The following is a 55,106-nucleotide window of genomic DNA, read 5'->3' as shown; positions in this document are numbered from 1 at the left end:
CTGGATCGGAGGCGGAGTTCGTCGGGTTTCTGCCTCGTGAGGGCGTAGGCTTCACCATCGAATGCATGAGGCATTCGGATCGGTCCAAAGCGGAAGGATCGCTTCCGAGCGTCCGCTTCGTCGAAAAGGATCGGCGCGACCCGGCTACAGCATGTTCGCCATCGAACTGAACGGGGATGCCGTAGTCGCGCGGTTGGGCGATCGACAAACGATGCCTCGTTGCTGTCTTCGGCTACGTCGTCATGCTGATGGCGGCGGCAGTGCCGCTCGCGCTGGTCGGCATCCTGTTGATCGGCTGCGGCGTCTCGAACGCCGTCACCTTCCTGTTCCGCCGGGCCGTCACGCAGACCGCGATGCCCGCCGGCCTTTCAATCGTTGCCGTCACGACGATCGGCTATGAACGCATACTCGTCGGACCCGCCGGAATGGACTTCGTCGCCAGGGGGATCGGGCTCGCTGCGACCTTCTGGTTGCTGGCAGCTCTTCTCTGCCTGATGCCGCTGTGCGCGCGGACCGCAACATCCTTTGGAGCGAAACGATGAACCTGCGCGATGCCGACTTCCTCCACCGCTTGGCCGACATCGCCGACGCCGAGACGTTGCCGCGCTATCGCACCGATCTCATCGTCGATACAAAACCCAAGGAGGGCTACACCTTCGATCCCGTCACTGAGGCGGACCGCGAGGCGGAGATCGCGATCCGGGCGGCGATTGGTGATCGGTTTCCCGACCACGCCATCCTGGGCGAGGAGATGGGTCTGACGGGCAGCGGACGCTATCGCTGGGTGCTCGATCCCGTCGACGGCACGCGCCCGTTCATCTGCGGCCTGCCGGTGTGGGGCACGCTGATCGGGCTGACGATCGATGGCCGTGCCGAGTTGGGGATGATGAGCCAACCGTTTACCCGTGAGCGGTTCTGGGCCGATCACGACGGTGCCTGGACGCAGCGTGACGGTGTGCGCCAGCGGCTCGCCACTCGCGACGTCGGCAGTCTGGATCGTGCGATCCTCCACACCACCTCGCCGGACCATTTCGGCGACGAGCTGGCCACAGGCTTCAAACGGCTGTCGGCGGCGGTCCGAATGACCCGATACGGCGGCGAGTGCTATGCGATGGCTATGATCGCGGCGGGACGGATCGACCTGGCGTTCGAGCCCTCGCTCCAGCCCTACGACATCGTCGCGCTGATCCCGATCATTGAGCGCGCTGGCGGTGTCGTCACGCGGCTGGATGGTGCACGGGCCGAGGAGGGTGGTCCCGTGCTGGTCGCTGCCACGCCGGCGCTCCATTCGGCAGCCCTGCGGGAGTTGCGTGAGGCGATATCCTGACTGCTCTTTGCCCGACCCGCCAGGGAGGTCGGAGCATGCCGTTCCGTATCGACCTCAATCGGCCAAGCTCCTGCCGTCTCAATATCCGTCGCGAATGACTGCTTCAGGAAAGGCGATTAGAGCGTCGGAAGGGCGATAAGGGGTCGAAAACGGATGGACGGCTTTCGGGTGTCCGCTTCCTCAATGCCGATCGGCACGCCCGGGTGGAAACCTGCCAGTCTGCTTTGAGTTGGCTTACCTTCTCTAGCGAACATTGCAGCTAGAGCGATCACGTATGCGTCAGCGCGGCGATCGGAAGAGGCATGTTGTGTAGGGGAAGCCCTAGACGGGCGCACCCTCGACGATCCCGGAAAGGCCAGCTTGGAGGCAGTATCGCAACCCCATCGGCCTGTAGTCCGTCGTCGCCGTGCCGTTCAACTCCAACGGCAGGGCACGTTCCAAGACCCTCGATCCAAAGCCCCGCCGCATTGGAGCGGCGACCGCCGGTCCATCGCTCTCTTCCCAGCACAGCTCGAACCTGTCGTTCAACGCCCCATCGATCTTCCACATGATCGAGACAGACCCGTCCTTGGTCGAGAGCGCACCGTACTTGGCCGCATTGGTCGCAAGTTCGTAGATCGCGAGCGTCACCGTGGTCGCAACCCGAGACCGGAGACGGATCGACGGGCCGGTTACGCTGATCCGCCCATCCCCTGCCATCAGAAACGGCTTGAGGGCGTTCGCGATGAGCTGATGAAGGTCCGCCGACGTCACGGCATCGCTCAGAAGCACCTCGTGGGCCGATGCGAGAGCCTGAATGCGACTGCTCAGGATCTTGGCCGCTTCCTCGAGGGATGGGGCGGACTGCAAGGTTTGGCTGATGATGGATTGGACGTTCGCCAACGTGTTCTTCACGCGGTGATCGAGTTCCCCCGCCAGCAGCTCGCGGTGTTCGTCGGATCGCTTTCGGGCGGTGATGTCGATCGACACGCCAGCCATACCGATCGGTACGCTGTCGACATCGCGGTTCACCTGACCGCGCACCTCCACCCACCGAACCTGACCGTCCGGTGCCACAGCCCGGTACTCGATGCCGAACTCCCCTCCGTCGTCGGTGATCGCAGCGTTGAGCGCTTCCTGCCATCGTAGAAGGTCGCCCGGGTGGATCGACGAGACGAGGTCGTCGTAGGTGAACGTGTCGGTCGGCCCGCGACCAAAGTTCTCCTTGCATCGTGCCGACGAGACGAGGCGGCGGTCCTTCAGGTCGAGCGTCCACGCTCCGAGGCGGCCCGCTCCCAACGTGAACCTCAGCCGATCCTCGGTGCGCGCCAGATCGTTGATACGCCGCTCGATCTCGTGCTCTAGGTTGGCTCGGTCCTGTTGAACCTCCGCCAGTCGGTTGCGCTCGGGCGTCACGTCGAACTGCGAGGCGAAGAAGAACGCCGCCACGCCGTCGTCGTCGAACACGGGCGAGATCAGGACGTGGTTCCAGAACGTGGACCCGTCCTTCCGGTAGTTCAGGATCTCGGTCTCGACCGTCGTTCGGTTCGCGATCGCTTCGCGGAGTTTGGCGACGTCGTCGGGGTTCGTGCCCGGTCCTTGCAGGAAGCGGCAGTTCCGGCCGACGCACTCTTCGCGGGTGTAGCCGGTCAGCCGCTCGAACGACGCGTTCACGAAGACGATCGGGTTGTCGTGCTTCAACGGGTCGGTGATGACCATCGGCATGCGGGTGGCACGAACAGCCGCCGCGAACGGGTCTCTGGAGGCCGACGAGCGACCGATCTCGCCTTGAATGCGATCCTGTTCGAACCTGTCCGGCACGTGTTTCCGTTTGCTCCCCAAATCCGAACCGCAGGCATACCCGACACCGTTCTCTCGCGCACCAGGTTTTGGCTCAAACCCAGAACGGATGGGCGATCCTTGCGCTCACCGCCTTGCATGTCGCCGGCGCGCTCAACCACCAGTTCATCCGGCGCGATGGCCTTCTGAATCGCATGTGGGTGTGGTGAAGCAAGGCGCCTTCCGATGAGAGTTACGCCCTCGACGAAGGCACCGACGAGCCTCCTGTATACGCTTTCGTATAGGGGCAACCCGGTCGGCGCTGGGATGCTTGTGAGGGCATCCTCTTAAGCCAAGGCGATATCATGCGCACGACGCTCCTGACCGCATCTCTGCTACTGGCCTGCCTATCGGGCGCCGCCTATCCGGCGCTTGCCCAGACTCCACCGCCGCCCGCTCCGCCCAAGCCGTCGCCAAACCAAAGCGCTCCTGCCAACCAGAGTTCGTCCCCAAGTCAGGCCTCGTCCGGCGACAGCGCATCGTCCGGGAAGGAGGCGATTGAGGCGGCAACCTCTTCGCAAGGGCGCGACCTAGCCCCTGCCTTGCGGCGCGTCGGCGCGGACGGGTCCAGCTCGCCGGACGCCTCGCTCGCCTTGCCGCAGGACCAGGCGCCGTTTCCCAACAATCAGGTGAGCTCGGCCCCGTACATATCGCCCAACGGCGGGGAGGAAGGACTGAAGGCCTCGGTCCGCTCGCTTCAGAACACCCTGACCGAGCTCCAGACGTTGCAGCTCCAGACCAAGCAAGCCCATTGGAACGTCAGCGGTCCGTTCTTCTATCCCCTGCATGAGCAGTTGCAGGAGCAGTACGAGACCTGGAGCAAGCTCGCCGACACGGTGGCCGAGCGGCTGCTCGCCATCGGCGTCTCGTCGGACGGACGAGCGACCACGATCGTTCAGACCTCATCGCTGCCGGAGTTCCCGGGTGGTTTCGTGGACGACGCCGAGGTCGTGCGCTGGTTCACGCTGGCCTACAAGCAGGTCGGCGAAGAGGTGCGCGGTGGCATCCTGGCGTCCGAGGAGAACGATCCCGAGACCTCCAACATCCTTCAAGAGGTCGAGGGCAGCCTCGGAAAGTACCAGTGGATGATGCGCTCCTACGTCCAGTCGACGCCGACCGACCAGCGCAACGGCGAGATCCTGAACCAGGGTAAGGCGATCGACATTCCCGCCAACACCGCGCCGACACAGCTCAACATACCGACCGCGCAGTAGGCTCAGCGTAGGGCAAACCATACGAAGGCTTCCCCGGACTCCAACGTCCGGGGCGGCATCTGCCGCGGACGGCAGGGTCGCCCCTTCCCAACACAAAGGGTCGGCAGTCTCAAGCCTGGGTGGTCCTCACCCCGGCCTGCTCTAGTGCGGGGGAGCATAAACACCCGCTGCGCTTCCGCGACGTCCGCTTTCGGCGTCGCGCGCCAACGTGCTGGACGTCTTGGAAGGGTCGAAGGTGGCGGTATCAACTCCGGACGTCTGAGTGTTGGAGAGGGTTGCCAATCCCACCTATGAGTACGTGGCGGCGGGAGGGTGCCGCGGCTTCGACATTCTGATCGCGCCAAGCGGCAGATTCCGAATACTCCATACGCAGGTCATGCCGAACTCCAGCGCCTCGGTTGGTTCCGCTCGCAATGCGGGTGCCACACGCTGAGAGAAGACCTTATCAGGCTGATCGACTCTTCCGGAACTCAGCAATCTCAGCTTGACCCGCTGAATTTCCGAAAAGCCGTTCGATTGAGCGGCCGATCGCAGCGAAAGGAAGGCGGAGTTTCCAGATGGGGAGTCGCCGTGGGCGGCGCCTTCAGTCCTTTGGTGCCTCACCCTCAGGCTCGCCAAGCGAAAGCATCAGTCGGTTGGCCCAGTTGAAGAAGGCGCTCGCGAAGATAAGGTCGGCTACTTCGTCGTCGCGCAATCCGACCTGCCGCAAGCTGACAACCGCATCGGTGCCGAAATCGGTCGGCGTCCGCGTCAGGTGATCGGCCGCGGCGATGACCGCATTCCATCGTGGATCGAGGTCCACCGACACCCCTTGCTCGAGCAACCGGTCGACGTCCTCGCGCCGGCCCGAGTGCCGGGTCGCGAAGCGGGCGTGGACGGAGGCGCAGAAGATGCAGCCGTTGACGCGCGAGACGGCGGTTGCGGCCAGTTCCCGTTCGGCACGCGGCAGGCCACCGTCCGCGTTGTAGAAGATGTCCTTGTCGGTGCGGGTGCGCGCGCCCAGCACCTCGGGATCGCGCGCGAGCAGCCGAAAGTAGGGGGACTGGGCCCGGCTTTTCTCGGTCAGGCCTTCGTAGTGCCGCTCGGTCAACTCATCGAGCTTGAGGGGCGCGAGGGCCGGCAGCCAGTTCAATTCGTCCTGCGTGAAGCGGCTCGGTTCGCGATTGTCCGGATGGCTGACAAGAACGGAGGCATCCGAAGCGGCGACGGGAGCGTTCATGCGGCTTCTCCGGCTTGGACCAGCGCGCGCAGTCCGATCGCAGCGCGGATCTGAAAGGCAAGAAACGAGACGAGTTGCGACAGGGTGACGATCCCGTCCGCACTCCAGCCCGCGGCGACCAGGCGGCCCAGCGCCTCGCCCCTGGCGTCACGCGGGTGGAAGACCAGAAGATGCGCGTGCTCCAGCGCGGCAGCGAGACGAGTGCCGAGGCGTGCCCGTGCGTCCTCGCCCACGTGATAGACCGGCCCGTCCTGATCCTCGCCGCTCAACGGGCCCGGCGGGTAGTTGCCATAGGGACCTTCGGCTGATGCCTCCTGCACCTCCGCTTCGAGCGCGCGTCTCAGGTCGGGCGCACCAAGGAGGTCGACGTAATGCCGGGCGATAGGGTCGTCCCGATGGAGAAGCGCGACGAAGGCGGCCACGGCACGGCGCTCCTCGAGGCTCACGTCGCTCGGATCGGCGGGATGAAGCAGAAGCTCGTAGCTCCGCTGCGCATTCTCGCGTGCGACGGATCGCTTGGCTCGGATGGCGTCCAGCGCGGAGCCGGCGCGAACGCCCGCTAAGGTGTCGATGATGTCGGCGGATGGTTGGCTCATGGGTATCTCGTGATGGTTCGAATGTCAGACCGCGCGAGCCAGGACCGGACGCGGCCTGTCCCGCCAGCCGAGAGCGGGGGCGACCTCCGCGGCGAAGAGCTCGATCGAGCGCAGGATCGAGGCGTGCGGCGGATCGATCGAATGGACCTGAACCGATACCTCGGTCGCATGCGTGAGCGTCGCATCGCGCGACAGGCTTTCCGCCACCTCGTCCGGCGTGCCGACATGGCTGTCGAAGGTGCGCAGGAGATCGTCGAGACCGTCGCCGAGCAGCACGTGTCCGTGAGCCGCGAAGTGAGCCGCGACCCGCCGCAGGCCGATCTCGGCCAGACGCTGCGCCTCGTCGCGCCGGTCAGCGACGAAGACACTGCGCGAGGCGAGGATACGCGGCGCGACGCCCGGCGGGAGCGCGGCGTGGTAGGCCTCGACGATCGGAAGCTGAAGTTCGGCCAACGCCAGATCCGGTCGGCCCTTGGGGCGCGGCTGCGTGCGCGACAGGAGCAGCCCGTCGCCGGCCTCGCCCGCGCGCTGGCCGCCCGACGCGGAGAAGGTCGCCTGCCAGACGCGCCGGTCGAGGTCGCCGGCCGAGGGGTAGAGCCGGTTATCGCCGCCCAGCGCTTCGCCGCGCAGCGCCCGGCGAAGCGTCTCGACCTTGCGCCCGAAGATCGCGCCCCGCTCCGCGCTGTCGAGATCGAAAGCGGCGAACGAGGAGGCGGTCCCCCCGGAGCCAAGGCCCAGTTCCAGCCGACCGTCGGACAGCGCGTCCAGCACGGCGGCATCCTCGGCGACGCGAACCGGCTCGTCGAGCGGCAGCGTCACGATGCCGGTTCCCAACCGGATCCGGGAGGTCACCGCGGCGACGTTGGCCAGGAACACGAAGGGCGAGGGCTGGCCGCCCTCGTCGCGGTTGAAGTGGTGCTGGGCGATCCAGACCGTGTCGAAGCCGAGACGCTCGGCATAGACGATCTGCTCGCGGGCCAGCCGATACCGTTCTGCCGGCTCTGCGTCGTCGAGAATGCGGGTAAAGAACCCAATGCGCTTGGTCATGTGGATGCGACCTCGTGGAAGGATGTCGGTCGGGGGCGACCCGGGATGGCGTCGACGAGCTCGCGCGTGTAGGCGGCGGATGGACGGGCGAAGACGTCCTCGACACACCCTTCCTCGACGACCTTTCCCGCCCGAAGGACGCTGACGGTATCGGCGATCGCCCTCACGACGGCGAGGTCGTGCGAGATGAAGAGGTAGGTGAGCCCAAGCTCGCGCTGCAACTCGTCGAGGAGGTGCAGGATTTGCGCCTGGACGGTGACGTCGAGCGCCGACACCGCCTCGTCGAGCACTAGGACGCGGGGCTGGAGGATCAGCGCGCGGGCGATCGCCACCCGCTGGCGCTGGCCACCGGACAGGGCGGCGGGACGCCGTTCGGCGAGATCGGCGGGCAGGTGAACGCGTTCGAGGATGGCACTCACCCGACTGCGGCGTTCCTCTCGAGAAACGGGCTCGAAGTTGAGAAGCGGCTCCTCCACGATCTCGCGCACGCTCTGGCGCGGATCGAGCGAAGCGAAGGGGTTCTGGTAGACGAGCTGGATCGTCCGCCGGTAGCTGCGCAAAGCCGCCCCCTTCAGCTTCGCGACGTCCTGGCCGGCGACCGTGACGCGACCCGCGGTCGGCTGGAGGAGGCCGAGCACGGCGCGGCCCGTCGTAGTCTTGCCAGAGCCGGACTCGCCGACGAGAGCGTGGGTCGTACCGGATGCGATGCGAAACCCGATGCCGTCGACAGCGCGGGACCGGCCCCGGCCGGCGGGGAAGTCCTGCACCAGCCCTTCCACCTCGATGATCGGCGGCGCGTCGATCGGCGCGGTTGTCTGCCGCGCGGGTGCAGCAAAGGCCGGCGCATCGCTCAAGAGGCGCTGTGTATAGCTCTCGCGCGGTGCCGAGAGCAGCGTGGACGCGTCCCCCTGTTCGACGATCCGGCCGCCGCGCATCACCACAATGCGGTCGGCCCGGTCGGCCGCGACCGCCAGATCATGCGTGACGAGAAGGACGGCCGTCCCGTGCTCGCGGCGTAGCTCGTCGATGAGGTCCAGGATGCGGCGCTGGACCGTGACGTCGAGCGCAGAGGTCGGCTCGTCGGCGATCACGAGGCGCGGCTTCAGGGCCAGCGCGATGGCGATCAGCACGCGCTGCTTCATGCCGCCCGACAGCTCGTGCGGGTACTGTGCGAACCGCAGTTCCGGCTCGGATAGGCCGACGCGTCGAAGAAGGTCGAGCACCTCGGCGCGGATGGTGCGTCTGTCGCGATGTCCGTGGAGGCGGAAGACCTCCCCGAGTTGCGTTCCGATCGTCTGCACGGGATCGAGCGAGGAGCCGGGGTCCTGAGGGATCAGGCTGACGACCCGGCCGCGAAGGGCGGACAGGCGGCGGTCCGACCAGCCGGACACATCCTCGCCGCCGAGCAGGACGCGGCCGCTTTCGACGCGCCCGTTGGCCGGCAGGAGGCCGATGAGGGCCTGGGCGGTCGTGGTCTTGCCGGATCCCGACTCGCCGACCAACGCTACGACCTCGCCCGGCCGGACCGCGAAGTCGACGCCTTGGACCACCGCGCGGCCGTCGTAGCTCACGTTCAGGCCCTCGATGCGAAGGGGCGGGACGCTTGCGTGTGCGGCGCTCATCGGCCGTGTCCCGACAGGGCGCGGCCGACGCGGTTGGCGGCGAGCACGACGACGATGGTGGCGAGACCCGGGAAGACCGTGAGCCACCACGCGCGGGCCATGTAGTTGCGTCCCTCCGCGATCATGAGGCCCCATTCGGGCGTTGGCGGCGGCGCGCCGTATCCAAGGAAACCGAGTGCCGAGATCTGGAGGATCGCCCAGCCGAGCTGAAGGGCGGCATAGGCCAGAACCGTCGTCATCGAGTTCGGCAGGACGTGGCGCCAAAGCACCGCGGCAAAGGTGCCCCCCGAACCGAAGGCGGCCTCCACGTAGTCGGACCGGCGGACCGTCATCACCTCGGAGCGCACGAGGCGCGCGAAGCTCGCCACGGAGGTGATACCGACCGCGACCGCGACCTGCACATGACCGAAGCCGAGGATGACGATGAAGGCGAGCGACAGGAGCAAGGTCGGGATTGCCAGCATGACATCGACGAGACGCATCAGCACGCCGTCGGTCCGGCCGCCGAGCGCACCGGCCAGAAGGCCGACCAGCGTTCCGAGACCGAGGCCGATCCCGACCGCGATCGCGGCGCCGGACAAGGAATAGCGAGCGCCGTGCACGATCCGGGCATAGACATCGCGGCCGAGTTCGTCGGTTCCGAGCCAATGGGCGATCGATGGCGGCTTCAACTGCTGCCCGGCCAGTCCGGCGATCGCGCTGTGCCCGCTGAAGAGCGAGGGCGCGACGGCGAATAGAAGCGCGAGCGCCAGCACGGCCGTGGACAGCGCGAGGACGAACGGCGGGTGCCGAAGGCGGCCCGGCCGGAAGGTGCGGGACGTCGCGTCCGGGAGCGGTGCGATGGAGGACACGGTGCTCATGCCGTCACCTCGGCAGTTCGACAAAGGCGGGGATCGACCAGGGGGTAGAGGAGATCGACGAGGAGGTTGACGGCGACGAAGCCGAACGCCGCGACCACGACGATCGCTTGGAGGACGGCGGCATCCTGGTTGCGCACGGAACGCTCGGCTAGACGGCCGATGCCGTTGAGGCCGAACACGGTCTCGGTCACGACCGCGCCCGCCAGAAGCTCGCCGAACAGGAGGCCGGCGATGGTGAGGACAGGCAGGAGCGCGTTGCGCAGCGTATGGCGCAGGAGGACCTGGCCCCGCGTCGCGCCCTTGGCGCGGGCGACGGTGACGAAGCCCTGCGTCGACAGGGCATCGAGATTGCGCAGGAGGATCTGCGCGATCGGCGCGGAGATGGGAACCGCGATGGCCGCGACCGGAAGGATCAGGCGCTCCCAGGGTCCCGGGGCGATCACCGACACGAGGCCGAGGCGGAAGGACACGATCTGCACGAGCACAATGCCAAGCCAGAAGACCGGGATCGAGACGAGCAGACCCGGCAGCGCCGCGAAGGTCTCACGCAGGAGGCGGAAGGGCGGCAGCGTCGCGAGGAGCGTGACGGCCAGCGCCAGGGCGATCGCTGCGACGAAGGCCAGACCCGAAAGCCAGAGCGTTGCGGGAAGGTTGGCCGCGATCTCGCCGGCGACCGAGGCGCCCGAGGCGATCGAGAAGCCGAAGTCGCCTCCGAGGAAGCCGACGAGCGTGCGCAGATATTGGGTCCATACCGGATCGTCCGCGCCGTAGAAGGCGCGGATGTTCGCCACCGCCTCCGGGCTCAGCCCCATGTCGCCGCCGACGAAGCGGATCAACACCGCGTCGCCCGGCATGAGCTGGAGCAGCACGAAAGAGGCCGTGAAGGCCGCCCAGAGGACGAAGGCCGCCTGTGCAAGGCGACCCAAGACGAGACGTCCGGTCATTTATCGAGCCAGACGCCGTAGAAGCTCGGGCGCCCGACGGCCTCGAAGGCAAGACCCTTCACGTAGGGTGCCGAGCCGTAGACTTGCGGCTCCTCAAAGATCGGGATCGCGTAGGCCTCGTCTACGACGTAGCGCTGGACGTCGCCCGCCAGCGCCAAACGCTTCTCCGGATCGGTCTCCGCCGCGATGCCCTCTAGCAGTCCGTTCAGCTTGTCGTCCCGGAAGCTCTTCACCTTGCCGCTGACGCCGCCGGTCTGGAGGAGGACGTTTCGGTTCTTGGGGTAGTACTGACTTTTCAGGACGTCGGGATCGGCGCGGCCCACCATGGCCGGCGAGACGGCGGTCTTGGCGGGATCGAGGTTGTCGGCGACCGCCGAGCCCGCGTCGCCGCCGAGCACGTTCAACTTCACGCCAAGCGTCCCCCATTGTTGCGCGACGAGCTGGAGGGCCGCCTTGTTCTGCGGCTGCGGCAGGGACTCGTAGGCGGTGAGTTCCAGACGCTGTCCGTCCCTCTCGCGCAGACCGGACGCACCGACCTTCCAGCCGGCCTCGTCGAGAAGGGAAGCGGCCTTGGCCGCATCGAAGCCAAGCTTGTCGGAAAGGTCAACGTAGCCGAGCGCGGTCGAGGCGATCACCGAGGTCGCCAAAGGATAGTTCTTCGAGAACAGGGTCTGGACGATGGCTTGGCGGTCGGTCCCGTGCAGCAGCGCCCGGCGAACCTTCGCGTCTGCCACCAGCGGGTTGTCCGGCCGGAAGACGATGGAATTGTTGACGCCGCGCGTCGAGGGGGCGGCGATCGTGAATCCCTGCGAGGTCAGCCCATCCTCGTCATAGGCCTGGATTTGCCGCACGACATCGCCCTGTCCCGCGGTGAGGGCACCGATCCGCACCCCGTCCTCGGGTACGATCACGTAGCGGATCGCGTCGAGGAAGGGGCGGCCCTGATGCCCAAGCTTCGCGGGGCCCCAGGCGTAGTCCTCGCGTGCCTTGAGGGCGAGCTCGGTGCCGAGCGTCTCGCTCTCCACGACGAAGGGACCGGACCCGATGATCAGCTTGGCGTCGCCCAGCTCGGCGAAATTGCGCTTCAGGGTGGCGGGCGCGACGAGGCCGGAGCCGATCACGGAGGTGCCCTGGAGGAAGCCGGGGCTCGGCGCCTTGAAGCGGAAGCGTACGGTGAGCGGGTCGAGCACCTCGGAGCGCTCGTAGTTGTTCACTACTTCCGAAACCGGAAAGTTGCGCTCCTTGTTGCCGAGGCCGAACGTGTCGAAGTTCAAGGCAACGGCCGCGGCATCAAGCGGCGTGCCATCGGAGAAGGTGACGCCGGGTCGCAAATGGAACGTGTACTGCGTGGAATCCGTGTTCACCTCCCAACGCTCGGCGATCCACGGTTCGATCTCCAGCGTCTTCGGGTTTTGGTAGGTCAGTTTGTCGGTGATCTGATTGAGGATGCCGCCGTTCGGATAGAAGCCACCGGCCGGAGGGTAGAGGACGGTGTGGGGTTGCTGCTCGAGATAGATCAGCGTCCCGCCGGTCTTCGGGGTCTCCTGCGCGAGGGCCGTGGACGCGGCGAGCGTCAAGGCCATCGCCATCATGCCGAAGCCACGGCGGGTCAGGGCGGGGAAGGGGCTTCGGATCATGTCGGCGTTCCTTCGAAGAGGCTGTCACTCGGGGCGTCGGCACCGCCGACCCGGAGCCAAATGTCTATCTTTTTTGTAGATTGAAAAAGCACGTCGATGCTGACGTCGCCGCAAGACAGGAAAAGACATTCCAGTTTTCTGTTCCGCAACATCGGAGCCGGCGGCTGGCCGAACGTCCTCGCGATCGGTCAAACCGACGCGCCGTTCCGGGGACGACCCTGCTCGCCGTCAAGATCCGCGTTCGGTTGCGATCACACGCGTCACGGGCGCCCTAGCCGGTGCCGCGCAAAGATAGGGTCGAACCCGGTAGGGTCGCGTCAGGCGGAAGGCCGTCGATTCCGACGTTTCAGGCCTCAGCCTGCGAGGGAAGGGAACGGTTTTCAGTTCTGAAGAGCAAGGCCGCGGTCCGTTCCGGGCACCAATGTCTCACTGCCGCGCCCGCACCTTCACGGCAGAGGTTAGCTGAAGTCCTCGATCACGCGTTGGAAGAAGGGTTCGCCGCTGACCGAGACCGGCTCGTTCTCACGCCTTCCACGAACGTCGCGGCAAGCTTCCCGCACTGGACGCGGATGTCGGGGACCGCCGTGATCTCCCAGAAGCGCGCCCGCGTCACCGGCCCGACGGCGAACAGGCGTGACGAGGGCGTGCCTGCATAATCGAGAACCGAACCGTCCTCGTGCACATCGATCCCGATGCCGAGCGGGTCGAGGCGAGCGCGACCTTCCTGGATCAGCTCGGCAACGAGATGGCCGCTGCTGGTGGTGGGATCGCGAAGGATACCGGTGCAGTCGATGATGCGATCCGCCGGAAACGTTCGCGTTTCTCCTCCGCGCTCGGTCAACGTGACGCGGGATCCATGTCCTGCAAGCGACCCGGGATGGATGCGACCTGCCACCACCCGCAACTGCCCCGATGCCATGGCATCGCGGATCATGCGAGCGGCCTGCGGCGCCATCCGATGGCGGTGGACTTCCCAGAACGTGCGGCCGTGGCGCAGAAAGCGGCGTCTCGTTTCGACCGGCATGGACTGCCAGAGAGCGCCCATGTGGGGGCGCAGCGCGTCCACGATGCCGCGCCAGTCGCCGCCGTGTTCGGACGCGGACCGGGCTGCGTGTCGCAGCCAACGCGTCAGCTCCGAGAGCCGGGCGCCGAAGGGGACGTCGGCGACCTCGATCTGGATCGTCGCCGTCAATGCGTGAACACGGGGTAGAAGGCCCCGGCGCGATACTGCGGTGATCGGCCCGCGATGGCCTCGGTTTCTCAGAAGCGCGACGTTGTCGACCATCGACAGTCCGGTGCCGAGTATGAGAACTGCATCGTCAGGAGCGATCGACAGTTCGTCCGCGCTGCACCAAGGACCCGAGATGCGGGCGCCGGATGCATGCTGGGGCTCGGCATGTCCCGTCGCGAGCACGGCTACGTCGGCTTCCTCCACGCTCCCGTCCGCAAGGATCGCGCGGATCGCTCTAGGCGTGTTCTCCAATCGGACGCACTGGCCATGTACGACGCGAAGGCGACCGTCGCTACGATTCGCCCAAGGATCCAGGAGACCGCGCAGATAGTCCCGGTAAAGGCGGCGCGGGACGAAGCCGCCGGGATCGAGAAGGTCCTGCGTATGGTCTTGGCTGTTGTCGTGAAGCCAGCGAAGGAAGTGATCCGGATCATCGGGAAAGGCACTCATGCCCGCGGTGCGGGTGTTGAGGAGATGGTCGGGATGATCGGTCGAGTAGGCGATGCCGGCGCCGATCTCGGCGCGGCGCTCGATGATCGTTACGGCAACCTTATCCGTATCAACCCGAAGGAGCTGCGCTGCCAGCAAGACGCCGCTCGCGCCCCCGCCGATGATCAGGATCCGTCCGGCCTGCATCTCGTCAGGCCTCGCCGTGCGATGCGGAGGGGACCACAACAGTCCACATGTCCGACCTCTGCATATGCCCTCGCTTGCCAATCCGGCGCTGATTCTCCCTATCTATCTATGAAAAAACTAGACTGTCGAGCTTGCAGTTCGTTGCGTTGCCCCGGACCGCGGTTGCATCGTCGTGGCGCATATCGTGAGTCGGCAATACCTTCCGACGTCGGCCCAGGATCGCTGCCAAGACCACGCGATCTCGGCTCCTTTTCCCTAGAGAACGGGCGGACCATGCATGCCGCGGGGCCGAGCATCCTTCGTGGCTCGCAACGAATGAAACGCGTCGTACGGTCTGATCGGGAAGCGCGAGATCAAACAGGCATCCCCGACCGCGCTAGTGCTGCGATCCCAGACCCGACAGAAGATGGCGCTTGAGTTCGACCAGTTCGGCACAGTTGCGGTCGCGGGGACGGGGCGCGTCGACGACCACCGTCTCGACGATACGTCCGGGTCGAGAGGACATGACGACCACGCGATCAGCTAGGAATAGCGCCTCCTCGATGTCGTGCGTGACGATGACGATAGAGACGGCGCGGCGTTCCCAGATCCGGAGCAGTTCCTCTTGCAGGCGGATACGGAGGAACGAGTCGAGTGCACCGAAGGGCTCGTCCATGAGGATGACGCGCGGCTCGGTCACAAGCGCTCGGGCGATTGCCGCGCGCTGGGCCATGCCGCCCGAAAGCTGGCGGGGATAGGCTCGTGCGAATTCGGCAAGGCCGACGAGGTCGAGGTGGCGCCGAACCCGTTCGCTCCGCTCCGCCGCGTCAAGGCCGAGGCTGTCCAGCGCCAGGTCGACGTTCTCGGCTGCCGTCAGCCACGGAAACAGGCGGTGGTCCTGGAACACGAGGCCGCGGTCGGTGTCGGGCCCTACGATGTCGCGTCCCTCCGCTCTCGCGCTTCCCGAATAATCGCGGTCGAGACCGGCGGCGAGTCGTAGGAGCGTGGACTTGCCGCATCCCGAAGCGCCGAGGATCGCGACGATCTCGCCCTCCTGCACGTCGAGGTTCACCCCTCTCAGCACGGGGACCGGCAGGCCATCCACCCGGTAATCCTTCGTGACGCCGCGAAGTTCGAGCGCGCTCATCGGGACGCCTCCAGCCAGGGAAACATTCGGTTGAATGCCACGCGCGACAGCGCGTGGAGCGAAACGCCCACCCCGGCCAAGACGATGACACCGACCGCGACGAGATCCATGCGGAACTGGTCGCGCGCGCTGGCAAGGAAGCTGCCGACGCCCCGTCCGTTGCCGATGGCATATTCGGCGCCCACCGTGCCGATCCAAGCCGAGATCAGCGCCACGTCGACGCCGATGCGGATGGAGGGAAGGGCGGATGGCAGGACGAGCCTGAGCAGACGGGTCCGGCGTCGGACCGCGAGCGCGTGGCCGACCTCCGCCAGCCGGGGCGGGACGTCGTGCATGCCGCGTTCGGTGGCAAGAAAGATCGGAAAGAAGCACGAAAGGGTGGTGAAGGCGATCTTCGTCGCCTCGCCGTTGCCGAACCATGCTGTCAGCAGCGGGATCCAGGCAAAGAGGGCGACCTGCCGGGCCGCGTGAAGCGGGGGCGACAGAGCCCGCCCCGCGGAGCGGGAGAGTCCGCATAGGGCGCCGGCGGCAAGACCGAGCAGGCCTCCGAGGACTCCTCCAGTCGCTACCCGTGCCAGGCTTTGAGCGAGGGCTTCCCAGGCCTGCCGTCCGTTGGGGTCGAGGAAGGGGGCCAGGGCGACGTCGACGGGCGAGACGGCCAGCGGTCCCGACCAGATGCCGGACGCGACCGCGGCAATCCAGAGAAGGATCATCGCTGCTGGAACCGCGCCGCCCCGAACGTATCGGAGCCTTGCAGTGGAGGCAGGCGTTGGCGGGGAAGCGATCTCAGACATCGGCGCCGTACCGACCCGCGACCAACCGCTCCGCATGGCGCAGGAAGGAGTCGATTGCAAAACCCGTCGCGCCGACCACGATCATCCCGGCGATCACCAGATCGAGCTGGAAGAGCGTGCGGCCCCACACCATCAGATAGCCGATGCCGTCCGTGCCGGCGAGCATCTCCACCACGACGAGCGACACGAAGGCCTGACCGACCGAGAGGCGCAGGCCGCGGAACAGGAACGGCGTGGCGGCCGGAAGCGTCAGCCGGCGGAACCGGGAGAGGGGCCGCAGGCGCATGACGTCGGCTGCCTCGGACAGCTCGCGCGGGACGGCCCGCCCGCCCTCCATGGCGGCGATCGCCATCGGAACGAAGCAGGCCTTGGCGAGGATCACGATCTTCAGCGACTCCTCGATGCCGAGGACCAGGATCAGCGCCGGAATCCACCCGAGGGACGGGACGGCGGCAAGGGCTCGAAAGGTTGGGCCGAGATAGTCCTCGAGCCGTTGCGATCGGGCCAGCGCCAAGCCAAAGGCAAGGCCGAGCGGCGCTCCGATTACGAGCCCGAAGAGGATGCGCCGCGCCGACAAGGCCAGGTTAACAGACAGGTCGCCCGCTTTCGCGAGATCGACTAGGGTCTCCCAAACCAGGGACGGCGGCGGCAGGACTTGCGACGACATGAGTCCCAGACCGCTCGCCGCCTGCCACAGGCAGAGGATCGCAACCGGACCGATGAGGGTCAGAAGCGAACGGACCGCCGCCGAGTCCTTCAGGCGCAAGGCCGGGCGCCAGCGCGCTGCCGACGCCCTTTGCCTGCGTGAGGTCGTGACCGCCTCGGTCTGGAGCGACATCGCGCCGCCTCAGTTCTGGAGGGCGGCCGGCGCCGATCGTTGCGTCCAATAGTCTTGGAGAGCGAGCGACTTCAGCGACGCGTCGAGGAAACGGGAGTCGACCCAGGCGTCGAGGTCCACGTCGGCGCGGATCAGTTTCTGCTCGCGATCGAAGGCTATGCCGCTCCGGTAGCGAGCGAGGAAGAGGTTGTCGAGGCGCGGGTCGTACTTGTCGCGGAGGGACGATCCCTCGTTCGCCTTGCGGATGATCTCGACGGGGGTTCCCGCCCGGCTCCAGATCCGGAACGCGTCCTCGCGGTTCTCGTCGTGACCCAGCCACTCGGCGGCGCGAACGAGACCGTTGACGACCTTCTGGGTCGCTTCCGGATACGCCTCGGTGAAGTCCTGCGTTCCCAGGAAGGCGCCGAAGCCGTCGCCGGAAGCGCCTTGGTCCGAGGACTTGTAGAATACCTTGGCCAGACCCTTGGCTTCGAGTGGCAGGAGAAAGTCAGCGCCGAAGGCCGCGTCGACGCTGCCGGCGCTCAACGCGGCGAGCTGGTCGGCGTTCTTCAGGTCGACGATCGTCACGTCCTTCTCGGTAAGGCCCGCGGACTTCAGAGCCGAGATCAACCCCCAATGGATGATGGTCGCCTTCTGGATGGCGACCTTGCGGCCCTTGAGATCGGCAACGCCCTTAATGTCGATGTCGGGGCGCGACACCCCGAAGATCGTCGTGCCGCCATAGGAGGCGAGGATCCGGGTCGGAAGCCCGCGCGCCTTGCCGATGATGTTGGGTACCGCGCCATAGGAGGCGAAGTCGAGCTGGCCGTTGGAAAGCGCCTCGTTGATCGCCGGCCCCGTTCCCGTGAAATAGGTCCATTCCAGCTTGACCGGCGTTCCCTTGAACTCGTCGGCGACGAAACCCTTGGCATCGGCGATGGCCTGGAGTCCCACACCGAAGGGTGTGCCGAAGCCGAAGCCGACGTCGCCCAAGCGGATCACCTGCGGCAAATCCTCGGCGGAGGCGATCGCCTGGAGCGAGGTCGAAAAAAGGGCAGCGAGCGCGAGGCTCGAAAGGATGCGACGCATGGACTGGGTCCTCCGGGATGTCTGGGACGGGGTCACGGCACGATCGTGCCAGCTTCGAAGATGCGGTAGCTGAGGTCGTCGCGGGTGCCGCGGGGCTTGGCGTTGCGCCAACCCATCTCGCGCCGGAAGCTGCCGAGCACTCCGCGCGCGACGAGGTCGGCCTCCGACACAACGTCGCGCTCGTAGGTCAGCGGCGAGACGTAGAGGGCGTCGACCGGGCAGTAGAGCTCGCAAAGGAAGCAAGTCTGGCAGTCGCCCTGCCGTGCGATGACGGGCGGGGCGTCCGGCATTGCGTCGAAGACGTTGTCGGGGCAGGCGGCGACGCAGATGTCGCACTGGATGCAGCGGTCGTGGCTGACGAGCTCGATCACGATGCCAGCCTCCGTTCCGCGCCCGGCGTCTCCCGCACCCAGGCAGCCCCGATGCCGCCGGCAAGAAGGCTGCGGGGGCTTCTCGGGTCGGCATCGGGAAAGTCGGTCCGACGCTGGAGTCCCCGGCTCTCGCGGCGGGCCAGCGCGGCCGCCGTCGCCCAGCGCGCCGTCGCCAGAAGCGCTTCGGCTTCCCGGGTCCGTCCGGGCCCTCTCCAGGATCGGTCGCGCCACAGCGTCTCGAAGATCGCGGCGCTTTCCGTCAGGCTCGCCTCGTCGCGGAAGAAGCCGCGGTCGAGCGGTTGCATCCGCTCCTTCACCGCCTCGACCACATGCGATGGGCTCTGCCGTTCGCTCCCGGCGTCTCCGCCAGCCGGCACGGCGGTCCGGGTATGCTTGCGGGCGCCGAGCGCCGACGCGAACGCCGCGGCGGCCTCTCCGGCCCAGGAGCCCGTCGCCATGGCGAAGCTCGAGTTCGGACCGCCTCCGCCGCTCACCGCGCCGGACATGCGTTCCCGCGAGCTCGCGTCGCCGACGGCATAAAGGCCTGGGACCGTCGTCTGCCCGAGGTCGTCGGCCAGGACGCCGCCGGTGCCGCGCACCGTGCCCTCGTGGCGCATCGTGACTTCGAAGCGTTGGGTGAAGGGGTCGATGCCCATCCGGTCGAAGGGCACGAAGATGTTGGGCTGGCCCTTCCGGAAGCCCTCGCGCAGGCGTGGCGAAGCCTTGTCGAGGATGGCGAAGACGGGACCGTCGAGAAGATGCCACGCGATGCCGTGGCGGTTTCCGGCAAGGTCGAGCGCTCGGCCCGACGCGTCGGAGAAGGTCGCCCAGAAGTAGACGACGCCTTTCGTAACGCCGGAATTGACTGGCGAGATGCCGTATTGCGCCGAGAACTCCATGCCGGAAAGGTGCGCCCCCGCCTCGACCCCGAGCAGGTAACCGTCGCCGGTCAGGTTGTTGGTGCCGAGCGCGCCGCTAAGAAATGCGCAGCCGCCCGTCGCGATCACCACGGCGCCCGCCCGGACCGTCCAGCGCTCGCCGGTCCGACGATCGTAGCCTGTGGCGCCGGACACGATGCCGTCAGAGACTAGAAGACCATCGGCGGGGCATTGGTCGCGCAGTGCTGCGCCGCGCTTGATCAGGCGCTGACGCAGGAAGCGCAGGTAGTCGACGCCACGCAGCATGCCGCGGTACGGCCGGCCGTCCTCGTAGGATGGGAACGGGTAACCCCAGTCGGCCAGTCGGTCGAGGTTCTCCTTCGTGCGGTCGAGGACGCGCTCGATGAACGTGGGGTCGGCAAGCCCTTGCCCCAGGCGCACGCGCTGCTCGACGGACATGCGGCGCTCGGCAGTACCCCGCGCCGTGTAGATGATCGTCGTGTTGCCGGAGGCGGTCGCACCACCCGTGCCGACGTACCCTTTCTCGACCAGCATCACCGAGGCGCCGGCTTCCAACGCCGACATGGCTGCCCAGCATCCGGCGGGGCCGCCTCCTACAACGAGAACATCAACCAGTTCCACCACGATCTACCCCTTCGAACTGCCATCAATCTACTCATCTAGTAGACAGCAATGCTAGGGATTCCCGTGTCGATCTATGCCATCGATTGAGAAGGGATTTTCGTCGATAGCTTTAGTAACGGCTCAAACGGATTGGCCGGCAGTTTCGCTCGCCGCGATCTGCTTGGCGCGTTCGATGCTCCTGCGATGGGCATCGAAGCTCTGCGCCTCGATGAACACGCGCGTCACTTCCGGGTGCGCCCGCTTGATGGCGCGCTCGATGCTGGTGACGGTCTCCTCGACCGAGGCCGCCTGCATCCGGTCGTTGAAGTCGAGGCTGAGGGCAACGAGAACGTCGCGCGGACCAAAGTGCATGGTCAGGAGCTCGTTGACCCGCTCGACGCCGGCGCCTCCCGCGGCGATCGCACGGATGCTGCGCTGGATCTCGCCGCAGTCCTCGATTGGATCAAGCGATGACAGACCCTAGTGGCGGTCACTCCTCCCGAAACTCGGCCGGCACCTCGCCGAAGCGGCTGAGCACGACCGGCTCCTCCAGCACCTCGCCCGTGTCGGTATCGACCGTGTGCTGGATCGCGACCACGCCGACCGCGGTCGTGGACGCCCGCTCGGCCCGCGCCACCGCCTCGTCGGCCGTGCGGAAGTCGAGCGCCCGGCCGCCGATCAGGCGCTTTCCACTGCGCTCGAACAGTTGCACGATGAAGAGCGTTTTGGCAGGCATCGTCGTCTCCAGGTCGGGGCAGGACGAGAGGTGTCTACGCTCCACCCTGATGGCAAGGCGGTGCGGCCGGTTACCCATATGTCGTCCACAGGCGCGCCGACACAGGTTGACCCGTACCGTTGCAAGAACAGATAGTGAACGGATCGGCTGACCGATTCGGGTCCGTCGGTGTCCAACCATCTGAACGATCCCGCGTCGTCCCATGCCGTCACCCCTGGACCAACCCCAACTGGCGGCGCTGCGCGAGCGCGTCCGATCGCTCGAGGGAACTGCCGACGCCGGCAGGATAGATCGACAATTTACTGGTCACGCCAAGTGGGCTGCCCGTCCTCGTGGAGTGCAAGCGCTGGCGAAACCCGGAAGGGCGACGGGAGGCCGTCGGACAGATCCTGGACTACGCAAAGGAGCTCAGCCGCTGGACGTCGGCCGATCTCCAACGCGAGGTCGGTCGGCGGCTCGGATCCGGCCGACACGATGGCGGTGAACTCGTCGCCGTCGATTAGCGCCAACTGGTCCGTCTCGCGGATGCCGTCCCGTAGGCGTTCGGCCGTCTGCCGCAGCACCTCGTCCCCGACGCTATGGCCGAAGCGGTCGTTGATCGACTTGAACTGGTCAAGATCGGCGAGGATAATCGAGAAAGGCCGCTGGGTAGATCCGGCCTGTCGGAGCGTCGATCGACAAGCAAACTTCATCCAAGAGGAATTCGACGAGTACCGATCAAGCGATCCGGATGTCACGCTCATCTGATAGTTCCTTCGCAACACTCTCGACTTCGGCGCGCCGCCGTTGGACATGCGCCTTCGCCTCGCGGAGGCACTTCGACAACAGTTGCTCAACCCGTCCCGCAAGGCCCAAGGCATCGTTTTCGGCAGGCGACGTACCCATCGGCACTGACGATAGCCGCTTGCCAAGACCCAGCGAGCGCTCCGCCGACTGTGCGAGCTGCGTCGCTCGAACGAGGTCCGCATCCGCCGCGCCCCCAGACCCGCTACCCCGCGACCCGAGCAGCACCTCCTCCGCCGCCACACCCGCTAGCAGCATGACGATGGTGGCCTCGACGCTCTCACGCGTCGTGTCGAACCCCTCGATGACGTTCAGCTCGGTCCGAAACTCGTCACCGCTTCGCACCCGGCGCCGGACGGTCGCCATCGTTGGCACGAAGCCTGAAACGGATGCCAGTTCACCTCCGACGACGACATGGCCCGCCTCGTGGACGCAGACGCGCCGGAAGGCCGCCTCGGACAAGAGGACGCCCTTCGGTACGGCATCAGCAAGGTCAATTTCCCGCAGGTCCCGGCCGGCCCGCCGTGCCGCGGCCCGAGCCTCGCGGACGAGTTGCGCCAGGACCGCTCCCGAAACCTCGCCGATGTCCTCGGCAAGGCTGGTCAGGTCGACTTCGACGGGCTCGCCGCGCAGGTGATGCTGTAGGATGCCAACCCGTCCCTCGGCGTCGGGAAGCTCGACCTGGATGTGCCGACCGAACCGTCCCGGCCGCAGCACTGCCGGATCGATGGCGTTCAGGTTATTGGTGGCTCCCACAACCACGACACCGGCGCGGCCGACAGTGCCGTCGAGGCATTCAAGGAACCCGTTGACGACCTGGCGCTGGTAGGAGGCGTGCTCGCCCACGGGCTCTTCACGACTGCCGACGGAGTCCAGCTCGTCGACGAAGAGGACGCACGGTGCGGCCTTCCTCGCCTCATCGAAGGCTGCCCGCATGGCCTTCAGCATGTCCCCCAAATGACCCTTGGCCTGCCAAGCGGCGACCGAGTGCGACAGGAGCGGCACGCCGCACGATCCGGGCCAACGCCTTCGCAAACAATGTCTTGCCTGTCCCCGGTGGGCCGAACAGGACAGCGCCATTCTCGATGTCGCCCCAAGTCAGCGTCTTAGCTCGGTACCGCGCGAGGTCCGCGGCCAGCGACAGGCCCCAGCTTCGTGCCTCGCCCATCCCCGGCATGTCCTCGAGGCGGTTGGGTCGGTGGTCGGCCGCGACGGCAACGGGTGTCTTAGCGGTGACCCGGCGTTCGTCCTTCGCCTTGCCCTTCCTGTCGTTGCCCATATCGATGACCCGACGCAGCCGTCTGGCGACGGTCCGCATCCGCTCCCCCGTCACGCCGGGCCGCAGCACCAGGTTGAGATGGGTCAGCGGAAGATGCGCTAGGCGCGCAACGAGCGCGTCGTCGGGACGAAAACCCGCGACCCGCTCGACGCATGCGGCGATCGGCTCCCGCCGGTCCGCGAGCGTCAGCACGGCGTCGGCAATCGTTGCGACCACGGCGGGAACCTGCGAGCGGGGACCGCAAAGGACGATCATCGGACGGGTGGCGACGCTAGCCTCGAGCACCAACCGCTCGACGTAGTTCGGTCGTTGGCTTCCGGGATCCGTCCAGTCGTAGACCTTGGCGTCGACCTGGAAGAAGTCCTCGTCGTCGCCGCCGATCAGTTGCTGAGCCGAGAGATGCAGGGCCGCCGCGTCGACCGGGCGGATGCCGTGGACGACGACAAGGCTGGCCTCCCGCTCCAGGGCCTGCGCGAAGCCGCCCCGCACGAACGTCGCGCGCAGGAGTTCATCGCACAGCCGCGCCGATGGCGTCAGCCGTCCGGCGATCGAGGCGGACGGCTCGTCGAAGTCGAGGCGCTTACGCATCGGTTGTCTCCGTCGCGGGCCTGCCGAGGCGATAGAAGCGGCTTTCCGTGCGGGCGAAGCCGTCCTCGAGCGAGATGACGCGGAGCGGCGAGGTGGCGGCGGGGCGGCGACCGGACAGACGCGGATGGCCGTGGGGCCGGCCGACGAGGCAGGCGACAGACCGGATGGCGGGCGACCAGCCGTCGAGCAGGGGCGCCCGTTCCAGGACACTGCGGGGCGGCGTGGTGTGGTCGCGCAGATGGCGAAGGTCGCGCAGGAGTTCGGCGGAGCGCTCGATCTCTTGGTCGAGCTCGTCCGACCACCCGGCGGACGGGAGGATGACGGTCATGTGCGATGGCTCTAGCTGTGGCCGCGGCATGGCGGCATGGACTGACGTTGGGGTCGGTGTCAGTCGCCTCGCCGTATCGAACTCCCCCGCGACTGGACGATCCCATTCGGCGACAGGAGGGTAGAACGGGTTTCAGTTTCCACGAACTGCCGCCCGCTAGTTGACGTGGCAGGTTCTGGGAGCGGCGAGGTTTCTGCGACGCATCGCCGGATCCGAGCCTCGAATTCGGTGGCATTCCGTTGCACGACAGCCGTTGCGATGCCGCCCGGTTCGACGTTGCCGCCTGCCTGCCGCGAGGCTCTCAAGTAGGCGGTTCTAAGGAGCCATCCCAGGCTTTGCCAAACGACGTCCGTCCCGTCTCCCTCTGCCTCCCAATCCTGAAAGTAGGCGATCCTTACCGCGTCGAGCGCCACTGCCAGAGCGGCCTTCTCTGACCCGAGGTGCGCGAGGTAGACACGGCATCGAAGGAACGCGCCTAGCAGTTCTGGGTGCTGTGTCCCTGCGTCGGGTCCAACGGCATCGGCCAGGCCTTGGACGGCCCTCGGGGTAGGGCCGTCCAGGAGCCCGACCAGCGCCGGGCGAATCCGTTCCGCGACCGAAGGGTCCTCTAGCGCCGCGCACCAAGCCAGCAGCTCCCGCGCGAACTCGGCCGAATCCTTGGCGATCTCGCCGGACGCGAACGGGAACCCGCGCAAAAGTTGCTCGACCGAAGGAAGGTGGCTCCCCTCAAGGGTCCGCCTTCGCAGTTCGGCGTCGGCGAGCCGACAGCGAGTCCTGACAGCCGGTCCGGGACCGGGCAAGCTCGTCGGGGCTTGCTGCTGCGCGTCTGTGATCATCATCGATTTGCCCTGACGTGCGGCTGGTCGCCGCTCGGGAACCGTGCGCCGGACCCGAATCAGTGTGGCCCTGCCCCGGCGGGGACATTGCCAGGATACGGTATGATAGACAACATGTAATCCTTCGGGTATGTTATTTGATACTTGTCGGCAAATTGTTGACAAGGTCGCCTGTGTCGGCACCTTGGCTCGGTGAGCGGGGACCCGAACATCCTGAGGGCTGCGAGGCTCCTCCTGTCGATCTCGCAGGAGGAACTCGCGAGGCTGTCCGGCGTCAGCACCCCGTCGATCAAGCGGATCGAGGGCGGCGACCGGCGCGTCCTGCTGTCGAATGTGGACGCGCTCAAGCGAGTCCTGGAGGAGCGCGGCGTCGTTTTCCTGGGCGCGACCGAGACGATGGGGCCGGGTTTCAGGGTGTCTCTATCGCTCGCGGACGGCTGGGAGAGCGGGGCCTCGCGCGGGGTGCCGAAGGACTGACCCTCCCTGGGCTCGCGGATCCTATGTCGATAATGACGGTTTGGTTGTAGCCGGACGTAGGTTGCGGCCTGTCACCCTCGACGGCCCATAGGATAGGTCGGTTTGCATGCAGTTTGGCGATGGCGTTCGGCCTTGGCCGTGGTCCGGGAGGTTACGGTGACAAGGGACGCGAACTCGGCGCGATGCAACGCGCGGTGTCTGGCGGCACGATCTAATCAATCATTGGAGATCGGTGCGAGCGTTCTGTGCGGTTTCTTAAGTTATTGAAAGAAATAGCTCTTTCCGATTTGAGGTCAGGCTTTTTGGATAATCGATTTCAGGATTTTGGATGGGTTGAATAGAATCAAACGGTTAGCGGCATCGCGATTGGTTGGAAACGACAATTGGCATGGTGCGGGTCAGGTGACGATGGCCCATGAGAAGAGCGGTTCGTTCGGCGTCGCCTTGATGGGCGCGGAGCCGTTCGCTGCGCGCCGTATCCGCGGCGGCCACGGCTTGGGGTGATTGGTCGCCGCTATTCTCGAGGCGACCGCAGAGAAGGACGGGTCCACGCTTCGAGTGGCGCGAAGCGTTGGTGGGATGAACGTCACGACGCCTTCGCCGGCAGATCGTCCGGGTGGACGTCCCAATATTGCGGACTGAACGGCACGGTCACTCGGATCCTTGGGGTCGGCTCGACGGCACTGCGTGCCGTGTCGGGAAGGCGTCATGGATCCCAGATCGGAACGAGCAGCAGCGCCGGGCGGGTGTCGCCGATCTGGAACGGGACGACGAAATTGCCCTGGTGAACGGAACACCCGTCACCGGGATCGCCTTTTCAGAACGTCCCAACGGATCGCTGGAATCCGAAACTGATTTCGCTGATGGTTTGCCGAACGGAATGACGTCCAGTCCTGGCACCGCCCCAACGCGGTTCGTCGTCTTGGCGGCGATAATAGCGGTCGCCGTGCCGGCCCTCGCCACAGGCGGCGCACCGGCGGCGGCCCCTGCCTGCAGGGAGGCCGACGCGACCACGAAGCCCATCCGGGAACTCGTCCTGGAGGCGGCGACGAACGGGTCAGCCGGGCGCGACATGGTTTCGGCAGTGTTCGCCGGCGATCGGGCGAGGGTGCATGCGCTGGCGCATCGGGATCCGGCCCTTCTGCTGACGCATGTACCGCCGGCTCGCTATCCCGATTTTCGCCCCGATGGCCAATGGGGCGACCTTCTGTCGATCGCCATCATACGCTGCGACGCCCCGATGCTCGAGGCATTGCTAGCGGCAAGCGCTGCGCCGGACGGCGCTGTGCCGGGGCTGCCGCTGGATACGGCCGTCGCTGCGCACGACCTCACGGCCATGCGCCTGCTTCTGGCGACGGGAGCAACTCCCGACCCGAGCGGCCCGAACGCGAGATGGCCGCTGCGTACCGCCGCGCGCGTCGCCGATCCCGCCGCGGCGAAGCTGCTGATCGCGTTTGGGGCGCGGATCGATCGTGTCGACGGGACCGACAGCACCGCCTTGCAGGATGCGGTCGACATGGATGCGATGCGGGTCGCCGAGGTGCTGGTCGAAGCCGGCGCCAATCCATGGGCCGTCGGTGCCGGTGGCGCGTTGCCGGCCTACGGGATCGGGCAGCCGCTGAGGCTGACCTCACCTGACGAGGAGGCGGCACGAATGCGCTTGGAGGCAAGTTTGCGCGCGGCTGGGACGCCGTGGCCGGCGCCGAACCCCGGCGCGGTCAAGGCGGCGATCCGCGAAGGGCGCTGGCCGCCCGAGGCCCTTGCCACGGCGGGAGCTACAGCACCGCCGCCGGCGGTTCTCCAGGCGCTGGGTGCGCCGCGTTGAACGCCCGGTCGGGCGACCGAGCGCATCGACGGGTCCAGAGTATGACGGGCGGTCACGTGCCGGGCTTCGCAGCTGGCTGAGGTGCCTGCGCTTTCTTCGACCGGATCTCTCCGTCGGCAGCGCTTCCGTTCGCGGCGCTTGCGAAGACGCAGCCGCCCGTGGTGCGTCTTGTCGCGATCGGTCTCGCGCCAGTCACGGCTTGCCAGGCGTCAGGCGATCGCACCTCCGGGACCTGACGCCTCGTGGAAGAGATCCTGCCCGGCCTGGAGGCGTCGATTGAGTTCGGTCAGCGTTCCCGCCCGGATGGCGACGCAGACAAACGTCTGGTCGCCCGAGTCGCCGTAGACGAATTCGCGCGGGTCGTCTGGCCGTGCGAAGCGGCCGAGCGCGGGAATGAGGTCGGCCGGCGGATACTTCCAGAGATATTCGCAACTCACCGTCCGGCTGGTTCCGTCGATCGAAAAGGCGATCCGGGCCGTTCCCTGCTGGCCGCCCGGCGGCAGCGTCACGGTGATGTCGCGAGGCCGCACGGCATGGTCGAGCGAGGCGAGAGCGGAGGCCGTGATCTCGGCGAGGAGGGGGGCATCGTATTCGGTATGGGCCGGCACGAACGTCATGCGTCCGATACGACGGTGCCCGGCGTCGTGGAGGGCTGCAAACGAGCCGATGGCCTCGTGGAAGCCGATCGGATGGTCGGGATCGAGTTCCCGGGCCGCCCGCCATAGCGATGTTGCGTCGATCTCGCCCCACTCCAGGCCGCCGACCGCCTCGAGCGCGCCGATCGTGGTCTCGATGATGCGGAGTTCGTCCGGCGACGGATCGCCGAGGGGAATGGCCCGGGCCGGCTCGTCGGCGATCGTCCGACGGATGTCGGGGGCGACTGTATCGTCGACGGCCTGCCGCTCGGCTTGGATGGGCCGCCTCGCAACGCCGAAGTCCGGCTTCACGAGGCCGACGCCCGCAAGGACCACGAAGGTTAGACAAGCGGCAAGGCCCGCCCACCCGACGACGTCGAACGGGCGCCGGAAGAGCACGAGCGCACCCGCCGCGAGAGCGAAGAACGCCATGCCCAACCAGAGCTCACGCTGGGACGGCATGACGATCTCCCTGCGCCGACGAGCCGAACAGAACCCGGGCGCGCCGGCCTGGGGAGGGGGTTGCCTCGGTGCGAGACCGGCGGAGATGGGGGGCGCCGAAGGCTGCGGGAGCGTTCTCACCGTCGCCGTTCCGTTGGGAATCGGTCGAGGGAGGCTGCTCGCAAGGAAGCATGGAATGGGCGTTTCCGTCGTCGTCAGGTTGCATTAGCTTCGTCCGCCGAACGAAGGAGAAGCCGATGACGTTCGATCCGCCATCCAGCCCATGTCGTCTCGCATGGCACCTCGCCGCACTTCTGGCGATGGCGGGGGGCGCGCTTGTCGCAACGGGCGCCGTCGCCGAAACCGTGACGATCGGCTCGATGAGCTTTGAAATTCCGGACGCGAGTTCGGGATGGAAGTCCCAGACGTTGAAGGACGGCTTCATCCTCCAAAAGGATTTCCCGAAAACCGAGGAGAACCGCCGCAAAGGCGCGGCCATGATCCAGGTCATCGGGCCGTTCGCCAACCTACCCGGCTCGTTCGACAAGGGCTTCGACACGGTGGTGGGCCTCATCCAGGGCATGGCGGCGGAAGATATTACCACGAAGTCGAACGGCACAACGATCAACGGGCATCGGATCCGGCAGGAGTACCGCTGCTGCGGCCGGCTGAACGAGCTGTCGGCCGGGCAACGCGTCGTCGGGGTGGCCTCTCAAGGCAAGCAGGCCTACTTCGCGCTGCTCGACATCCAGCTTCGCGGCGACGCGCAGGACAGCGCCGAGGCGGATTTCGGCGCGCTCGTCCGCTCGCTGAAGCTGGAGGGAAGCGACCGCGCCTTCGAGCTCGTCCCACGGGAGGGCGATGGCGGCCTCGACGGTGTCTACACCCATCTCGATACCGGCGTCAGACCGAACGCCTTCGGGGGCATCGACTTCTATTCCGACAGCGAACTCGCCGTGTTCGACCCTTCCGGCCTCTACGCGACCGAACTGCCCGCAGACGGGGATCTTGCGGAGCACTGCCGCAGGGAGCCCCGGACCTGCGGCTTGTACGCGCTGAAGGGTGGGGGCTTCCTGTCCCGCCAGAACGAGATCGAGATGCGAGCCGTCGACGACGACTTCGGAACGCTTGCCGCGGAAACCAAGCCGCTCCAGCAGGCCGGCGGGGACCTGATGATCGGTGAGGCCAGCTACACCCCCGTGCCGCCGCTGCCGGAGGGCACGTCATTCGAGGGGCAGTGGCGCTTCTTCTTCGCATCCTCCGGGATGACGGCCTCGAGTTCGGGCGGCGTCAGCTCGGAGCGGATCCTGCAGCTCGGGCGCGATGGGTCGTTCCGGCGGACGGGATCCACGGGCGCCATGTCGAGCCAAGAGGTCGGGGGATCGCGCGTCGGTTTCGCGTCCAGCGGCGAGCGGCCCGTCGAAAGCGGGCGCTACCGCGTCAAGGATTACACGCTGGAACTCGTCGGCGACGACGGAAGCACCGAGCGCCTCTCGATCTTCGCACCGGAGAAGGACTCGGACGATCTGCTCGTGATCGACGGGTCGAATTATCTGAAGCAGAAATAACGGCTCCGTTCAGTCTCGGACCGCGGCGCGCTTCCGCAGAGCCAGAAGCGCGGCCGCCGCGCCCCACGGGTCGTCGTCGATTTCCGGCAACTCGTCCTCGCGAAGCGGCACCGCCTCGATGAGGCTCACCGGCCCGAACGGCAGCGCTTCGATCAAACGTGGATCCATTCTCAGGGCCATCCGCGTCATCGGCAGGCAATCCTCGGCAAGACGGCAGAACAGGATCGCACCGTTGGTCTGGACGTCCCGCAGGACGCGGTAGCCGTCGGCGACGAGATCACCGACGCCGATCAGGACGTCGGACCAGAGGGCCACGGAGGCCTCGTCCGCCGCGATCGGATTGCCGGCTCCTCCGAGGCGCATGACGATCTCGCATTCGACCCCGTTCTCCGGTGTCGTGACACCCGCCCAGGGGGTCGAGAGACCATCGGTCGCCAGGACGGTCGTGTCGTCGACCGTCACCTGCAGGATGCGGCGATGGGGCTGGAACCACTTCGTCTGGCCGTGGACGTTGGGCGCCCCGCGTTCCGCGGCAAAGGCGGGCGCGACGCTTCCCACCGCGTTCCAGAAGCGGCGACGCGCATCGGCCGCGGCGGCATAGACGGGATCGCTGGGCCCGCGTGGAACCAGCGCGGCGTCGAAGGCCGTTTCCAAAACGACCTTACCGCGTTGCCAGGGCAGCTTCGCCCGGGTCCAACGGACCCTCACGAGATTGATCGGCATCCCGGCGTTCCCGCCGAGCCGCTCCACGATCGCTTCGAGCTGATCGAGCCGTGGGCCATCCGAATCTACGAGCGAGCCGTCGCGGGTTTGGTAGCCTCCGCTACAGCTGGCGTGGCCGGCCTGCATGGTCGTGAACGTCCAGTCCCCCCGGACCGCGCCTGCCGGCGCCCTATCCAGCACGGCGCCGAGATCGCGGACGGCATCGTCGGCGGAGTCGCTTGCCATCGTATCCCCCATGCTGACGACGGGGCAGGCCTAGACCATGTCATGCTGGGCCGCGGCGCGCGAGCTACCAGCGCCGCGCTCGTGCGGGCGCGACGACGGTTCGGAAGCGCTGATCGGACAGGTCGGCGACCCGCTTCAACGCTTCCTCGCCTCGATCGGCGAAGCGGCGCATGTTGCTGCCGCGCAGCCGAAATAGCTGGCCGTGGCGCCCGAACAGAAGGTCGCTGCCGTGCCAATCCGCCCAGTTGGCCTCGCGCAGCTCGAACAAGGGCTCACCCGCCCCGTCGAGGACGCGGAAGGTGAGCTCGTACCACGAACCGTTGGGGCGTGCGATGCCGTGCAGATGCTCCTCCAGCCAACACCTGCTGCGAGAGCGCTTGCGCCAGACTCGTGGCGGGTCGATGCGCCAGTAGCCGCCGTTCCGCTCGCGCTGGCGCATGGCGTGGCCGCCTTGCGCCAGCGTCCAGCCGTCGCGCCGACGCCGTTCGCCCCAGATCGGCTCGTCCTCGCCAGAGCCGGCGTCGACGCCGAAGGGCTCCACCACCATGCCCTTCCCGAGCGCGAACCCGTTCGCCAGCACCGCCTCGTCGGGTCGATGGTTGAGGCGGATGCGCGTTTCGGTCTCGAACAGACCGCCGCCGCCCCAGGTGCCGCTGGTCTTCGGCCACAGCGCAAGCGCGGTGAAGTAGGGTGGGCGCGAGACGGCGCTCCAGGCGCCGAACTGGCTCGGTTGCTTGAAGGCCAGATAGACCAGAAGCTTGCCCGACGGAGACAGGTCGCAACGGCGTTCGTAGATGCGACCCGCGAACCACTGGCCGGGCACGACCGTGTCGCTGGACAGGTCCCAGCGCAGCATCTGCACGTGATCGGAGGGACCGCGCCGGAACACCACGGCGACCGGCGCGTCCCGTGCGATGATGGCGTAGAGGCGTGTCGCGTGTTCGGTGACGTGGGCCGATCCACCTGCGTCCTGTCGGTCGGGTTCCATAGCCGATGTCCCGGTAGCGTTCCGATCCTGAGAATACCCGCTTCCGGTCCATTCCACAGTGCTTCGAGGAGGTGCCACGAGGCGATCGCGACATCGCATCGGGGCCGGGCGATCGGCTCCAAGGCCACGGACCCGCCATGGACCCGGCGCTTGCACGAGCGTTCCGATCGGTGGTCGCCGGTGGCGCCGACCGTCCGAGCGTACCGGAGCCTCGGCTGGGTCCGTTCGTCGGCTTGACCATGCCCTTCGAGCCCCGCATCAGTCGCCCCGAGGGCGATGGCACTCCCGCCGGGTGCCGCGTCCGTTCCATGGGCTGGGAGGCTGGATTTGGCGCGCAAGAATCGGGATGCCGATTGGTCTACCAACGACGCGGCCGAGAGCCGGCCTGCCGAGCCGTGTTGGCTTTGTGGACGGCCGCTGGGGAAGACGGTGGACCGCTTCCATCCCATCCCCAAGAGCCGGGGTGGTCGCGAGACCGTCGCCGTCCATCCCATCTGCCGCGAAACCATCGATGCCAACTTCACGGCCAGCGAACTGGTCCGCCATGCGGAAGCCGGGACGCCGCTGACCGACAACGAGACGGTCGCACGTTTCGTGAAGTGGGTTAGCAACAAGCCGGCCGACTTTCATTCCGCGACGAAAACAGGTCGGTAGGCAACGAGGACATCTCCCGCCCTCCTCGGGGACGAGGAGGGCGATGCCCCGATCGCCCTTGGCGACGGCCGGGCGCGACATCGAGCACGCCGTGTCGCACCTGACCCCGGGGGATGTCCTTGGGGGTCCGGTCAGACCTGCGCATGGCCACCGTCTACGAAGAACTCGACCCCGTTGGCGAAGTGCGCCTCGTCGGAGGCCAGGAACGAAACGGCATGGGCGATCTCTTCGGCCTCGCCCACTCGACTGAGGGGAATGCGCGTTCCCAGCTGATCCAGAAAACGCTGCTGCTGGGCGGCGTCCTCGCCGACAGGCGCGACGAGGCCACGTTCGCGTCGGCGAACGCTGTGACGGAGATGGCTGCCCGGACGCGTGTCGAGCGTCCGGTTCGCGATCCTGACGGTGTCCTGGAACTCCGCCAGCCGAGACGGTCAGCAGCCTATCCATTCCGCTCGACGTCTGCGGGAACACTTGGCCTCCCGTGAGCTTGGTCCTGCTTACGAGGCTCGTCGGAGGCGCAAGGGCGAATGATCCCGACCCAGGTCCACGGCGTCATCGACTACGTGTACGGCGTTCTGCTGGTCGTCGCGCCGTTTCTGATCGGCTTCGTAGCCATCCCGGTTGCGGCATGGATCCTCGTCCTGGCCGGCGTTGGCGCGATCCTCTACAGCCTCCTCACCGACTATGAGCTCGGCCTCTACAGGCTGATCCCGATGACGGTCCACCTGGCGCTGGATGTCGTCGCAGGAGTTTTTCTGGTCCTATCGCCCTGGTTGTTCGGCTTTGCGGACCGCATCTGGTGGCCCCACGTCGTCGCGGGGGCGATATCGATCGTCGTTCCGCTGTTCACGAGCCGGCTGCCCAGTTGAGCGGCACCTGAGCTTTCTGCGCAGAGGACACACCGCCACGAGCGGCGGTCGCGGCCGCATCCGTCACATCCCAGCAGCGCGATGACGGGTCGAGCCGACGGCCCCGCGTCACTCGGCCAGTATCGCCCGGACGGCTACAGCCTCGGGGCTACCGCCACCTCGCTCCAGAAACTCCGCGACCGGTGTTCGCGTGCGCGTCCCGCCGGACGCGGCATTGGCTTGGTGCACGACGGCGATCACGTCGTTGGACGAACCGCGCTCGACCATCCAGTCGTCGCCGTTGGGTGAGCGATACACGATCTGCAAGTCCGCCATGGATACCCTCGCTGAAACGATCAACGCACGACGCGCGCGCGGCGCAGATTGCAACAGGATCGACGGGGGATCGTTGCAGGCCGTCGCATGCCAGGATGAAGCCCTGCCCAAGACGCCTGAGCTTTCGATCCTGATCGGAGGCAACGCACCGAACCACTGGAACGACGGCCGGGAACGTCGCCGTGTCGGTCGTGATCGGGCCGATGGTTGGCGGCCCTGATCGAGGCTGACAGGCGGGAGGGCCGGGTTTGTCGGAGGGTCCGAGCTGCAACGCGGTTCGCCGGAAGGCGCTCGCGGAGATCGGGCGGCAACGCCAGCCCGATACGGCAGCCTATTCCAACCGAGCCGATCGTGACAGTTCAGCGTGGACGCCGGGCTCCGGCGCCGGCTGGCCATGGTTGCGTCGTCGCCGCTTTTCCCGACGGCGTGTGGGTCGTGGCGCCCGACGCCGGGCGAAGCCCGCCGCCATCGGACGGCGGGCTTGGTTGGGCTACTGGGCCTTGATCATGGTCATGACGAGCTTGTCGTCGACGCGGATCGGGCCGTCCTCCTTGGCACCCAGCGTGTATTCGAACACGCCCGTCTTGGTGCCGCCGTCCTCGGAATGAACCATCAGCATGAGCATGTCGCCCGGCTTCACGTCCTCGGTCAGGATCGCCGCGACGTCGTTCGTGGTGCCGGCGCGGATCGGGGCGTGTCCGACCACGGGACCCGGCTTCATGGCGGCGTCGGTGCGGTGGACGACCAGCCAGCCGTTCTTGGCGGCCATGACGCTATCGGCGCTGACGATACCGTTCGAAACATCCTGATCGACTGCCTTGACGCCCTGCATCGCCGACTGGGCGACGGCCGACGAGGCCGCCAGGCACAGCGCTCCGGTGACGAGGATCGCGCTCTTCTTCATGTCCCACTCCTGTGTTCGGCTTTCCAACAACCCAGATACGAAAGGCCGGCGCCTCGGCTTCAGCGATCACCACCACGTGACTGCTCGGAGTGCGGCGTCGCCGGTCCCGTCCGTCCGGGAAACAGGTGCCGGGTTGCCCAAGGGAGGCGACACGGACCGTTGTCGACCGTCGCGTCCTCAGCGGCGCCTCAGGGCGGATGGTGACGCGCCGCCGCCTCAATCGTTCGGGCACGTTGCCGTCCCGGCGGATCCGAGGCCGTTCCGGTCGCGGCGCGATCCTCGGGAGACGGCTTGCGAGACCGCCGGGTCGGCTGAAGACCGGGGGCCCGGCCATCGACCCTTCAGGCGATGACGCCGCCGCCGTCCACCCGCACGGTCGAGCCCGTGGCGAACGGCGTCCGCATCAGGAACAGCACCGCATTGGCGATGTCGTCGGGCTGTCCGACGGCCTTTGCCGGCAGGCTCGCCCTCGCCCGCTCGAACGCGGCCTCGCGTGCATCATTCGAGAGTTTCGACCACAGCGGTGTGTCGATCAGGCCGGGCGACACCGTGTTGACGCGGATTGGCGACAGTTCCAGCGCGAGACCGCGCGCCAGACCATCGAGCGCGGCGTTGATCGCCCCTTGCGTCACGGAGGCGGCCGAGGGGCGATCCGCGAGATAGCCGGTGATGAAGGTCAGCGAGCCGCGCTCCACGATCCGAGCGGCCTGTGCAACCCGGTAGGCACCCCAGAACTTGCTCTCCATCGCCTGCCGCGCGTCCTCGAGCGGCAGCTTGCGAACCGGGCCGGTCGCCGTCTGCGCGGCCGACACGACCACATGGTCGAAGGCGTCGCGTTCGGCAAAGAAGGTCTCGATCCCGGTCATGTCGCCTGTGTCGAGGACGGACGCCTCGGCAGCCGGGCCGAGAGAGGAGCGCGCCGCCTGGAGTTTGGCTTGCGAGCGGGAGGCGATCGTCACCGCCGCTCCGGCATGGTCGGCCTGCCGGGCGACGGCAAGCCCGATGCCTGAGCTTCCGCCCACCACCAGGACACGGCGTCTGTTGAGTTCCGTCATCGCTTGGTTCCTTTCCACCCGTCGATCGGCCCTGGAACGCGCCAAGGCACCGATCCGGTTCATCTGTCGTGTGGGAGAGGGGCAGCGCTCATCCGGCCGTTGCCCCCGTTTTCCTTTGGGCTCAGATCTCGGGAAAGAGGTTCCGGACCGGGCTCACGCCCTCGAGAAGCGAGGCGACATGCAGGATGGTCGACTCCGCCTGCCAGGCGCCGACGACCTGCACGTTGATCGGCAGGCCCTCCCGGCTCGTGCCGAACCGCATCGCAAGCCCGGGCAGCCCTGTGACGTTGAGCGGCACGGTCGCGCCCTGGAGATAGGTCGCATCGACCTCCTGGCCGTCGATCGTGAAGCGGTCGACCCCGTGCTTGTGCGCGGGGATCGGGAGGACATGCGTGATGAGCGCGTCGAAGCGGGTGAAGTAGTCGGCATAGCCGTCGCGCAGCCGCTCGGCGGCCTGCTCGGCATCGATGAAGTCGGCCATCGACGTGTCGGGCAAGGACAGCGTGGTCTTCGCCATCTTGTACATCTCGCCCTCGTGGCCGCGCGACGCGTCCGCAAAGGCGGGCTTCATCTCCATGACATGGAGACGGTTGAAGACGTCGAGCGCGAAATCGCGCTCCAGCGCCGGGATGCCGACCGGCTCGACATGAACGCCGAGGCCTTCGAGCGCGTCCGCGGCCGCCTTGACGGTCGCCGCGACTTCCGGGTCGACGGGCCCGAAGCCGGGGCCGACCATCCAGCCGACGCGCAGCGGATGGCCGGGCCGCGCGCCGAGCCCGGTATCGAAGCGGCCCGTGATGGTCGAGAACGCGTCCTCGCCGTCGGGTCCGGCAAGCTGCGAGAAGGCCAACGCCACGTCGCGCACCGAGCGGGCCATCGGGCCGACATGCCAGAAGCGGCGCGGGGCGCGCGGCCAGATGCCGGTCATCGGGATGCGCCCGTGCGTCGGCTTCATGGAGGTGATGCCGGTCTGGGCCGCCGGTCCGCGCACGGAGATCGCCAGGTCGGTGCCGAGGCCGAGCGGGGACATTCCGGCCGCGATGGCCGCCGACTCGCCGCCGCTGGAGCCACCCGGCGTGCGGGTGAGGTCCCACGGGTTGTTGGAGCGGCCGGAGAGGAGATTGTCGCTCTCGATCCAGTAGGAGAATTCGGGCAGGTTGGTCTTCGCCAGAAGCACGCCGCCGGCCGCCTTCATGCGGGCGACGCTGGTCGCGTCGCGATCGGGCGTGCGTCCGCGGAAGATCGGCGAGCCGCGCTGCGTCGCGACGCCCGCCGTGTCGATCGAGTCCTTCACGGTAAAAGGCACGCCGTGCAGGGGCCCGAGTTCGTCGCCGGCCATGACGGCGGCCTCGGCGGCTCTAGCCGCATCGAGCGCCCCTTCGGCGACGGTGACGATGGCGTTGACCTGTGGGTCCACGGCCTCGATGCGGTCGAGATGCGCCCGGACGACCTCGACGGGCGAGACCTCCTTGGTGCGGATAAGTTCGGCAAGCCGGGTGGCGTCGAGGCGTGTGAGGGGAGGCGTCATTAGGGCTTCCTATCTATCACTTGATAGGCAAGACCTGGAGCTTCACAAAAGAGGCGTCAATGTCTATCTATCACTTGGTAGAAAAATGTTGGAAGAGACCGACGATGGGTTCGAACGTGAGGGAAGACATTCTGGGCGCGGCCCGGCGCGCGGCGCAGGCGCACGGCTACACCGGGCTGAACTTCCGCGAGCTCGCGGCCGAGGTGGGCATCAAGAGCGCGAGCATCCACTACCACTTCCCGACCAAGGTCGACCTCGGTGCGGCGGTGGCCAAGCGCTACTGGGAGGACTCGGAGGCGGTTCTGGGCGACCTGTGGAACGGCGGGGTCGATCCCGTTGCTGCCTTGCACGCGTATCCCGATACGTTTCGCCGGTCGCTCGAGAACGGTAACCGCATCTGCCTGTGCAGCTTCATGTCGGCCGAGCACGACGACCTGCCGGACCCGGTGAAGGCGGAAGTCTCGCGCTTTGCCGAGATCAACGTGGCGTGGCTCGCCAAGGTCCTGGGCGCGGCGACCGATAGGAATGCGGCCGACTGCGAACCCCGCGCCCGCGCGATCTTCGCCGCCGTCGCCGGGGCCCAGCTCATGGCCCGCAGCCGAGCCGATGTCGCCGCGTTCGATGCCCTGATCGACGGCTATCGGGACGCTGGACTGCTGCCGGCTTGAAGGCGTCGGAGAACGCCGGGCGAGCCGGGGTTCAAGAGCCGGCTTCTGCTCTTTCGGATGCCACGAGATCGACGAACGCCCGGAGCGTCGCGGGCATGGACCGACTGGAGAAGTAGAGGCGGGGTCCCGGAAATGGCATCCACCAGTCCCGCAGGACGGGCTGGAGCTTGCCGACGGCGATAACGGGGGCAAGCCAGTTCTCGAAGGTCGCGATGAGGCCGTGTCCCTCGCAGGCGAGATCGATCGCCGAGGCGGCGCCGTCGACGCCGACGATCAGGCGCCCGGGCGGGTCGACGGCGATCGCCTCGCTCTCCGTCTCGAACTCCCAGTCCACCATCGCGCCGCTCGAGAAGCGCAGGCGGATGCAGTCGTGCCCGAGCAGCTCCGTCGGATGCCGGGGCGTGCCGCGCGCTGCAAGATAGGAGGGGGCGGCGGCCAGCGCCAAACGCTGGACGGGCGGCCCGATCGGGACCGCGATCATGTCCTGGGCCACGTGCTCGCCATAGCGGATTCCGGCGTCGCAGCCGGACGCGATCGCGTCGACCAGCCTGTCCTCCACCACGAGCTCGACGCGGACCTGCGGATGCGCCGCCAGAAAGCGGCCGATGAGGGGCGGCAGGATGTCGACCATCACCGCCCCCGTGACGTTCAGCTTCAGGAGCCCGCGCACGTCGGATCGGGAGCTCGCGGCGTCCTGGAGCGCGGCGCGCGTCTCGTTGAGAAGCGGGCGGACCCGGTCGGCCAGGCCGAGCCCGGCTTCTGTGGGTGAAACGCTGCGCGTCGTGCGCGTCAGGAGGGGAACGCCGAGGCGCTTCTCGAGGAGCGCGATCCGTTCGCTGACGCTGGCCGGCGAGAGGCCGAGCCGCTTGGCCGCGGCACGGAAACCGCGCTCGTCGCAGACCGTCACGAAGACCGTCAGATCATCCAGTGGAAGCCGCTCGGGATTGTTCGCCATGGCGATCGCCATATCCGGATCGAGAGCGATTATCAAACCATGGCGGACAGCGCATCTCTTCGCCATCGACGCAACGACAGCTGCAGGAGACGACCATGATGACCGGAAGAACAGTCCTCATCACAGGGGCTAACAAGAGTATCGGCTTCGAGACGGCACGCCAGCTCGGCCGCGCCGGCTACCGGATCTGGCTCGGTAGCCGCGACGACGCGCGTGGCCGGCAGGCGACGGAGACGCTCGCCGCCGAGGGCCTCGATGTTCGCGCGCTCGCGATCGACGTGACCAGCGATAGCAGCGTCCAGGCGGCCGCCGATCAGGTCGCCCGAGCGGACGGCCGTCTCGACATCCTGATCAACAATGCCGGCATTCCCGGCGACTCCGGATCGCCGACGACGCAATCCGTCGACGATATCCGGACGGTCTATGAGACCAACGTGTTCGGCCCGATCCGGGTGACGCAGGCCTTCCTGCCCCTGTTGAGGTCCTGCGAGGCCGCCAGCGTCGTCATGGTCACGAGCGGGCTCGGCTCGCTCGCCTGGCTGTCGGATCCGGGCCATCCGTTCTACGGGGTCAACATCATCGGCTACAACTCCTCGAAGACCGCCCTCAACGCCGTGACGGTCTCGCTGGCCAAGGCGCTGCGGGACGATGGCATCCGCGTCAACGCGGCCGATCCCGGCTACACGGCAACGGACTTCAACAACCATTCCGGCTACCGCACCGTGGAGCAGGCCGCCGCCGGCATCGCCTGGCTGGCGACGCTCGGAGCCGATGGGCCGACGGGCCGGTTCTTCTTCGAGAAGACCGAGGTTCCCTGGTGACGAGGACCGTTCCCGGATCGGCCCGATGCGGCGATGGACGTCCGATCCGAGAGCTCGGTGGCGACGTCCTCGGCGGCCGTGAGGTGGCGGTCGCGGATCGACCCGTCCGGCCGTTCCCGTCCTGGTGCCGGTCGGCTCCGGGGGCCGACAGGGGGGGGGGGCGAAGGACGGTCACCTTCCGCCGCCTCGGCCCTGCGGAACCAACCGTCAGGGTGTCGCCGCTCGGATTGCATCGCTGCCTATGCAAGCTGGGGTGCCGATTCCTTCGCCCACGCGTTCCTGACGGGTGACCAGGCAGAGGACAGAACCATGAGCACGCGCAAGCCGCTCGGAACGCACCATGACGTCGAGACGACGGGCGAGCGTCTGGTGCAGGAACGCGGCAACACGCTCGGTGGCATCTGCGGTGTGATGGCCGACCGGTCGAGCGGTGCGATGCCATCGGGTTCCGGCGACGTCGGCCAGCGTCGGCGAACGCTTTGACCGGAAGGGACGTGGACCACGATCTCCCTGCAACGACGACCGTGGCGTCGCCCGATGAGGCGACGGAACTGACCGCCATTTCGCGGGCAGGCTACCGTGCCGCCTGAACCCGACGCCGGTTTGGGGAAAGGACGACCGATGCCCATCAAGGCGGTACTCTTCGATATCGACGGTACGCTGATCGACAGCAACGATCTCCATGTGCTCGCCTGGGAGGAGGCCTTTGTGGGCATGGGCGTCACGCTGCCGCGCCCCGTGATTCACGATCAGATCGGCAAGGGCGCCGACATGCTGGTTCCGTCCCTTCTGCCGGACCTCGACGAGGCATCGCAGCAGAAGCTCGGCCAAGCGCACGGGGCGATCTTCCAGGCGAGATACCTGCCCGATGCCAAACCCTTCCCTGGAGCGCGGGCGCTTCTGGCCAAGGTTCATGCGGCCGGTCAGCAGGTGGTGCTGGCATCGTCCGCATCCGCGGAGGAACTCGATCACTACCTCGGACTGCTCGAGGCCCGCGATCTCGTGGCGACCACGACCAGCAGCGAGGATGTCGCGCGCACCAAGCCCGCGGCCGACATCTTCGCAACCGCGCTCGCCCGGATGAACGGGATCGGTGTGGACGAGGCGGTCGTCGTCGGCGATACGCCCTACGACGTCGAAGCCGCGCTCAAGTCCGGCCTTCGGACGATGGCGGTCCGCTCGGGCGGTTTTTCCGATGAGGCCTTGCGGGAAGCCGGCGCGATCCGGATCTACCAGGACGTCGCGACCCTTCTGGCCGAGTACGACGCGTCCCCGCTTGCCGACCGATAGGCCGTTTCAGATGCCCGACCACCAAGCGCCACCTGCCGACCGCGAGGCTGAACCGTCCCCGGACCTGACGGCGGACGACAAGCGGGACGTGGACGAGCGCGGTTCGGGATCGGCCAAGGTCGTGCACGAGGTCGTGCGCCTGCGCGGCGACGAGGAACTCGATCGACCGGTCCGCTCGCTTCTGTTCTCCGCCTTTGCGGCAGGGGTGGCGGTCAGCACCTCGATCCTGGCGGAGGCGTTCCTTCACATGCGGCTGCCGAGCGCACCGTGGGCGGAACTGGTTGTCTCGCTCGGCTACACGGTCGGCTTCGTGATCGTGATCCTCGGCAATCTGCAGCTCTTTACCGAAAGCACCGTCACGGCCGTCCTGCCCTTGGCCACGCATCCAACGCGGCGCAATCTGGCTCGTCTGCTTCGGCTCTGGGTCGTGGTGTTTGCCGCCAACATGGCGGGCACCTTCCTGGTTGCGCTCCTGATGGCTCGCCATGTCCTCGTCGACGCGGAACCGCTGGAGGCCGCCTTGCGCGTTTCACGGACAATCCTGGCCCACGGCCCCGGCGACACGCTGCTTCGAGCCATGCCGGCGGGCTTCCTGATCGCCTCGATCGCCTGGATCCTGCCCAACGCCCGGGGCAGCGAGTTCTGGGTGGTCTTTCTAATCACCTACGTCGTCGCGATCGGCGGGTTCAGCCATGTCGTGGCCGGATCCACGGAGGCGTGGCTCCTGATGCTGTCGGGGGAGGTCGGCGTCGGGCATGCCGTGTTCGGCCTCGTACTTCCGGCGCTGGCCGGCAACATCATCGGCGGTACCGGTCTCTTCGCGGTCGTCGCCCACGGACAGGTCCGCGACGAGATCGAGACGGGATAGCCGGGAGCGAGATATCCGTTTTTTGGAAGCGGTCGATCGCCGTCGAGGAGCGAGTTCGGGTTGCGGGAGGACGGGCTAACTCCGCGCATTCGCGTCGGTTCTGTTTGTCGCTAGCGACCGCCGCAGGGTTGAACGCGATCGACCGGACCGACCTGTGCGTTCCGCTTCGTCGACCCCGGTTGGCACCGACTGGTCTGAATCCGCAGTTGCGGAAGGCGGAGCGGTTCGCAGGGTCCGGCATAGGGCGCGCTCGCTAGCCAGCCTTCGCCGGCTACGCTTATGATGCCCTTTCTGGCAGGAACCCGGTCTCGGCGCGCCGCTTTTCCCCGAGGAAGGGTAGACGCGATGCGCAATGTCGAGGTGGTATGCCGGGCCAGCGCCCTGAACGGGGAGGGACCCGTCTGGAGCGAGGCCGAGCAACGGCTCTACTGGGTCGATATCCGTGCCCCGGCGCTGCACCGCTTCGATCCCGCGACAGGCCGGAACGAGACCTGGGGCATGCCGGCCTGGATCGGTTGCTTCGCGCTGATCGAGACCGACGTCGTGGCCCTGGCGCTGCGCACCGGCCTGTTTCGCTTCGATACGAGAAGCGGGACGATGACATTCCTGGCGCCGGCGCCCTTCGATCCCCGCCGCTTCACGTTCAACGACGGAGGATGCGACCGATCCGGCCGGTTCTTCGCCGGAACGATGCTCGATCCCATCGATCCGCTCGAACCTGCCGATCTCGGCACGGATGGGAACGGCACCCCGCTTTGGCGCTACGATGGGGCCGCAGGGTGGGGCTGCGCATCACCGCCCGTTCAGACCTCCAACGGGCTGGCCTGGAGTCCGGACGGACGGACGATGTACCACAGCGACACCGCACAGAAGACCGTCTTTCGCAGCGACTACGACACCGCGACCGGCACCGCGGAGAACCGCCGCGTGTTTGCGCGCGTCGAGGAGGGGATGGGACCGGACGGCGCGGCCGTGGATGCGGACGGCTTCTATCTCTGCGCCGCGTTCGGAGCGGGCTGCCTGCTTCGCTTCGATCCCGACGGCAAGCTGGAACGGCGCATCGCGATGCCCGCACGCTTCGTCACGATGCCCGCCTTCGGCGGAGTGGACCTGTCCACGCTTTTCGTCACGTCGGCTAGCTTTCCGGTGCCCGAGAAGGACCGCGTCTCTCGGCCGATGGAAGGCTGCCTCTTCGCACTGGAGGCGCCGGCGCGTGGGCTGACACCCCATGTCCTGACCCCGGATCCGGTTGCCGCCGATAAGGAGCATCGGTCTGACAAGGCCATCGCGTAGCCGACCCCATAGACCCCTGCCCGGAGCCGCTCCGATCGACCGCGCCATTCCGCCCTCGATCGACGACCAGGGGCATTCCCCAATCCAATCTCGTGCTCGACGCGACGCTGACGATCGTCGCCGCAACGGACGCGTCTGCGAGGACGACCGATCGCATGCGGGAGGCTATCGCCGGTCGGCCTCGTTTCGAAGGGTTTCCCGAGAACCCGGACGCGGCCGGCACGGTCGAGCGAGGGCATCGGATGCGTCCCTGCGTCATGTCCGGGTGACGGGCAAGCCGCACGAGAGGATGGTGATCCCGTACGACCTTTCGCGACCGCTAAACGAGGGCGGCGTCTTCCGGCGCGACCGACCCCCGGTTCACATGTCGGTAACGGCGGTCACGGAAAGCGTTCTGCGAACCCCGGAAGCCGACGCTCGACTGCGCATCGCGCGGCATGCCGCCAATCCTGGATTGTGGGAATAGAGACCCGCTCGCGACCCCCGGCGCTGCCGTTCGATGACCGATGCGCTCCTCGGCATCAGGCCGGGCGAGGGGCTGTGCATCGCGAGGAACAAGCGGCGCCTGATCGGCGTCATGACGGCCGACCGGTTGCGAGACGCCGCACTGGCGGACGCCCTCGACGAGCCGAACCATCTGGCGCAGAAGGACGGGCTGCCGGCGGAGCGAAGCCACCGCGTCGAGAACAGCCTGCACCGTTGTGAGCACTCGCAGACCTAAGCGAGACGCCCGGCGGATCCGTCGATGAAGGCTGCGTTCGAACAGGCCACCTTGCGGATGCGGGCATGCACACCGGTGCACGAGCGCCGCTCCCGAACCCACGATCCGCTGGTTGTGGCCAGGCTTCCGACATGACGAAAGCGCCGGGTCTCCAAACGCGTTGGCGAGCCGATCGATATCAGCGAGAGGGACGTGAATCTCGCTCTGGGGCGAACAGTGTCGAGACGGCGGCAGCCCTTCGCCGATGCGGGCACATTCCCTTGCTGTTCTTCCGCGGCAACCCTAACGAGAAAACATGCGCGCTCGCGCTCGAATGGGAGCCTGACGGCTTCGTTGGCTCGCCCGACTAAGAGCGGGAGGTTTTGGCAGTGCTGGCAGCGTAGACCCGTGAACCGTCATCGTCCTCATCCATTCCTCTGTCTGCATGTCCTGCCGATCGGCGTCTCCGGGGTCGACGGCATTGGGACAGCACCGGTCAGTGCAGGCGGTTCCCTGTTCGAGGCCGTTTCACCGTCATGAGGGAGCCATGCGACGCCATTGGCGGAACAACGGGGCGCAAGAGATGCCGAGATGGAGACTTCCGGCCCAAGGCGACAGGTGTTCCACCCGTCGCGGGATGGGTGGCAGGCCTCGATACCGCGTCGATCCTCAGACACCGGGCTGGATGCACGACCTTCTCATGGAACTCGACCGAGCCGAGGTGCGCCATGCAAGACGGGTCGCGGCATTCCGCGCGGCCCAAAACCAGCGATCGACCGAACGTTCGCCAGCCGTTCTGAAGGACGCCGGCTAGCGGTTTGCGGTCGCGACCGGTCGATCATACCAGACGCAAACAAACCGATCCGCAAAGTCGCACCGGCGGTCCATAGTAGGGCGCCACTTGCCTGCGCCGAACGCGAGCCCGCGACGCGGGCCGAACGGCATGGCTGGACGGGAAGCAGTCCATCCGCTCCCCGCCCGTTGTCCTGAAAGCCGAGAAGGATGGATCATCCGTTGTCGAGGGGCCGGGCGGCGAGTGATCCGACCGAACGGCTCTCCGATCGCTCGTCGCGCACCCCGTTGGGCGGGCCTGGGTTTTGTGAGCTCTCGCTCAGGCCGCGCGCGGCCGGACGGTCTGCTGCTGCTCGCCGAGCCCTGTGATGCCGAGACGCATCGTGTCGCCCGCCTTCATGAAGACCGGCGGCTTGCGGCCGAGGCCGACGCCCGGCGGTGTGCCGGTGGTGATGATGTCGCCGGGCTCCAGCTTCATGAAGCGGCTGGCGTAGCTGACGATGTGGGCGCAGGTGAAGATCATGCGCGTCGTGGTGCCGGTCTGCTCGCGCTGCTCGTTGAGGTCGAGCCACAGGTCGAGCTGCTGCGGGTCGCCGAGCTCGTCACCCGTCACCAACCAGGGACCGCAGGGCGCGAAGGTCGGGTAGCTCTTGCCCTTCGACCACTGCCCCTCCCATTCGAGCTGGTATTCGCGCTCCGAAAGGTCGTTGAGGATCGTGTAGCCCGCGACGTAGGAAAGGGCGTCGGCCTCGTCGACATGCCAGGCGGTCCGGCCCATCACGAAGGCAAGCTCGACCTCCCAGTCAAGCTTGGTGGAGCCCGGCGGCAGAATGACGTCGTCATTGGGTCCGCTAAGCGCGCCCGTGTGCTTGTTGAAGATGATGGGCTGGGAGGGGATCGGCGCGTTGGTCTCCTCGGCGTGGTCGGTATAGTTCAGGCCGATGCACACGAGATTGCCGACGCGGGCCACAGGCACGCCGAGGCGCACGCCCTCGGGGACGAGTGGCAGCGTGGCGGGGTCGATCGCGCGCAGCCGATCCAGCCCTTCGGGCGACAGCGTCTCGCCGTCGATGTCGCGGATCGTGCCCGACAGGTCGCGCACGCGCCCGTTCGCATCCACGATGCCCGGCTTCTCGGACCCAGCGGCCCCATGGCGAACCAGTTTCATGTCGTCTCCCTAGTCTTGTTGAGATAAGCTGTGGCTCTCGCCCGGTGCGAGGCCGAGAAAGTCGACGATCGCCGCGGTCTGCGCGGCGACCATGGCAGTGCCTCCGGCATGGCGGCATCCCGCGCGCTCGGCCGCCTTCAGGAGGGCGGTCGCGGGGCGCGTCACGATGTCGACGACGGCGAGGTCTGCGCGAAGCCCGAACAACTCCACGGGCGCCGGGTCGCCCTCGCGCATGCCGACGGGCGAGGCGTTCACGAGAAGATCGAGCTGCGCGAGGTCGAGCGCGGAAACGGATGCGGCGCTTGCACCGGTTGCCGCGACGCGCCCAGCAAGGTCGGCGGCCCGGCCGGCGTCCTGATCCGCGACGCTGAGCGAGCGGACACCCTGGCCGGCCAGCGCGAAGGCGATGGCGCTCCCCGCGCCGCCCGCACCGATCAGGCCCACCCGAAGGCCGGCCGGCTGAAGGCCGAGCGAGCGCACCGCGCCGACGAGCCCGACGCCGTCGAAGATCCCGCCCTCCCAGGTGCCGTCCATTCGGCGGCGCGCCGCATTCACCGCGCCGACCTGGCGCGCCGCCTCGTCCACCCGATCGAGCATCGGCATGATCCGGGTCTTGAACGGCATGGTGACGACGATGCCGTCAAGGTTGGCCAGGCGCAGGAGCGCCGGCATGTCGGCCTCGAACCGTGCGCTGGCGACCTCGAAGGGGACCATCACCGCGTCGATGCGACGCCGCGCGAACAGAGGATTGAAGTTTTCGGGCGACTTCGCCTGCCGGATCGGGTCGCCGACCATGCCGACGAGGCGCGTCGCGCCGGTCACCGGCGGCATGGGGGTGGGGGACAGGGACATGCGGGGCTCAGCCTGCGGGATGGAGACGAGGAGAGGCCGGCCCTTCGCCGGGCGGCGGTCCCGAGGAGGCGCGCACCACGATCTCGGCCTCGCTTTCCAGCGGATAGTCGGGCTCGCGGCCGCCCACGAGATCGAGGATCAGCCGCGCGGCGCGCAAGCCGATCTCCTCGCCCGGCACGCGCACCGTCGTCACCGGCACCGGCAGATGGCTCATGATCTCGATGTCGTCGTAGCCGACGATCGACACGTCCTCGGGCACCCGGACGCCGCGCGCCGCGGCTTCCAGGATGGCACCGACGGCGAGAGGCGCGTTGCCGCACACAATGGCGGTCGGGCGCGGATCGGTGTCCATGACCTGCGCGAAGAGCTTGCGGCCTTCCTCGATCGTCCACGTGCCGATCGCCAGATGCTGGGGGCGCACGGCCAGGCCCCGCATGGCAAGCGCGTCGCGGATGCCGGCCAAGCGCGCGCCCGCGCGGTCGTTGTTCTCGGTTTCCTGCGCGATCACGGCAAAGCGCACGTGGCCGAGCTCGGCAAGGTAGTCCGTCATCCGGACCAGCGCCTTGTGGTTGTCGGGGCCGACGCAGCGGCCCGGACGGGCCGAGTCAAAGACGAAGGAGCTGATGAAGGGCAGCTTGCGCTGCTGGAGAAAGGGCACGAGGTCGGGATGGTGGGCCAGACCCACCAGGATGACGCCGTCGACGCCGCGCTCGGCGAACTTGCGGACCTGTCGGAATTCCTGCTCCGGATCGTATTCGGAACAGGCGAGGAGCAGTGTGTAGCCCTGTGCGAGAAGATGGCGCTGGATGGCGTTGGCCGCGCGCGGAAAGTCGCCGAGGCCGAGCGTCGGAAACACGGCGCCGATGGTCTGCGAGCGGCCCGTCGTCAGCGCGCGCGCCGCACCGTCCGGTATCCAGCCGAGATCGGCGATCACGGCTGCGATGCGCTCGCGCAGCTCCACCGAGACGACCTCGGGCCGGTTGATCGCCCGCGACACGGTGGCCGTCGAGACGCCCACGGCCTGCGCGACGTCGCGCAGGCCGACACCTGGAACCGCCATGCCGTTCCGGCCCGCGCCGCGCCGTGGCGCGCCGTTCGCTCCCTCACCCATGGTCTTCATGGCTCACCGTCCCCGATCGTTCCGCGCGAAGCTTTCGATCCTAGTTCGTTGCGCTCAGCTGGTCGCGTCCCAGCCCGTACTGGAGACGATAGAGACCGCGCTCGGACACCGGGCAGGACAGGCCGAGCGACCGGCAGAGCGCGTCGGCCTCCTGGTCCAGAAAGGCTTCCAGAACCGCGGCCTCAACGCCTTCCACCAGCAGAACCCAGGAGGCCGTGCGGTCAGGCGTGTCCCTGAGCGCCTTCTCCGCCGTCGCCTGACCGCCGGCCGCCTCGTCGCCGCGCAAAAGATGGACGCCGACGATGCCGTTCCGCTGATTGAGCGGCTCGAGTGTCGTCGCCAGGCTCTCAGCGTCGCGCCCGTCTCCCTCCATTCGAAGCGTCGCAAGGCAGGCTCCGTCGCCCAGTCCCTGCGAGACGACGACCCGGCAGACGGTGCGCGACGTTTCGCGGAAGTGGCGCACGACCCGCTTCGTCCAGTCCGAAGGGCGGTCCAGCCGCGCGAGATAGGCGGGTGCGGACAGATCGGCGGGCGACGTCGTCTCGTAGAAGTTGAAGTAGCGCGGGATCCCGCGCAGGGCGACGTAGCGACGCCCGCGCAGGAAGCCGGGCACAGCCACGCGCTCGGGGATATGCTCGCGCACGTGCCATGCGAGGAAGTCCGCCTCCGCTTCCTCCGCGATGCCGTTCCAGATCGCCAGAACGCCGTGTCCCGCCAAAGCCATTCAGTCCTCCCATGCAATCGGTAGACAATTCGATTGGGACGTCGTGTCGCCGTCCTAACTGCTCCCAGACGGCGGCTATCACGCGTTCTCGATGATCGGTCCTGCTTGACATGCAAGGAACCAGTTCGTTATGCAAGCGGTTACAAGAGGCCGGCAGCCGTTGTCAACGGAAAGAGAACGGCAGGGGAGGCGACATGCGGATCATCACGGCAGCCGAAGCGACCAGCATCATCCAACCGGGCGACAGCGTCCTGGTCAGCGGTTCGGGCGGCGGGCACTGCGTTCCCGAAAAGGTGCTGGAAGCGATCGAGGCGCGCTTTCTCGAGCAGGGCGAGCCGCGCGACCTGACGCTGATCCATGCGGTCGGCATCGGCGACCGTCAGCTCAAGGGCGCCGCGCGCTTCCGTCATCCCGGCATGTTGAAGCGCTCGCTCACCAGCGCGCTGATCGACTCGCCGCCTCTCATCCCGATGGCGCTGAACGAGGACTTCGCGTCCTACACCATTCCCCAGGGTGTGATTTCGCAACTGATCCGCGAGATGGCGGCGGGGCGCCCGGGCCTTGTGACCCGCACGGGCCTTCACACCTTTGTCGATCCGCGTCAGCTCGGCGGTCGCCAGAACATGGCGGCGCGCGAGGAGATCGTCGAACTCCTGCATATCGACGGCGAGGAGTGGCTGCGCTTCAAGCCCTTCCCGCTCGACGTCGTGATCCTGCGCGGCACCACGGCCGACGAGGAGGGCAACGTCTCGATGGAGGAGGAGGCGATTCCGGGCGAGATGCTGTCCTGCGCCCAGGCCGCACGGCGGCTGGGCGCGGCGGTAATCGTGCAGGTCAAGCGCGTGGCGCGGCGAGGCACGCTGCCCCAGCGCTCCGTGCGCATTCCCGGCATCCTCGTCGACTACGTCGTGGTCGATCCCGAGCAGCGCCAGACCTACGCCAGCCACTACGAGCCGAGCTATGCCGGCGAGATGCGCGTGCCGACTGAGGGGTTGCGGCGCCTGCCGTTCACCGAGCGCAAGATCATCGCGCGCCGAGCGGCGATGGAGATCGTACCGGGTGCGGTGTGCAACCTCGGCGCCGGCATCTCAACGGGCGTGTCGGCCGTGGCGGCGGAGGAGGGGATCCTTGACGCCATCACGCTCAGCAACGAGCAGGGCTTCATCGGCGGCGCGCCGCTGACCGGACCCGATTCCGGCGGCGCCCAGAACTTCGATGCCATGGTCGACCAGCCCTACCAGTTCGACTTCTACGACGGTGGCGGCCTCGACGTGGCCTTCCTGTCGTTTGCGGAGATCGACGGGGCCGGCAACGTCAATGTCAGCCGCTTCGCGGATACGATCGTGGGCGTCGGCGGCTTCATCAACATCAGCCAGAACGCGCGCAAGGTCGTCTTCAGCGGCACCTTCACGGCGGGCGGTCTCAAGGTGGAGTGCCGCGACGGAAAGCTGGCGGTGCTAGAGGAAGGCCGCCATTCCAAGTTCGTCGAGGCGGTGCGCCAGATCTGCTACAACGGCGCCTTTGCGCGGGCGGAAGGGCGCGAGGCCCTGTTCGTGACCGAGCGCGCCGTGTTCGCGGTTGGCGCGGAAGGGCTGGAACTCGTCGAGATCGCCCCGGGCGTCGATCTGGAGCGGGACGTCCTGTCCCGCATGGCCTTCCGGCCCACCGTATCACCGAAGCTTCGCCCCATGGACGCTCGGCTCTTCCGGCCCGAGCCCATGGGACTGCTTGATGAATTCGGCCGGCACGCACGCACCGCGCGTTCGCCACGCCGCACGCTATCCGACGAGGCTGCTCCCGCACCGCGTCGCGCAGCGGCTTAAGCCGCAAGCATTCCGCCAGCGAGGCCCGATCCAAGGAGGAGGGGGTCTCGCGGCGAAGAAGATGTAAGCGGATACATCAGTCCGGCGCGGAGGTTGCCGGGCGAAGAACGAGGCGGGTGGAGCCGGCTCGTTCGGGAGCGCAGGGAAGGGGTGGGCGACCGGAGTCGCCGCGCCGCACTCGGGAGGAAGGTCGATGACCACACGCAATCTGACCGGCGAAGCCACGCTCGGCCCATCTGCGGCGCGAGCCGCCGAACCCAAGCCGCATCGGGCGCCGTCGCGCGCCGTAAGGCGCCTGCGCCTCATCGCCTGGAACGCGCTACCGCCGCTCACCTTCGTGGCGATCATCGCCTTCTGGTCGCTGTCGGTGAAGCTGTTCCAGATTCCGGCCTATCTCCTGCCTGCGCCCGGCGCCGTGTTCGCGCGCGTCGTATCGGACGCGCCGATGCTCTGGTCGAACGCGCTGGTGACGCTGACCGAGATCGTGCTCGGCTTCGGTCTCACCATCCTGACCGCCATCCCGCTCGGGTTGGTGATCGCCCTGTCGCCGCTGGCGCGCCAGATCCTCTACCCCCCGATCATGCTCCTGCAGCTGGTGCCGAAGATCGCGGTCGCGCCGCTCTTCCTGGTGTGGCTCGGCTTCGGCATGGAGTCCAAGGTTCTGCTCACGGTCCTCATGACCTTCTTTCCGCTCCTGATCGCCAGCATCAGCGGCTTCCAGATCCTCGACCAGCGCCTCTTGCACCTCACGCGCTCCATGGGCGCCTCGACCTGGCAGACCTTCCGCTACCTGCGCGTGCCGGCCGCGCTGCCCGTGATCTTCTCGGGCGTGAAGACCTCCGCGACGATCGCCGCCACCGCCGCGATCGTCGCGGAGTTCGTCGGCGCCAACCAGGGGCTCGGCTACGTCCTCCTGCGCGGCACGAGCACGATGGACATCGAGCTGACCTTCGCGGTGCTGGTCGTCCTCACCGTGATCGGCATCGTCATCAACTACGTGGTCGAACTCAGCGAATGGCTGATGACCCCGTGGCAGCGGTCGGGAGCCGACTGATTCATCCGGCCCGCTCGGGAGGGCGGGCCCCAGCCCAGCGACGCATTCAACAGGGAGGAGCCATCATGATGCAGACACTCAAGGTCACGGCCGTAGCCGGCCTCTTCGCAGCCCTTGGGTTCGCAGGAAGCGCGAGCGCCCAGACGCCCGTCACCTTCCAGCTCAACTGGACGGCGGGCGGCGCCAACGCGGGTTTTGCGGCCGCCTTGCAGGAGGGCTTCTACAAGGAGGCCGGCCTCGACGTGACGATCGTCCAGGGCAACGGCTCGGGCAACACGGCCCAGCTCGTCGCCAGCGGCCAGGCGCAGCTCGCCTATGCCGACGCGGTGGCCGTCAGCCAGCTCATCGCCAAGGGCGCGCCCATGCGCGTCGTCTCGACGATCTACCAGTCCAACCCGAACGAGCTGATCGCGCTGAAGAAGACCGGCATCAAGTCCTTCGCCGACCTCAAGGGCAAGACGGTCGGCGTGCCCGCCGGCTCCTCGCAGACCACCATGCTGCCGCTGCTCCTCAAGGCCAACGGCCTGACCGAACAGGACATGCAGCTCGTCAATATGCCCATGCCCTCGATGGTGCCGAGCCTCCTGACCGGTCAGGTCGAGGCGATCCTCGGCTCGCTCGACTCCTACGCCATCCAGGTCCGCGCGCAGGGCGCCGAGATCGACGAGTTCCCCTTCGCCGACTACGGCGTGCCGACGGTCTCGACCTCGATCTTCGCGTCCAACGACTTCATCCAGAAGAATCCGGAGATCCTGCGCAACTTCGTCAGGGCGAGCCTCAAGGGCTGGAGCTTCGCGCTCGACAATCCCGAAAAGGCGGTGGCCGACGTCAAGGCGCTCTTCCCGGACGCCAACGCGGACCTCGTCACCAAGGAGCTCGCCGCGATCACGCCGCTCTTCTGCAGCGCGGACGCGAAGTTCGTCGGTCGCGCCGAACCCGCGCACTGGACCAAGACGCAGGACCTTCTCTCGCAGGTCGGGCTGTTGCCGCAGGGTCAGGACCCGGCGAGCTACTATACCAACGACTACCTGCCCGCCGAAGGCGAGATGCGCGCCTGCCCCTGAACGTTGGCGGACCTGCGGCCCGGCGCAGAAGCCGGGCCGCGATCGTCGTTACCCCCCGCCTTCAGGAACGGATCGATGAGCTATCGCTTCGAGGATCTTCACGTCGGCATGCGCTTCCGCAGCCCCGGACGCACGGTCGGCGAGGCCGACGTCATGGCCTTTGCCGGCCTGACCGGCGACTTCTCCGAACTCCACACGAGCGACGTCTACGCCGCCAGCAGCCAGTTCGGGCGGCGCGTCGCGCACGGCATGCTGGGCCTCTCCTATGCGCATGGCCTGATGTGGGCGCGCACGGGCGAGCTGCGCGAGACCGCCATCGCCTTTCTGGGCATCACGGACTGGCGCTTCGTCGGCCCGATCTTCCTCGGCGACACGATCTTCGTGAACTACGTGATCGCTGAGATCCGCGATTCCCGCTCCAAGCCGACCCAGGCGATCGCCACCTTCGACGTCGAGCTCGTCAACGAGCGCGGCGAGGTCCTCCAGCGGGGCCGCAAGGCGCTTCTCCTGTCCAAGACTCCACTCGCCGCCGTTGCGGCCTCCGTCAGCTGAACGATCCGAGGTTTGTCATGACCACCGTTCAAGGTTCCGCCGGCCGGTCCGGCGTTCCGATCTCCATCCGCAACGTCTCCAAGGTCTTCGGCGAGGACACCGAGAAGCCGTTCCGCGCGCTTTCGCCCGTCGACATCGAGATTCCCGCGGGGCAGTTCATCTCGATCGTCGGCGCGTCGGGCTGCGGCAAGAGCACGCTCATGCTGATGGTGGCGGGCCTGCTCAAGCGCTCCTCCGGCGAGATCCTCTGCGACGGGAAGCCGGTCGACCGCCCGATCACCAACGTCGGCATCGCCTTCCAGGACCATCTTCTCCTCGACTTCCGCACGGCCTTCGAGAACGTGATGCTGCATGCCGACATCCGCGGGCTCGACCGCGAGACGGTCGCGGCGCGGGCGCGCGAGCTGTTCCAGCAGCTGCGTCTCGAACATGCGATGAACAAGTATCCGCGCCAGCTCTCGGGCGGCATGCGCCAGCGCGTCTCGCTGATCCGCACGCTGGTTCACGAGCCCGACGTGATCTTGATGGACGAGCCCTTCGGTGCGCTCGACGCGCTGACGCGGCTTCAGGTGCGCACCGATCTGGAGCAGCTCTGGCTGCGCCGCCGCCCGACGGTGATCTTCATCACCCACAGCGTCGAGGAGGCGGTGGGTCTGTCGGACCGCATCATCGTCATGAGCCCGAGCCCAGGCGAGGTGGTGGACGACATCACGGTGGAACTGCCGCGCCCGCGCCCGATCGTGCTCGGCGACGCGCCGGAGTTCGCCTCCTATGTCGACCGGATCCACCAGCATTTCGAGCGCATGGGCGTCCTGCACGGTGTGACGCCGCAGACGCGAATGGCGAGCTGACGCCGTGGAAGGCACGCCCGGGGACGACGGGGCAAGGGTCTTGCTCCGGATCGAGCGGGGCCATGCCGAGATCGAGCTTGCGGCGGGCCGCCTGAACCTTGTGACGCGCGCGCTGCTGCGCGGCCTCCTGGCCGTCCTGCGGCAGATCGAGAGCGCGCCCGACATTCGCTGCGTCGTCCTGCATGGCCATGCGAAGGCCTTCTGCGCCGGCAGCGACATCGGGGAGTTCGCCTCGCTCGGCGCCGATGCCAGCGAGCGCAAGATCCTGTTCGAGGACCATGTTCTACGCTGTCTGGCCGCGCTTCCCATGCCGACGATCGCTGCGATCGACGGGGTGGCTCTGGGCGGCGGCTTCGAGCTGGCGCTCGCCTGCGACATGCGAGTCGCGGGTGCCAAGGCCAGGATCGGCCTGCCTGAAAGCCGCCTCGGCGGCCTGGCGGCGAGCGGTGCCGTTCGGCTCGCTCGACTGGTCGGCCCGGCTCGGGCCAAGGAGCTCCTGTTCACCGGGGCGATCCTTGATGCTCGCACAGCGCTCGACTGGGGTCTCGTGAACCGGCTGGGCGAGGATGCCGTGATGGAAGCCCGGCTGATGGCGAACGAGATCGCGCAACGCGGGCCGCTATCGAACCGGCTGGCCAAGCGTCTCGTGGACGCCGCGCTCGACCAGCCTTTGGACGCCGCCCTCTCGCTCGCCAATGCCGCGCAGCAGCGCATCTTCGACGGACCCGATCTGCGCGAGGGGGCAGACGCCTTCTTCGCGAAGCGGGATCCCGTCTTCCCATCCCGTTCCCCCGCTACGGAAGGCCGTTCAACGTGAAGATCCTGATTCTGGGTGCCGGCGGCATGATCGGCCGGAAGCTGACCGCGGCCCTCTTGCGCAAGGGCGATCTGTCGGGGCAGGCCATCCAGTCGATGACGCTTGCCGACGTCGTGAAGACCGACGCGCCTGCGTCGGCGATCCCGCTTCACACCGTCGCCGCCGACCTGTCGGCCCCGGGCGTCGCGGCGGAACTGATCGCCGAGCGTCCGGACGTCGTGTTCCATCTCGCCGCCATCGTGTCGGGCGAGGCGGAGGCCGACTTCGAGAAGGGCTACCGCATCAACCTCGACGGCACGCGCGAACTCTTCGAGGCGGTGCGCCGCGTTCATGGGGCAGACGGATACCGCCCGCGCGTCGTCTTCACCTCGTCGGTCGCCGTGTTCGGCCAACCCCTGCCGCCGGTTGTGCCCGAGACGCAGGTGCTCGCGCCCCTGTCGAGCTACGGCACGCAGAAGGCGATCGGCGAACTTCTTCTGGCCGACTATTCGCGCCGCGGCTTCATGGACGGCATCGGCATCCGCCTGCCGACCATCGTGATCCGCCCGGGCCAGCCGAACAAGGCGGCGTCGGGTTTCTTCTCCGGCATCCTGCGCGAACCTCTGGCCGGCCTTCCAGCGACGCTGCCCGTCGGCGACGATGTGCGCCACTGGTTCGCCAGTCCCCGCCGGGCGGTCGAGTTCGTGCTGCGCGCGGCTGAGGTCGACACCTCCGGTCTCGGCGTTCGGCGCACGCTCGACATGCCGGGACTGTCGGCGACGGTCGGCGAGGCGATCGAGGCGCTGCGCCGCGCAGCCGGCGACGAGGCCGTGGCGCTCATCCGTCGCGAGCCCGACCCGGCCGTCCAGCGCATCATCGAAAGCTGGCCGGAGGCCTTCGACCCGCAGCGCGCGCGGGCGCTTGGCTTCGAGGCGGACGCCTCGTTCGACGAGATCATCCGTCGCCATCTCGAGGACGAGGCGCCGGCCACCACCGTCCGGAGCTAGCGTTCCATGCATCTTGGGATCATCGGGGACGACTTCACGGGGTCGTCGGATGCGGCGAACACGCTGGCGCGGGGTGGCTTGCGGGTCGTGCAGTATGCGGG

At 67.5% G+C, this 55,106-nt stretch carries 59 protein-coding genes (1 of these 59 running past the window's edge); 25 read left to right on the top strand and 34 right to left on the bottom strand.

Annotation, left to right across the window (positions count from 1 at the left end):
- From nagA to hisN, 3 genes are all read left to right on the top strand, one after another.
- On the top strand, positions 1-40 hold the 3' end of the coding sequence (nagA, locus tag BLQ76_RS19830; protein WP_342028268.1) for an N-acetylglucosamine-6-phosphate deacetylase. It extends 1,115 nt beyond the left edge of the window; the window shows 40 of its 1,155 coding nt (coding positions 1,116-1,155); its start codon lies beyond the left edge, outside the window; it ends in the stop codon at positions 38-40.
- Between the two features lie 202 nt (positions 41-242).
- Complete coding sequence (locus BLQ76_RS19825) at positions 243-542, top strand: MFS transporter (RefSeq protein WP_090676844.1); 300 nt, start codon at positions 243-245, stop codon at positions 540-542.
- Positions 539-1,327: a histidinol-phosphatase gene (hisN, locus tag BLQ76_RS19820; protein ID WP_090676842.1), complete on the top strand. Its 789-nt coding sequence runs from the start codon at positions 539-541 to the stop codon at positions 1,325-1,327. The genes BLQ76_RS19825 and hisN overlap by 4 nt, the downstream gene beginning before the upstream one ends.
- A 321-nt stretch (positions 1,328-1,648) precedes the next feature.
- Here hisN and BLQ76_RS19815 read toward each other — a convergent pair whose 3' ends face one another.
- Complete coding sequence (locus BLQ76_RS19815; RefSeq protein WP_090676841.1) at positions 1,649-3,127, bottom strand: PAS domain-containing protein; 1,479 nt, start codon at positions 3,125-3,127, stop codon at positions 1,649-1,651.
- Between the two features lie 323 nt (positions 3,128-3,450).
- Here BLQ76_RS19815 and BLQ76_RS19810 point away from each other — a divergent pair, with 323 nt between their 5' ends.
- Positions 3,451-4,359, top strand: a complete 909-nt coding sequence (locus BLQ76_RS19810; RefSeq protein ID WP_090676839.1) for a Dps family protein — start codon at positions 3,451-3,453, stop codon at positions 4,357-4,359.
- 583 nt (positions 4,360-4,942) lie between these two features.
- Here BLQ76_RS19810 and BLQ76_RS19805 read toward each other — a convergent pair.
- The 20 genes from BLQ76_RS19805 to BLQ76_RS19715 all read right to left on the bottom strand — a co-directional run bounded on the left by BLQ76_RS19805 (position 4,943) and on the right by BLQ76_RS19715 (position 23,564).
- Positions 4,943-5,578 (bottom strand): alkylhydroperoxidase domain protein, encoded by a 636-nt coding sequence (locus tag BLQ76_RS19805; RefSeq protein WP_090676838.1) that lies wholly within the window; start codon positions 5,576-5,578, stop codon positions 4,943-4,945.
- The gene (locus BLQ76_RS19800; protein ID WP_090676836.1) at positions 5,575-6,174 is read right to left on the bottom strand and encodes a CMD domain protein; all 600 of its coding nucleotides are present in this window, start codon (positions 6,172-6,174) and stop codon (positions 5,575-5,577) included. Before BLQ76_RS19800 ends, BLQ76_RS19805 begins: the two co-directional genes overlap by 4 nt.
- 24 nt (positions 6,175-6,198) lie before the next feature.
- Positions 6,199-7,221 carry a putative FMN-dependent luciferase-like monooxygenase gene (locus BLQ76_RS19795; protein ID WP_090676835.1) on the bottom strand — a complete coding sequence of 341 codons (1,023 nt, stop codon included), beginning with the start codon at positions 7,219-7,221 and terminating at the stop codon, positions 6,199-6,201.
- A complete protein-coding gene (locus BLQ76_RS19790; RefSeq protein WP_090676833.1) occupies positions 7,218-8,843 on the bottom strand; it encodes a dipeptide ABC transporter ATP-binding protein in 1,626 nt (541 codons plus the stop codon). The genes BLQ76_RS19795 and BLQ76_RS19790 overlap by 4 nt, the downstream gene beginning before the upstream one ends.
- The gene (locus tag BLQ76_RS19785) at positions 8,840-9,703 is read right to left on the bottom strand and encodes an ABC transporter permease (protein ID WP_090676832.1); all 864 of its coding nucleotides are present in this window, start codon (positions 9,701-9,703) and stop codon (positions 8,840-8,842) included. The genes BLQ76_RS19790 and BLQ76_RS19785 overlap by 4 nt, the downstream gene beginning before the upstream one ends.
- Positions 9,700-10,647: an ABC transporter permease gene (locus tag BLQ76_RS19780; RefSeq protein ID WP_090676831.1), complete on the bottom strand. Its 948-nt coding sequence runs from the start codon at positions 10,645-10,647 to the stop codon at positions 9,700-9,702. Before BLQ76_RS19780 ends, BLQ76_RS19785 begins: the two co-directional genes overlap by 4 nt.
- Positions 10,644-12,239: a TIGR04028 family ABC transporter substrate-binding protein gene (locus tag BLQ76_RS19775; protein ID WP_425285182.1), complete on the bottom strand. Its 1,596-nt coding sequence runs from the start codon at positions 12,237-12,239 to the stop codon at positions 10,644-10,646. Before BLQ76_RS19775 ends, BLQ76_RS19780 begins: the two co-directional genes overlap by 4 nt.
- Positions 12,240-12,759: 520 nt before the next feature.
- Positions 12,760-14,151 (bottom strand): FAD/NAD(P)-binding protein, encoded by a 1,392-nt coding sequence (locus BLQ76_RS19770; protein WP_090676828.1) that lies wholly within the window; start codon positions 14,149-14,151, stop codon positions 12,760-12,762.
- A gap of 376 nt (positions 14,152-14,527) precedes the next feature.
- Entirely contained in the window at positions 14,528-15,277 is a 750-nt protein-coding gene (locus tag BLQ76_RS19765; protein WP_090676826.1) for an ABC transporter ATP-binding protein, read from the bottom strand.
- On the bottom strand, positions 15,274-15,990 hold the full coding sequence (locus BLQ76_RS19760) for an ABC transporter permease (protein WP_244519745.1): 717 nt from the start codon (positions 15,988-15,990) through the stop codon (positions 15,274-15,276). Before BLQ76_RS19760 ends, BLQ76_RS19765 begins: the two co-directional genes overlap by 4 nt.
- Positions 15,991-16,063: 73 nt before the next feature.
- Positions 16,064-16,909 carry an ABC transporter permease gene (locus BLQ76_RS19755; RefSeq protein ID WP_090676824.1) on the bottom strand — a complete coding sequence of 282 codons (846 nt, stop codon included), beginning with the start codon at positions 16,907-16,909 and terminating at the stop codon, positions 16,064-16,066.
- A 9-nt stretch (positions 16,910-16,918) separates the two neighbouring features.
- Positions 16,919-17,977, bottom strand: coding sequence for an ABC transporter substrate-binding protein (locus BLQ76_RS19750; protein ID WP_090676823.1), 1,059 nt, complete (start codon positions 17,975-17,977; stop codon positions 16,919-16,921).
- 32 nt (positions 17,978-18,009) lie between these two features.
- Positions 18,010-18,348, bottom strand: coding sequence for a 4Fe-4S dicluster domain-containing protein (locus BLQ76_RS19745; protein ID WP_090676821.1), 339 nt, complete (start codon positions 18,346-18,348; stop codon positions 18,010-18,012).
- Entirely contained in the window at positions 18,345-19,868 is a 1,524-nt protein-coding gene (locus tag BLQ76_RS19740; RefSeq protein ID WP_280140089.1) for an FAD-dependent oxidoreductase, read from the bottom strand. Before BLQ76_RS19740 ends, BLQ76_RS19745 begins: the two co-directional genes overlap by 4 nt.
- 123 nt (positions 19,869-19,991) lie before the next feature.
- Positions 19,992-20,291 (bottom strand): cation transporter dimerization domain-containing protein, encoded by a 300-nt coding sequence (locus tag BLQ76_RS19735; RefSeq protein WP_280140088.1) that lies wholly within the window; start codon positions 20,289-20,291, stop codon positions 19,992-19,994.
- Between the two features lie 49 nt (positions 20,292-20,340).
- Positions 20,341-20,586, bottom strand: a complete 246-nt coding sequence (locus tag BLQ76_RS19730) for a hypothetical protein (RefSeq protein ID WP_090676817.1) — start codon at positions 20,584-20,586, stop codon at positions 20,341-20,343.
- A 299-nt stretch (positions 20,587-20,885) separates the two neighbouring features.
- A complete protein-coding gene (locus BLQ76_RS19725) occupies positions 20,886-21,329 on the bottom strand; it encodes a GGDEF domain-containing protein (RefSeq protein WP_210184197.1) in 444 nt (147 codons plus the stop codon).
- Positions 21,304-22,374, bottom strand: coding sequence for an AAA family ATPase (locus tag BLQ76_RS22620; protein WP_280140086.1), 1,071 nt, complete (start codon positions 22,372-22,374; stop codon positions 21,304-21,306). Before BLQ76_RS22620 ends, BLQ76_RS19725 begins: the two co-directional genes overlap by 26 nt.
- Entirely contained in the window at positions 22,286-23,236 is a 951-nt protein-coding gene (locus BLQ76_RS22715; protein WP_280140085.1) for an AAA family ATPase, read from the bottom strand. Before BLQ76_RS22715 ends, BLQ76_RS22620 begins: the two co-directional genes overlap by 89 nt.
- On the bottom strand, positions 23,229-23,564 hold the full coding sequence (locus tag BLQ76_RS19715; RefSeq protein ID WP_090676814.1) for a DUF6634 family protein: 336 nt from the start codon (positions 23,562-23,564) through the stop codon (positions 23,229-23,231). The genes BLQ76_RS22715 and BLQ76_RS19715 overlap by 8 nt, the downstream gene beginning before the upstream one ends.
- A gap of 1,028 nt (positions 23,565-24,592) precedes the next feature.
- Between BLQ76_RS19715 and BLQ76_RS19705 the strand changes: the two genes are divergently transcribed.
- Both BLQ76_RS19705 and BLQ76_RS19700 read left to right on the top strand, forming a co-directional pair.
- Positions 24,593-24,877 carry a helix-turn-helix domain-containing protein gene (locus BLQ76_RS19705; protein WP_170842686.1) on the top strand — a complete coding sequence of 95 codons (285 nt, stop codon included), beginning with the start codon at positions 24,593-24,595 and terminating at the stop codon, positions 24,875-24,877.
- A gap of 880 nt (positions 24,878-25,757) precedes the next feature.
- Positions 25,758-26,702: an ankyrin repeat domain-containing protein gene (locus BLQ76_RS19700; RefSeq protein WP_139184075.1), complete on the top strand. Its 945-nt coding sequence runs from the start codon at positions 25,758-25,760 to the stop codon at positions 26,700-26,702.
- Between the two features lie 209 nt (positions 26,703-26,911).
- Here the strand turns inward: BLQ76_RS19700 and BLQ76_RS19695 are convergent, their stop codons facing one another.
- A complete protein-coding gene (locus BLQ76_RS19695) occupies positions 26,912-27,799 on the bottom strand; it encodes a hypothetical protein (RefSeq protein ID WP_090676809.1) in 888 nt (295 codons plus the stop codon).
- Between the two features lie 236 nt (positions 27,800-28,035).
- Between BLQ76_RS19695 and BLQ76_RS19690 the strand changes: the two genes are divergently transcribed.
- Complete coding sequence (locus tag BLQ76_RS19690) at positions 28,036-29,346, top strand: hypothetical protein (RefSeq protein WP_244519743.1); 1,311 nt, start codon at positions 28,036-28,038, stop codon at positions 29,344-29,346.
- A gap of 9 nt (positions 29,347-29,355) precedes the next feature.
- On the opposite strand, the gene BLQ76_RS19685 is transcribed toward BLQ76_RS19690, so the two are convergent.
- Entirely contained in the window at positions 29,356-30,294 is a 939-nt protein-coding gene (locus BLQ76_RS19685) for a hypothetical protein (RefSeq protein ID WP_090676807.1), read from the bottom strand.
- 64 nt (positions 30,295-30,358) lie between these two features.
- Positions 30,359-31,282 (bottom strand): hypothetical protein, encoded by a 924-nt coding sequence (locus tag BLQ76_RS19680; RefSeq protein WP_090676806.1) that lies wholly within the window; start codon positions 31,280-31,282, stop codon positions 30,359-30,361.
- A 429-nt stretch (positions 31,283-31,711) separates the two neighbouring features.
- On the opposite strand from BLQ76_RS19680, the gene BLQ76_RS19675 reads away from it, so the two are divergent.
- Positions 31,712-31,936, top strand: coding sequence for an HNH endonuclease (locus BLQ76_RS19675; RefSeq protein WP_244519742.1), 225 nt, complete (start codon positions 31,712-31,714; stop codon positions 31,934-31,936).
- Between the two features lie 131 nt (positions 31,937-32,067).
- On the opposite strand, the gene BLQ76_RS22755 is transcribed toward BLQ76_RS19675, so the two are convergent.
- The gene (locus BLQ76_RS22755; protein ID WP_342028269.1) at positions 32,068-32,193 is read right to left on the bottom strand and encodes an SDR family oxidoreductase; all 126 of its coding nucleotides are present in this window, start codon (positions 32,191-32,193) and stop codon (positions 32,068-32,070) included.
- A 270-nt stretch (positions 32,194-32,463) separates the two neighbouring features.
- On the opposite strand from BLQ76_RS22755, the gene BLQ76_RS19665 reads away from it, so the two are divergent.
- Positions 32,464-32,805, top strand: a complete 342-nt coding sequence (locus BLQ76_RS19665; RefSeq protein WP_090676802.1) for an SPW repeat domain-containing protein — start codon at positions 32,464-32,466, stop codon at positions 32,803-32,805.
- A 108-nt stretch (positions 32,806-32,913) separates the two neighbouring features.
- Here the strand turns inward: BLQ76_RS19665 and BLQ76_RS19660 are convergent, their stop codons facing one another.
- The gene (locus BLQ76_RS19660) at positions 32,914-33,120 is read right to left on the bottom strand and encodes a hypothetical protein (RefSeq protein WP_090676800.1); all 207 of its coding nucleotides are present in this window, start codon (positions 33,118-33,120) and stop codon (positions 32,914-32,916) included.
- On the opposite strand from BLQ76_RS19660, the gene BLQ76_RS19655 reads away from it, so the two are divergent.
- Positions 33,119-33,340 carry a hypothetical protein gene (locus tag BLQ76_RS19655; RefSeq protein WP_090676799.1) on the top strand — a complete coding sequence of 74 codons (222 nt, stop codon included), beginning with the start codon at positions 33,119-33,121 and terminating at the stop codon, positions 33,338-33,340. The two genes, BLQ76_RS19660 and BLQ76_RS19655, sit on opposite strands and share 2 nt — an antisense overlap.
- A 270-nt stretch (positions 33,341-33,610) precedes the next feature.
- On the opposite strand, the gene BLQ76_RS19650 is transcribed toward BLQ76_RS19655, so the two are convergent.
- From BLQ76_RS19650 to BLQ76_RS19640, 3 genes are all read right to left on the bottom strand, one after another.
- Positions 33,611-34,024, bottom strand: coding sequence for a DUF7282 domain-containing protein (locus tag BLQ76_RS19650; RefSeq protein WP_090676797.1), 414 nt, complete (start codon positions 34,022-34,024; stop codon positions 33,611-33,613).
- 341 nt (positions 34,025-34,365) lie between these two features.
- Positions 34,366-35,079, bottom strand: coding sequence for an SDR family oxidoreductase (locus BLQ76_RS19645; protein WP_090676796.1), 714 nt, complete (start codon positions 35,077-35,079; stop codon positions 34,366-34,368).
- A 121-nt stretch (positions 35,080-35,200) separates the two neighbouring features.
- Positions 35,201-36,607 carry an amidase gene (locus BLQ76_RS19640; protein WP_090676794.1) on the bottom strand — a complete coding sequence of 469 codons (1,407 nt, stop codon included), beginning with the start codon at positions 36,605-36,607 and terminating at the stop codon, positions 35,201-35,203.
- Between the two features lie 104 nt (positions 36,608-36,711).
- On the opposite strand from BLQ76_RS19640, the gene BLQ76_RS19635 reads away from it, so the two are divergent.
- A complete protein-coding gene (locus BLQ76_RS19635) occupies positions 36,712-37,275 on the top strand; it encodes a TetR/AcrR family transcriptional regulator (protein ID WP_090676792.1) in 564 nt (187 codons plus the stop codon).
- 31 nt (positions 37,276-37,306) lie between these two features.
- Here BLQ76_RS19635 and BLQ76_RS19630 read toward each other — a convergent pair whose 3' ends face one another.
- Positions 37,307-38,230, bottom strand: coding sequence for a LysR family transcriptional regulator (locus tag BLQ76_RS19630; protein ID WP_090676886.1), 924 nt, complete (start codon positions 38,228-38,230; stop codon positions 37,307-37,309).
- Between the two features lie 95 nt (positions 38,231-38,325).
- On the opposite strand from BLQ76_RS19630, the gene BLQ76_RS19625 reads away from it, so the two are divergent.
- The 6 genes from BLQ76_RS19625 (at position 38,326) to BLQ76_RS19605 (ending at position 43,223) form a co-directional block, all read left to right on the top strand.
- Positions 38,326-39,051 (top strand): SDR family oxidoreductase, encoded by a 726-nt coding sequence (locus BLQ76_RS19625; RefSeq protein ID WP_210184196.1) that lies wholly within the window; start codon positions 38,326-38,328, stop codon positions 39,049-39,051.
- Positions 39,052-39,360: 309 nt separating this feature from the next.
- Positions 39,361-39,534 carry a hypothetical protein gene (locus BLQ76_RS22290; RefSeq protein WP_170842684.1) on the top strand — a complete coding sequence of 58 codons (174 nt, stop codon included), beginning with the start codon at positions 39,361-39,363 and terminating at the stop codon, positions 39,532-39,534.
- A 138-nt stretch (positions 39,535-39,672) separates the two neighbouring features.
- Positions 39,673-40,341 (top strand): HAD family hydrolase, encoded by a 669-nt coding sequence (locus BLQ76_RS19620; RefSeq protein ID WP_090676791.1) that lies wholly within the window; start codon positions 39,673-39,675, stop codon positions 40,339-40,341.
- 10 nt (positions 40,342-40,351) lie between these two features.
- Positions 40,352-41,209, top strand: coding sequence for a formate/nitrite transporter family protein (locus tag BLQ76_RS19615; RefSeq protein WP_090676789.1), 858 nt, complete (start codon positions 40,352-40,354; stop codon positions 41,207-41,209).
- Between the two features lie 345 nt (positions 41,210-41,554).
- Positions 41,555-42,502: an SMP-30/gluconolactonase/LRE family protein gene (locus BLQ76_RS19610; RefSeq protein ID WP_170842683.1), complete on the top strand. Its 948-nt coding sequence runs from the start codon at positions 41,555-41,557 to the stop codon at positions 42,500-42,502.
- A gap of 499 nt (positions 42,503-43,001) precedes the next feature.
- Complete coding sequence (locus BLQ76_RS19605) at positions 43,002-43,223, top strand: hypothetical protein (protein WP_090676786.1); 222 nt, start codon at positions 43,002-43,004, stop codon at positions 43,221-43,223.
- Between the two features lie 1,090 nt (positions 43,224-44,313).
- On the opposite strand, the gene BLQ76_RS19600 is transcribed toward BLQ76_RS19605, so the two are convergent.
- From BLQ76_RS19600 to BLQ76_RS19585, 4 genes are read right to left on the bottom strand one after another with little or no spacing between them, the layout of a single operon-like run.
- The gene (locus tag BLQ76_RS19600) at positions 44,314-45,162 is read right to left on the bottom strand and encodes a fumarylacetoacetate hydrolase family protein (RefSeq protein ID WP_090676785.1); all 849 of its coding nucleotides are present in this window, start codon (positions 45,160-45,162) and stop codon (positions 44,314-44,316) included.
- Positions 45,163-45,171: 9 nt separating this feature from the next.
- On the bottom strand, positions 45,172-46,014 hold the full coding sequence (locus BLQ76_RS19595; RefSeq protein ID WP_090676784.1) for a shikimate dehydrogenase family protein: 843 nt from the start codon (positions 46,012-46,014) through the stop codon (positions 45,172-45,174).
- Between the two features lie 7 nt (positions 46,015-46,021).
- Positions 46,022-47,134, bottom strand: a complete 1,113-nt coding sequence (locus tag BLQ76_RS19590; protein ID WP_244519741.1) for a LacI family DNA-binding transcriptional regulator — start codon at positions 47,132-47,134, stop codon at positions 46,022-46,024.
- A gap of 40 nt (positions 47,135-47,174) precedes the next feature.
- On the bottom strand, positions 47,175-47,858 hold the full coding sequence (locus BLQ76_RS19585; protein WP_090676782.1) for a DUF4286 family protein: 684 nt from the start codon (positions 47,856-47,858) through the stop codon (positions 47,175-47,177).
- 194 nt (positions 47,859-48,052) lie between these two features.
- Between BLQ76_RS19585 and BLQ76_RS19580 the strand changes: the two genes are divergently transcribed.
- The 8 genes from BLQ76_RS19580 to BLQ76_RS21845 all read left to right on the top strand — a co-directional run.
- Positions 48,053-49,681 carry an acyl CoA:acetate/3-ketoacid CoA transferase gene (locus tag BLQ76_RS19580; protein WP_090676780.1) on the top strand — a complete coding sequence of 543 codons (1,629 nt, stop codon included), beginning with the start codon at positions 48,053-48,055 and terminating at the stop codon, positions 49,679-49,681.
- A gap of 193 nt (positions 49,682-49,874) precedes the next feature.
- Positions 49,875-50,735: an ABC transporter permease gene (locus BLQ76_RS19575; RefSeq protein ID WP_090676779.1), complete on the top strand. Its 861-nt coding sequence runs from the start codon at positions 49,875-49,877 to the stop codon at positions 50,733-50,735.
- Positions 50,736-50,800: 65 nt separating this feature from the next.
- Positions 50,801-51,799, top strand: a complete 999-nt coding sequence (locus BLQ76_RS19570) for an ABC transporter substrate-binding protein (RefSeq protein ID WP_090676777.1) — start codon at positions 50,801-50,803, stop codon at positions 51,797-51,799.
- A gap of 75 nt (positions 51,800-51,874) precedes the next feature.
- Positions 51,875-52,351: a MaoC/PaaZ C-terminal domain-containing protein gene (locus BLQ76_RS19565; RefSeq protein ID WP_090676776.1), complete on the top strand. Its 477-nt coding sequence runs from the start codon at positions 51,875-51,877 to the stop codon at positions 52,349-52,351.
- Positions 52,352-52,368: 17 nt separating this feature from the next.
- Positions 52,369-53,202: an ABC transporter ATP-binding protein gene (locus BLQ76_RS19560; protein ID WP_090676774.1), complete on the top strand. Its 834-nt coding sequence runs from the start codon at positions 52,369-52,371 to the stop codon at positions 53,200-53,202.
- Positions 53,203-53,242: 40 nt separating this feature from the next.
- Positions 53,243-54,019 (top strand): enoyl-CoA hydratase/isomerase family protein, encoded by a 777-nt coding sequence (locus BLQ76_RS19555; RefSeq protein ID WP_210285986.1) that lies wholly within the window; start codon positions 53,243-53,245, stop codon positions 54,017-54,019.
- Positions 54,016-55,005, top strand: a complete 990-nt coding sequence (gene denD, locus BLQ76_RS19550; RefSeq protein ID WP_090676772.1) for a D-erythronate dehydrogenase — start codon at positions 54,016-54,018, stop codon at positions 55,003-55,005. The genes BLQ76_RS19555 and denD overlap by 4 nt, the downstream gene beginning before the upstream one ends.
- A 6-nt stretch (positions 55,006-55,011) precedes the next feature.
- The coding region (locus BLQ76_RS21845; RefSeq protein WP_139184074.1) for a four-carbon acid sugar kinase family protein at positions 55,012-55,106 on the top strand (95 nt) is incomplete at its 3' end.

This window comes from Aureimonas jatrophae, from assembly GCF_900104035.1.
Taxonomy (GTDB): domain Bacteria; phylum Pseudomonadota; class Alphaproteobacteria; order Rhizobiales; family Rhizobiaceae; genus Aureimonas; species Aureimonas jatrophae.
This window is presented reverse-complemented; position numbering and strand designations above follow the sequence as displayed.

Bases quoted from the DNA above. Each gene is read 5' to 3' on its own strand.
- BLQ76_RS19775 (WP_425285182.1), bottom strand. From the start codon at position 12,239: ATGATGGCGATGGCCTTGACGCTCGCCGCGTCCACGGCCCTCGCGCAG.
- BLQ76_RS19725 (WP_210184197.1), bottom strand. From the start codon at position 21,329: ATGAGCGTGACATCCGGATCGCTTGATCGGTACTCGTCGAATTCCTCT.
- BLQ76_RS19585 (WP_090676782.1), bottom strand. From the start codon at position 47,858: ATGGCTTTGGCGGGACACGGCGTTCTGGCGATCTGGAACGGCATCGCG.
- BLQ76_RS19650 (WP_090676797.1), bottom strand. From the start codon at position 34,024: ATGAAGAAGAGCGCGATCCTCGTCACCGGAGCGCTGTGCCTGGCGGCC.
- BLQ76_RS19560 (WP_090676774.1), top strand. From the start codon at position 52,369: ATGACCACCGTTCAAGGTTCCGCCGGCCGGTCCGGCGTTCCGATCTCC.
- BLQ76_RS19590 (WP_244519741.1), bottom strand. From the start codon at position 47,134: ATGAAGACCATGGGTGAGGGAGCGAACGGCGCGCCACGGCGCGGCGCG.
- BLQ76_RS19785 (WP_090676832.1), bottom strand. From the start codon at position 9,703: ATGAGCACCGTGTCCTCCATCGCACCGCTCCCGGACGCGACGTCCCGC.
- BLQ76_RS19565 (WP_090676776.1), top strand. From the start codon at position 51,875: ATGAGCTATCGCTTCGAGGATCTTCACGTCGGCATGCGCTTCCGCAGC.
- BLQ76_RS19605 (WP_090676786.1), top strand. From the start codon at position 43,002: ATGACCGATGCGCTCCTCGGCATCAGGCCGGGCGAGGGGCTGTGCATC.
- BLQ76_RS19790 (WP_090676833.1), bottom strand. From the start codon at position 8,843: ATGAGCGCCGCACACGCAAGCGTCCCGCCCCTTCGCATCGAGGGCCTG.
- BLQ76_RS19690 (WP_244519743.1), top strand. From the start codon at position 28,036: ATGACGTTCGATCCGCCATCCAGCCCATGTCGTCTCGCATGGCACCTC.
- BLQ76_RS19760 (WP_244519745.1), bottom strand. From the start codon at position 15,990: ATGATCCTTCTCTGGATTGCCGCGGTCGCGTCCGGCATCTGGTCGGGA.
- BLQ76_RS19805 (WP_090676838.1), bottom strand. From the start codon at position 5,578: ATGAACGCTCCCGTCGCCGCTTCGGATGCCTCCGTTCTTGTCAGCCAT.
- BLQ76_RS19580 (WP_090676780.1), top strand. From the start codon at position 48,053: ATGCGGATCATCACGGCAGCCGAAGCGACCAGCATCATCCAACCGGGC.
- BLQ76_RS19655 (WP_090676799.1), top strand. From the start codon at position 33,119: ATGGATACCCTCGCTGAAACGATCAACGCACGACGCGCGCGCGGCGCA.
- BLQ76_RS19595 (WP_090676784.1), bottom strand. From the start codon at position 46,014: ATGTCCCTGTCCCCCACCCCCATGCCGCCGGTGACCGGCGCGACGCGC.
- BLQ76_RS19755 (WP_090676824.1), bottom strand. From the start codon at position 16,909: ATGTCGCTCCAGACCGAGGCGGTCACGACCTCACGCAGGCAAAGGGCG.
- BLQ76_RS22290 (WP_170842684.1), top strand. From the start codon at position 39,361: ATGAGCACGCGCAAGCCGCTCGGAACGCACCATGACGTCGAGACGACG.
- BLQ76_RS19575 (WP_090676779.1), top strand. From the start codon at position 49,875: ATGACCACACGCAATCTGACCGGCGAAGCCACGCTCGGCCCATCTGCG.
- BLQ76_RS19800 (WP_090676836.1), bottom strand. From the start codon at position 6,174: ATGAGCCAACCATCCGCCGACATCATCGACACCTTAGCGGGCGTTCGC.
- hisN (WP_090676842.1), top strand. From the start codon at position 539: ATGAACCTGCGCGATGCCGACTTCCTCCACCGCTTGGCCGACATCGCC.
- BLQ76_RS19770 (WP_090676828.1), bottom strand. From the start codon at position 14,151: ATGCAGGCCGGACGGATCCTGATCATCGGCGGGGGCGCGAGCGGCGTC.
- BLQ76_RS19685 (WP_090676807.1), bottom strand. From the start codon at position 30,294: ATGGCAAGCGACTCCGCCGACGATGCCGTCCGCGATCTCGGCGCCGTG.
- BLQ76_RS19645 (WP_090676796.1), bottom strand. From the start codon at position 35,079: ATGACGGAACTCAACAGACGCCGTGTCCTGGTGGTGGGCGGAAGCTCA.
- BLQ76_RS19640 (WP_090676794.1), bottom strand. From the start codon at position 36,607: ATGACGCCTCCCCTCACACGCCTCGACGCCACCCGGCTTGCCGAACTT.
- BLQ76_RS19795 (WP_090676835.1), bottom strand. From the start codon at position 7,221: ATGACCAAGCGCATTGGGTTCTTTACCCGCATTCTCGACGACGCAGAG.
- BLQ76_RS19810 (WP_090676839.1), top strand. From the start codon at position 3,451: ATGCGCACGACGCTCCTGACCGCATCTCTGCTACTGGCCTGCCTATCG.
- BLQ76_RS19750 (WP_090676823.1), bottom strand. From the start codon at position 17,977: ATGCGTCGCATCCTTTCGAGCCTCGCGCTCGCTGCCCTTTTTTCGACC.
- BLQ76_RS19615 (WP_090676789.1), top strand. From the start codon at position 40,352: ATGCCCGACCACCAAGCGCCACCTGCCGACCGCGAGGCTGAACCGTCC.
- BLQ76_RS19635 (WP_090676792.1), top strand. From the start codon at position 36,712: ATGGGTTCGAACGTGAGGGAAGACATTCTGGGCGCGGCCCGGCGCGCG.
- BLQ76_RS19620 (WP_090676791.1), top strand. From the start codon at position 39,673: ATGCCCATCAAGGCGGTACTCTTCGATATCGACGGTACGCTGATCGAC.
- BLQ76_RS19625 (WP_210184196.1), top strand. From the start codon at position 38,326: ATGATGACCGGAAGAACAGTCCTCATCACAGGGGCTAACAAGAGTATC.
- BLQ76_RS19715 (WP_090676814.1), bottom strand. From the start codon at position 23,564: ATGACCGTCATCCTCCCGTCCGCCGGGTGGTCGGACGAGCTCGACCAA.
- BLQ76_RS19765 (WP_090676826.1), bottom strand. From the start codon at position 15,277: ATGAGCGCGCTCGAACTTCGCGGCGTCACGAAGGATTACCGGGTGGAT.
- BLQ76_RS19730 (WP_090676817.1), bottom strand. From the start codon at position 20,586: ATGCCTGCCAAAACGCTCTTCATCGTGCAACTGTTCGAGCGCAGTGGA.
- BLQ76_RS19680 (WP_090676806.1), bottom strand. From the start codon at position 31,282: ATGGAACCCGACCGACAGGACGCAGGTGGATCGGCCCACGTCACCGAA.
- BLQ76_RS19600 (WP_090676785.1), bottom strand. From the start codon at position 45,162: ATGAAACTGGTTCGCCATGGGGCCGCTGGGTCCGAGAAGCCGGGCATC.
- BLQ76_RS22715 (WP_280140085.1), bottom strand. From the start codon at position 23,236: ATGCGTAAGCGCCTCGACTTCGACGAGCCGTCCGCCTCGATCGCCGGA.
- BLQ76_RS19630 (WP_090676886.1), bottom strand. From the start codon at position 38,230: ATGGCGAACAATCCCGAGCGGCTTCCACTGGATGATCTGACGGTCTTC.
- BLQ76_RS19660 (WP_090676800.1), bottom strand. From the start codon at position 33,120: ATGGCGGACTTGCAGATCGTGTATCGCTCACCCAACGGCGACGACTGG.
- BLQ76_RS19825 (WP_090676844.1), top strand. From the start codon at position 243: ATGCTGATGGCGGCGGCAGTGCCGCTCGCGCTGGTCGGCATCCTGTTG.
- BLQ76_RS19665 (WP_090676802.1), top strand. From the start codon at position 32,464: ATGATCCCGACCCAGGTCCACGGCGTCATCGACTACGTGTACGGCGTT.
- BLQ76_RS19610 (WP_170842683.1), top strand. From the start codon at position 41,555: ATGCGCAATGTCGAGGTGGTATGCCGGGCCAGCGCCCTGAACGGGGAG.
- BLQ76_RS19700 (WP_139184075.1), top strand. From the start codon at position 25,758: ATGACGTCCAGTCCTGGCACCGCCCCAACGCGGTTCGTCGTCTTGGCG.
- BLQ76_RS19570 (WP_090676777.1), top strand. From the start codon at position 50,801: ATGATGCAGACACTCAAGGTCACGGCCGTAGCCGGCCTCTTCGCAGCC.
- BLQ76_RS19780 (WP_090676831.1), bottom strand. From the start codon at position 10,647: ATGACCGGACGTCTCGTCTTGGGTCGCCTTGCACAGGCGGCCTTCGTC.
- BLQ76_RS19695 (WP_090676809.1), bottom strand. From the start codon at position 27,799: ATGCCGTCCCAGCGTGAGCTCTGGTTGGGCATGGCGTTCTTCGCTCTC.